Below are 47,079 nucleotides of genomic sequence, written 5' to 3'. Positions count from 1 at the left end.
CCGTGTAATGACCACTCGCTGGGGATTTCAACTGATGAGTGGTCATAATAAGCCGTGTAATGACCACTCGCAGGAGATTTCAACAGATAAGTGGTCATAAGAAGTCCTATAATGAGCACTCGCTGAAGATTCCACAAGATGAATGGTCATTAAAAGCCATAAAAAAAACGATCCCCTGAAAAATCACCCTGAATTTTTCTGTAACATCTAGAAAAAATAATCAACGTGATTTTCCATAAGAACACTTTTGAAAAAACTTGCTATACTATTGAATGAATAGTAAGATAAAAATGAATATTTAATGAACGGAGGTGAAGAGAGATGATCAAGACTGTTTTTGTACGCGGATTTTGGAATGAATTCCTTTATTTTTGCCGTGCAAAATTTGCTGTTGCAGCTGCCAACGGGATACGTATGCCCTTTTTTAGCAGTTCAATATCAAAACAAAACGGTAGGATCATCTCTTTTCCCGCTTAAAAACAAGCATCGGTGAATGGGGAGGGCACTATGCCCTCCTTTTGTATTCAGTGATATTTGGAGCCAGGAGCAGAGCAGTCTGCCCCTGGCTTTTTTGCGTCTTAACTGATGCACGAAAGCGCAGGGCAGACCAGGTGCTAAGGCGAAAGGAGAGGTCCGTTAGGAGGAAAATATAATGATAACAGTAAGTGTTAACGATATAAGCAAAATGTACGGCGGAAATACAATATTTCAGGATTTGAGCTTTGAAATAAATGAAAAAGACAGAGTTGGCCTTGTCGGCAGGAATGGCAGCGGGAAGACCACGCTTTTGCGGCTGATCGCTGCCATGGAAGAGCCAGACGGAGGCAAGATTCACTGGAAGAAGGGTCTAAGGATTGGCTATCTCGCACAGATTCCCGTATATGATTCCAAGATGACTGTCAGGGATGTTTTAAAAACAGCTTTTGATGAGCTAATAATCGTTCAACAGCATATGCAAAAGCTTGAGGAAGAAATGGCAGCTTCAGCGGAAGATTCGTTCATGCTTGAAAGGCTGCTGGCAAAATACGGTGTACTCCAGGAGAAATTTTCTCTTGGCGGCGGCTATGAAATGGATGCCAATATTGATCGGATTGCCAATGGATTAAATATTGCCGGGCTGCTGAATTCAAATTTTAACAGCCTGAGCGGCGGCGAGAAAACAAAGGCTGGGTTAGCATTAAGCTTGCTGCGTAATCCTGATTTGCTTTTACTCGATGAGCCGACAAACCATTTAGATATCACCGCAGCTGAGTGGCTGGCTGAATTCCTTTCATCTTATGAAGGGACTGTAGTCATCATCTCGCATGACCGTTACTTCCTTGATGAAACGGCGACGAAAATCCTCGATATGGAAGATGGGGAGATTGAGCTGTATCACGCTAATTATTCAGGCTTCCTTAAGGAAAAAGAAGAAAAATTACTGCGTGAATTCCAGGCGTATGAAGAACAGCAGAAGAAAATCAAGAAGATGAAGGAAGCGATCAAACGTCTGAGAGATTGGGCAAACCGGTCAAATCCTCCAAGTTCAGCATTGCATAAGCGAGCAACCAACATGGAAAGGGCACTGGCAAGGATGGAAAAGCTGGACCGTCCAATTTTAAACAGAAAGAAAATGAACTTCGAGCTCGAGACTGGTGCCCGAAGCGGAAAGGATGTTCTTGTCATCAAAGATGCCAGGAAAACATTCGGTACACGGGAACTATTCAGCGGTGTGAATCTCAAGCTGCAGTATCAAGACCGAGCTGCGATTGTTGGTGAAAATGGCTCAGGAAAAACAACGCTGCTGAAATTGATCCAGGGGGAGCTGAATCCTGACAGCGGGGAAGCAAGGCTGGGCAGCAATGTGAAAATCGGTTACCTTTCACAGCACATGGAGCTTTCCAGTAAGGATGGCAGTGTGCTGGACGCATTCAGAAGCGAAGTGGTCATGAATGAGGGCGAGGCCAGGAATGTTCTAGCAGGCTTTCTCTTTTACGGTCCGGCTGTTTTCAAAAAGGTATCACAGTTAAGTGGTGGCGAGCGGATGAGGCTGCGCCTTGCCCAGCTGATGCATCAGGACCTAAACTTCCTTGTTCTCGATGAACCGACGAACCACCTTGATATTGATTCACGAGAAGTGCTCGAGGAAGCGCTGGACGACTTTGAGGGCACGCTGCTCGCTGTATCGCACGACCGATTTTTCCTCAATAAGCTTTTCGATAAAATTTATTGGCTGGAAAGCGGTGAGGTGACGGAAATTGAAGGGAATTATGACAGAGCGAGAGTGAAGAAGGCTGAGAAACGGAAAATCCAGGAGTCAGCCCCTGTTCCAGTTGCGCCAGCAAAGAAACACGATGTTAAAACCGTGAAAAAAGATGCTTCTTTAGTAGATGAGGACCTGCTCCTGAATCAAATCGAGGCACTTGAAAAAGAGATTGCTCTGCTCGAAAACAAGATGGCAACAGTTGCAGATTTAGAAATATTGCAGGAGCTTTACGCTCAAAAAGAAGAATTAGATCGTGGACGCGAGTCTCTGTATTTAAAGCTTGAAGACATATCTTAGATCTGATGAAGAACTGCTCAATAGAGTGGTTCTTTTTTTATAATAAACTTATTTTCAGGAAGCTTCCCACATGAAAACAGACTTTCCTTAATATTGTCCGGACTTGTCTCATATGTTTATAAAAGTAAATGAGAAAGAAGTGGGAGAGAAGCTATGAATACTTTTTTAAAGGGGATGGCAATCCTTGTAGTTGCTAACTTTCTTGGTGAAGTGGTGGAGTTTCTTGTTAATATGATTCTTGCCAGGGAGCTGGGGGGAAGCGGGATGGGGCACTATATGACCATTTTGCCGACGATTTTCCTGATTATGATGCTTGCGAGCTTTGAATTGCCAGTATCTATTTCCAAAATGGTGGCAGAAAAGGATGACTCCTATCACCGAAGCATGATTAGACACGCGATCCGGCTTGCAATTGTATTCACTGCCATTCTTTTTATTGCAGCTGCTGTGGCACTGCCAGTGATTCCTGTTTTCAAGGACTATCATCCGTTGCTGAAATGGGTTGTGCTCGCGCTCATACCAGTGATGACAATCTCGGCGATTGCCAGAGGATTTTTTATGGGGAAACAGCAAATGGGCAAGATTGCGGTGTCCCATTTTCTGAGAAGAATCGTCCAGCTCGGTTTGTTAACCTTTTTATTCCAATTCTTTGAGTTTGGGAGTGAAACAGCCTTGCTGGTTGCTTTTTGTACATTAGCTGGCAGTGAGCTCGTCGTCTTTCTTTATTTGCTGCACTTGTTTATTCTTTCTTATCAAAGGATTAAAAAAGTTCCAGGAAAGCACTTAAGCGGCAGGGAGGTCAGGAAAAATCTTGTTGCTGTTTCGGTTCCGACAACAGGGCTGCGGATCTTTCACTCGCTGACACATGCGGTCCAGCCATTTTTAATCAAGGCTGCGGTTGTCAGTGCGGGACTTTCCCCGGAGATGGCGACAGAGCAGTTTGGAATGCTTGCCGGAGTAGCCATGACGATTGGATTCTTTCCAGCGTTCATCGCCCACTCATTTTTGATTGTCCTGATTCCTACCGTGTCCAAGGCCTACGCGGAAAAAGAGTTCCATAAGCTGCAAAAACTGCTCCAGCAGGTGATGCTGCTGACTGTATTATATGGATTGCCTTCCGTAACAGCCTTCTACTTTTTGGCTGAACCTTTAACAAGTAAGTTCTTTCACTCACATGAGGCTGCGGTGTATGTCCAGCTGCTTGCCCCTTATTTCCTGTTTCACTACTTTACGATTCCAATGCAGGCCTATTTAATAGGACTTGGGTTGATAAAAGACGCCTTCATTCATTCTGTTTATGCAACGGCAGTCACGTTTTCGCTCATATACCTTTTAGGTTCCAGGCCAGAATGGCACATGGAGGGAGTCATCTTAGGGATGAATACAGGAAGCCTGGTCATCCTGTTCTTGCATTATTTAACGATTTGCAAAAAAATCGGGATTACGTGGAGGGCTAAGAGTACAATACGGTATCCTCGGTATTAGAGGCTGCTTTTTCTGGATGGGATTTTGATATATTTAAAAAAGGATTTTCATCAATCATGGAGAATGTATGAATATGAAAAACTGTCAGGAGGGATGAAGTGGAAAAAGTAATGCGGGGACATCATCTCCTTTGTGTCCATGGATTCAGGGGGATGGGATATAGTCCTGAGTTTGTGAAAAAGATGGAAAGCATCGTAAATGATATACGCGATCCGGAGCAGGATTTTTACATAAAGGTTGTGGCAGCATTCGATGATGCCTGTATGTCGTGCCCGCACCGGGGGCTTGAAATTTGTGAAGCTGGTGAGGGGTCGAATGAGCATGTATTATCAATGGACGGTAAAATCATCCGTCATTTAGGTCTGGAACCTGGAAGCAGCTATTTAAAATCCTGCCTAGTACAGTTAACTGCTGAAAAGGTTGAACCAGAGGATCTTGATTACCTTTGCAAAAATTGCTCATGGCTGCCATATGGGGTGTGCAAGGAAGGGATCGCCGATCTGCGTAAAAATAACAAATGCCTGACCAAGGGGAGTTAATCTATTTCTGCCGGTCAGGCATCTTTAAATTTATCATCAATTAAAGGATTGCTGCCATATAAAACGAGGCGGTCACCTGGATCGATCTCGGTTTGATACGCTTTATTGCGAATATTAATGTCACCTCTTTTAATGAAGAGAAGAATGAGGTCATCCTCAATACCTACGATTTCATCAAACTTCTTTCCGGCAAAGCGAGATTCCTCACTAATGGAAATTTCCCTTACCTCATCATCTTCCTCCATCAGCAGAACATCTCGGATTGGCAAATCGGCCAGCTCATAAGTTTCCTCCATTTCACTCTTCAACTTTTCAGACAGCCTGTTTTTCACGCCTGGTACGCGGAGGATGAATAAAATAACGAGAAGTGATCCTGCTATATAGGCTATTTCCATGGTATAAAAAGTATCTGATAACAATTGCGTGATAGCGGAAATGATAACCGCAAGTGAGAATGCTCCGAAAAGGATCAGAAAAGCCCCCAGCCTTCTTCTGACTGGGTGATCGATGATGAGCTCCGATTCGCCTGTAGTAAACCCGGTGCCCGTCAGCATGGAAATCACCTGGAATCTGGCAACTTTCCGCTCAAGTCCTGTGGCGACAAAAATCGAAGAATTGATTTCGATTACGGTAAAAACAATGAAAAGGTAAATAAAGATAAATAAAATACCCATTCCTCCTGCCTCCTCAATCCACCAATAGTATTAGTAGTTGAGGGTGAAATTAAACAAAAATAGACCGGGGAGTTAGTCCCCGGCTAGCTTATTGATGCTGTAAATTTTCGTTGTAATAATTGACTCCATACATGGATCCTTCGCTGACCATCTTGTTGTCTTCAACGTCAAGCGGGTCTGGATTTCCTGCTTTTTCCACAGGTGTGAGATCCGTTTTTCCTGATGGCATGATTTTATCCTTCATCTGAGTTGCCATATTTGTAAGTTTCGTTTTATTTTCAGGTTTCATCGCCATCCACAATGCCGCTGCTCCAACACCTAACATGACTGCAGATTTCATTGAGCCAGTTTGCATAGTATAGTCCCTCCTATTAATTACACTTTTTTGAAAGTGCATAGAGGCCTAAAGCGATTTTGTCTGCCTCGTATGGTATTGTTTACCCGCTTTATCGAGATAAAAAACATATTTCAATTGGTAGTATTTCCAAGTTGAAACCGCTTTTTCGTTTCAACATGTTCTTTTAAGGGAAGAGTATTATTTAATTATTACTAGATAATGAAAGGTCTGAAACCCATGCAGCATACTTTAAACGATGGAAAATGGAAGTGGCACGATTTCCAAGAGGGACAAGCTTCCGAGCTTAACGAAATCACTGCTAAATATCCTACCTGCAATAACTGGTACAACAACATAAAAGGTAATCAAGCTAACTTTCTTCAGTTGAATACACAAACAAAGGGAGAAGAATATATTTGGGGTTCCTTAATTTATCGACAAGATATCGAAGAGAAACATGAAAAAAATATCTTCCACTTTTATATCTCTAAAGAATTTTTTATCACAATCGATTTTGACTTTACGGTACTGAATTGCAATCCTGAAAGTGTTCAAAAGCAAATGGAGCAAGCCGAAAATGGTGTGGAAGGTTTTTTTATTTTGCTGGGAGAAATCCTCTTGAATTACTTAAGAAAAATTGATGAATACGAGGAGCAGCTGCATGATTTGCTCTGGAAAATGAAAGAACAGAACAATCTCGAGATATTGGAGAAAGTATATGAAAACCGTCATGAACTCTTAATTTGGAGGAATTTGTTAATCCCGATCACAGAGCTGAAGTATATTGCAGAAGAAGCTTATGGCAGTGATATAAATAAGATGTCCGAATTCAGCCGAGTCGCAACCCGGATTGAAAGAATTCAAATGCTTTTAAATGCATACCAGCAAGAAATTGATACAATGATCAACCTTGAGGAAGTCGTATCGACACACCGCGGGAATGAAATTATGAAGACGCTCACTGTCATGACGGTTTTATTTACACCGGTCATGGCCTGGGGAGCACTTTGGGGGATGAACTTTAAGGTCATGCCGGAGCTGGAATGGAAGCTGGGATACGCGATGGCTGCTGCTTTGATTCTTGTATCTACTGTTGGCCTTTACATTTATTTAAGAATGAAGGGCTGGATGGGAGATATCTTAAAAGGGAGGAAGAAGAATTCGTTTTTCAAATAACAAAAAATCGCCCCTTTATGCGGGGCGATTTTTTATTGAAAACTATTCAGCCAGCTTTACAAGCATATGTGCAAGCTTGTGCTGCTCTTCTTCCGTACCGACCTTCCAAAGCTCTTTTAATAGCTGTTCCTCACGGTTGCGCGGTTCTACTTTATCAGCAAGATAGTCTGCGATTTTCTGCGCGGTGTTTGCGAGTTGTTCTTCATTTAATCCTGCCGTTTTACCAAGCTGGATTCGTTTGCTTAAATAGGATCTGAATTCATTGAAGTCACCAAGAATTTCATCAGCACGATCGCTGTCCATTCGATTAAGAGTCTCGTCCACCTTGCTAGTATCCACTTCGCCATCTTTATGAATCATATGATCTTTTTCCATGTAAAAAACCTCCTCGTAATTGATAGTTATTAAATATCCTTTGCTGGAATTGAATAAACCTAGGGGAGCACATTGAAAATAAGGATAGCTGATAATATTTTTTTGCTTACCAGCTTAATGTTCATTTTTTTTGCAAGGAGGACTTCATTAAAAAAGGTGCGAGCCATCAGGCCAGCACCTTTTTTAAGTCCGACAAACGGACGATGGGAGGAGTATTCAGTTTTTGTTATTCAATTTGCTCACTGGGGTAAATCGAACTTAAATGTATCGATTTAAGACCAGCGTGCCTTGAGACAGCAACGCAAATCTTCCTCCACTTGCTAAGCCAATGACGTATTCCGAAGTCGCCGTAAAGTTCTCCACTTTAACCAGTCCCTTCTATGTTGTTCTTGGCGTTGCTCAGGTCGTGCGGACAATTATGGAGTACTTATTCACTTACTGTTTAACCAAGTAAATCACTGGGGCCAATCGATTTTACGTATATCGATTAAAGACCAGCGTACCTTGAGTCAGCAGCGCGAATCTTCCTCCGTTTGCTAAGCCAATGACGTATTCCGAAGTCGCCGTAAAGTTCTCCACTTTAACCAGTCCCTTCCGTTATAGTAATTGGCCTATGCTCGGTTCAAATGGACCGAAGATGAAGTCGTATTCGGTTATTGCGTACTCAAAAACTCAACTGGAATGAATCGATGTTACGTCCATCGATTAAAGACCAGCGTGCCTTGAGACAGCAGCGCGAATCTTCCTCCATTTGCATAGCCAATGACATATTCCGAAGTCGCCGTAAAGTTCTCCACCTTAACCAGTCCCTTCTTTGTTTTGTATTGGCCTTGCACTATTTATATACCCGGGTGAAATGACTGAAAACTTAATAAACTCAATAAAAAAATGGTTTTTATACCTATTTATGGTAAAAAGTAAAAAGCAGCCCGGAAACGAGCTGCCTGAGTCATGCCTATTTACTAATCCCTGCTTGATAATACACCAAAGAAGCGAAGGATGTATAGGAAGAGATTGATGAAGTCCAGGTACAGGTTTAGAGCCATCAAAGGCACCTCTTCTGGGCTTACACCGTAATGCTTCATCCTGTTGATATCAAATAATATATAACCGCTGAATACAAGAATTCCAATGAAAGAATAGGCCAGCATTCCTGTCGAGCTAAGCGGCCAGAATATATTGAAGATGCTGATCGCGATTAAAGCTAGTAACGCTGCCATCAGCATTCCGCCAAGGAAGCTTAGGTCGCGCTTTGTTTTTGAAGCGTACAAAGCAAGTCCGCCAAATACCACTGTCGTTGTTCCTAGCGCGTTGATGACTACATTTGCGCCAGAGGTAGCCACATAATGGGCGATGACTGGATACATCGTCATCCCGGAAATAAAGGTGAACGCGTATAAGAACGTATACGATACGGCTTTCTTTCTACGTAAGAAGAATATGCTGATCAGCATCACAACCTCGATAATCACAAGGGGAAGGAACAGCGCAGGCGGGACAAAAACTCCGGCCATTGTACCAATAAAAGCAATTGCCAGTGAAATCGCAAACGTGCGCATCACCGATGGCATTAATTTTTTTTCTGAATAAGCGTACATTCAATGTCACCTCATAAAGTTTGTTTGATAATATATACGGTGACAGGCTCAGGAAGTTTCATTTATTCGTTTATTTTCTTTTAATAAATCGCGAATCTCGATCAGAAGCTCTTCCTTTAAGTCAGGTTTTGGCTCAACCTTCTGTTCCTCTTTCTTCTTTTTAAAACGTGTAATCAGCTTGATAAATAGAAAAATAGCAAAGGCAGTAATGAAAAAGTTTACGACAGATTGTAAAAATGCGCCGTATTTAATTACTTTATATGATAGCTTCGAAAAATCCTCGCCGAATGTTACCAATCCGACAATCGGCATGATGATGTCATTCACCAGCGATGTAACGATTTTTCCGAAAGCAGCCCCGATAATGACCCCGACAGCCAGATCCAGGACATTGCCCTTCAAAGCAAACTTCTTAAACTCTTGCCACATAAAAAAGCGGACCCCCCTAAATAAAAAATATGTCACCACCTTATATTTTGCGAGAAACATCATCAAAAATCAATACCGTCACGCTGGTGGCGGGAAAGGAGAGAGAAGAAAGAAGAAAAGTTCTTCAACGCATCACCGCGCCGGGGGTCAGACCCCCGGCGCGGTGATGCTTTAAAGTACTGGGGGTCAGACCCCCAGTGCTTTAAAGTGTTACTGTATGAGGCGCATTTTTAGGGCTTTGACGGCTGCTTCGGTTCGGTTTTTGGCGTCTAGTTTTTGGATAATGGCTGAGATGTAATCTCGGACGGTGTAGCTGCTGAGGTGGAGGGTGTCGGCTGCTTCGTTGATGGATGCTCCTTCGGCGATCAGCTTCAGTACTTCACGCTCACGCAATGTCAGGACGGCACGCTGCACGCCAAATAACTGGACCGCGTCTTCATAGTATTTGTTCAGCAATTCGCCGCCATATTGGCCGAACTTGATTAAAGCCGTCAACGTCTGATTATTGACGGTAAACGCTGTGTTTTCGCCGCGGTCGAGCAGTGCCAGGCCAATCAGCTTATTTTCGGCAGGTACATAGATTGGCAGGACGACCAGTGACTTCAAACTATATTCACGCACATATTTATCCGGCAATATTTCGGCCGCTTCTTCTATAAAAATAGGTTTAGAATGGCTGAAATGCTTCAAGTATTTTGTAAGAAGCGGAAACTCGGCTATGCTTTCCTTGATCTGCTGGACGGACCCGGTAAAGATATTATGGCCATGGACACCTACGCCGCTATGTTCACCTGGCGAATAAATGAATAAAGCACAGCGCGAAAAAGGGAGGTAATCAACCAGTCCCTGGGTTATCATCTTTACTGCGTCTGTGGCGCTCTGAGACTGAAGCAGCCTCTGCTGGAACAGCAAGGTTGAATCCTTCCATTCTAGCTCATTTTCGAGGTGATTAAGTTTCATCTGCTTTAGGTACATCTTCCGCAGCGTTTCGATCTGCTCCGTTGTAATCGTTTCGGCCTGCTCCTTCACACTGATGATCAGTGTCTCCGTTAAAACAGGAATCGTAAGAATCTGGCAATCTCCCATTCCTGGTGTCAGCAGACGCGACAATGCCAAGGAAAGATCGCCTGGCCCGTCAGACTGCAAACCCTCGCACATCCCAATCAACTGTTCGTTGACCGCAAGCTCATCTGAACAAATAACCTTGCTTACCTTATATTGAGATTTTTCAGTGCTGATGATTGCCAGCCAATTGCTAGGAAACGTCCGCAAATGGAGGATCGTATGAAGCCATTTATCATCCTGGTATTCTAGCTGCTGAGTCCTCAATACCTTATCGATTATTCTCGTAAAAAAGATCTGGATCGCCTGGTGGTCTAGGAAACTAGTATCTTCTTTTTGTTTCAGGACCTTATGAAAAAGATTTTCAACAGCGCTAATTAAAAAGATCGCATCGAAATCATCGACAAATTCGGGATATTTTTTTTGCCATTTATGGACAAGTGCCAGGATGAATTCATTTGAGGTTTGAAAAGAAGTACTGGATAAATTTTTAAAGCCAAAAGTAATCATTCCTTCAAATTCCAGGAGGAGATCATTTTGCCATGCCTTTAAATCCTTTTTAAAGTTAGCCCACTCTTTAAGAAAAGGTTTCTCGTTTTCTTTTAAAAGTAATAAACCTTTCATAGCCAAATCTTCTATTTTATGTTCCATGGGGCGGTCCTCACTCTCTTAATCCAGGTAAAAGAATATTCGTTTCAAAATTCAGATTTTTGTACGTTGATGTTTATATACCCGACAAATGACGGGGTTAACAAATTAGTTACGATATTTTCCGCGGTTATCGTTTTTATTTTTAGGGGATAAGGTATAGGAAATTGAATTAATTTTGAATTTTAAAAATATTTAAACGGAGGTGGCTTCCTTGAATGAAGCTGTCGTAATGGAAAGCAAGATTAATAAGAAAGTTTTTTGGACTTCACTTGCATCTGGAGTCCTGCTCCTTGGGCTGCTGCTTGTTTCTTTTGGGCTGTCAGGAGTAGCGTATGCCGTGCCGATTGCCGGTGTTGGCGATTTTTATGTTGAATTCGATAAGCTGCAGGGGGAAGGCTACAAGTTTTACCCGAAGATGGGGGAGACGAGCAGCTCTGATTCGGCACCTCAGGGAACCAATTTAATTGAAACCCTTACGATTGATAACCTGAAATTATACAAGGATTTTAAAGTAGGCAGTGATTGGATTCGCGTGAAAATCCAGGCCTCCAAACCTGTGCAGATTTCAGGTCTGCAGCATGACGCAGGATTGATTGAGGCGAACGCGAAATTCCAGAACCTTGCCCTGAAGGAAAATCACAGCGACGACTGGACAAAACAATTCGAACAGACATCAAGTACCATCATTCTGGAAAATGCGAAGCTAAAAACACACTACTTATTTCAGGAAACGATCAATATGGCTGGGATGAAATTAACCGTCGAGAAAATCGATAAAAAATAATCGGGGTGACGAACGATGGTTTTTAAAAAGTGGAGGCATACAAGGCCTTTTATGGGAGCAATCTTGACCGTTCTAAGCGGACTGATGATCTTATGGGTGCCGCTGAATCTATATTTGAGTACATTCCTGCCAGGATCCGTTGCAGTCATCGGGCTCCTGTTCGGAGGATTAATTACGCTGATGGGGCTGATGTCTTTCTTTTTGCCCAGCGCATCTAAAGCTTTGGGCATCATTGTCATATTCCTGTCGATTTTATCCGTAATCGGAGCACTTGGCGGCTTCCTGTTCGGAACGATTTTCGGAATCATTGGCGGTTCGCTGTTAACAGCCTGGCGGGTTGTGCCAGCAGCTCAGGTCAAAGCACCAGAAACAGACATAGCTGATCAGGCAGTCAAAACAGGGTAAAGGAGAGACAAAATGAAGTTTTCCTGGCTGGTAAAAAATAAACTGATTTTATTTACATTAAGCATTCAACTTGCCGCCCTGTCATGTTTTTCTTTTATCCATAAAGCCGGTGCCTCCACCTATGATGCTGGAGGATTCATCATTCAGGCTGACAGAGTGGTCGGAGAAAATATGAAAGCCTTGATTATAATGGGGGAGAAAGCAGGATCGGAAGCCGAACCGATGCTGCGAATCACCTATGATTCTGTACAGATTTATGGAATGAAACTGACGAAACAGCTCCAAACAGCTGGCGGCACTGTCAGTATCACGATGAAAGCGAGCGGACCTGTCCACATTAAAGGGATGCAGGTAGATACAAGTGCGATTTCATTCAAGGGTGCTTGTGTGCATGCAGCAAAATTGATGCCAAGCGCGGCGCTTGAAGATGTGACGATGGTAGCTCATTCCATGAATGCCGATAGCAGCAGCCTTGACCAGCTTCAGCTGCAAACGATTAACGGGGATGGCGGAGTCCAGAAGCCTAGTAATTTGAAAATATTACAAGATTTGAGTTCCATGCCTTTTGAGCAGATGAAGAAAGAAATTGGGAAGATTACATCTGGCCAATGGCCGTTGACCTGTGATGGAGATCTATTAAAAGACGGAAAAGTTGCGGACGGAATTGGTGATATTACGGATCCAATATTTGACGGTGTGACCGACCCTATAAGTGAAGTGGCCGATCCATTGGAGGACACGGTGGGGAAAATAACGGACCCGTTGAAAGATACCGTTGGGGAAATAACCAATCCGTTGAAAGATGCCGTCGATAAAATAACCGACCCTTTAAAGGATACTGTTGGTAAAGTGACCGATCCACTAAAGGATACAGTGGGCATAGTGACCACTCCGGTCAAGGACACAGTCGGAAAGGTAGCAGATGGAGTAGTCAGCCCAGTAATAGGGGAAGCAGATAAGGTGACCGCACCTGTAAAAGAAACGGTCAAAACAACTACTAGAACGGCACAAGCAGTTACCCAGCCTGCCGTAGAACCAGTAAAGAAAACGGTGGATCAAACCGCTAAAACGGCCTGTGAAAAGTTAGCAGAAGCTAATGGCCAAATGACGAAGGAGCTAGGCCTTGAATTGATCGACCAGGCTTTAAAAGAAAACAAAGCACTTAACGAACTGTGCCCAGAAGACGCAGCGTTGACTAAGCAGCTGGAAAACTGGACCGAAGGCATGATTGAATCACTCGGACTGCTATCGCTCTTAGGGGTAAAGCCAAGCGAAGAAGACCAGTTGAATAAGATGAAAGAGGCCATCTTAAAAGAGCCTGATGGGACTGTTATTTCATTTGAGTAGGTCCAACAATTGTAGTGAATGCAAATAACAAAAATATATCTAAACAATGTTTGCGATAAAACAAGGCAATCTCGTGCAAATAAGGTGAAGCGCTTTGTGTCCAACTGGAAAAAATAATTGATAATTTCCAGTTGGCGGGATTTCGACAAATACTCGCGGAATGAAGTGGTTTTTTTGCGGAATCAAGGTGGTTTTTCGCGGAATGATCCCCTCTTTTCGCGGAATTCTGGAAACTTGAAGCAAAGCTAAATCATAATAAACTGTATCAGCTAACAAAAGTCTAAGAGAATTACAGTGAGAAAAGCATGCAAAAGGCGCTATTAATTATGAATGTTGATTTTTGAACCATGTTGATAGTAGTAGACGGCGAATCGCCTGAAATGAACATCAACAGCCTTGGTTAATAGTGCCAAGCAAAAAAATAGAAGGCAGAGGATCGAGTTCCTCTGCCTTCTATTTTGGTATAGTGGCAATAAGCAGCCTTAGTATTTAATTGCGAAAGATCGATAGGTTTCGGTTTTTTCGGTTTCGTTTACTTCAATATGGTCTACGGTAGAGAACGGATTTCCTCTTCGTACTTCATCGATGAAACGTTCAAGATTATCATTTTCACCGGAAGCGAGGATTTCCACGCCGCCCTCCTGCAGATTTTTAACCCAGCCTGTAATGCCAAATTGAATAGCTTTCATTTGTGTATAATACCGGTACCCCACACCCTGAACATCTCCTGACACAATGATTTGTAATTGAATCAAGACGCCGCCCCCAGATAAACGATTAGGTAAACAATATATCTAATATTTTTTTTACTCTTAGATAAGTTCATTATATCACAATGGGTGGTACCGTATAGAAAAAAAACAGCTGTACCCGCTTAAATAGGTACAGCTGTTATGGATTAATTTTAGAATGCCCAATCTCCGTTGCGGAACACTGCTTCAGCATTTCCATCGGCAGAGATGCCGTCGATATCCATTTTGTCGGAACCGATCATGAAGTCAACGTGAGTAATACTTTCGTTTAAGCCATTCTCCGCCAACTCTTCAGATGACATCTTCTTGCCGCCTTCGATGCAGAAAGCATAGGCGCTGCCAATCGCAAAGTGGTTGGATGCATTTTCGTCAAAAAGAGTATTGAAGAACAGCACGTTTGATTGAGAGATAGGTGAGTTGAAAGGCACTAGTGCCACTTCACCAAGGTAATGTGAACCTTCATCTGTCGCCACTAGCTGCTTAAGGATTTCTTCGCCTTCCTCAGCTTCAACACCAACGATTTTACCGTTTTCAAACGTCAGCTTGAAGCGGTCGATGATGTTGCCGCCGTAGCTAAGCGGCTTCGTGCTTGATACATAGCCGTTCACGCCAGTTTTTAACGGAACAGAGAAAACCTCTTCAGTTGGCATGTTTGCCATGAACTCATTGCCATGCTCGTTCACGCTGCCAGCACCGACCCAGATATGCTTCTCAGGCAGCTCAACAGTCAGGTCTGTGCCTGGAGCTTTATAATGCAGCTTTTTATAGCGCTTGCTGTTCAGGTAATCGACTTTTTCATGCAAGGATGAATCGTGATCTTTCCATGCAGCAACAGGATCTTCCGTATTCACACGGACAGCTTTAAAGATCGCATCCCAAAGCTTTTGAACGCGTGTTTCAGCCGGTTCCTCAGGAAAGACCATCTTTGCCCAGCCTTCTGAAGGAGCAGCAATGACAGTCCAGCTTACTTTATCGGATTGTATGTATTTGCGGTACTTGGAAAGTGCTGTACCGGCAGCTTTCTGGAAGTTTCCAATTCTCTCAGACTTCACACCTTTTAGAAGGTCTGGACTTGAAGAAACGATTGACATGAAGGCTGCGCCATTTTCAGCAAGCTCTTCCATTTCGCGCGCCCGCCATTCCGGATACTCGTTGAAAGCCTCATCGGGTGCAAGCTCATATTTTGTTCTGGAAACGACATCATCATTCCAATTGACGACTACATTTTTAGCGCCCGCATCATACGCCTTTTTAACAACAACGCGCACAAACTCAGCAGAATCAAGTGTAGTATTGATCACAAGCGTCTGGTCTTTCTGGATGTTCACGCCAACCTTGACAGCAAGGTCCGCATATTTTTCTAAATTAGTATGAAAATCACTCATTTTTTTCGCCCCTTTTCAGAATCTTCTTTTATATTGTAACGATTTTATAGGAAAAAAGAAACTTAAGACATTCGACTAGAACAGACATTTTCATGGATCATAGAGACTTGGACTCTTTATAGAGCTACATGGTCTGTCAAACTGGAATCTAGCGGACTGTTGAGTTAAAATGATACGGTATATAAAAGGGATTCAGGAGGACTTTTTTACATGAAATACGATGTTGTCTTATTGAGGTTATCAGCCATTTACGCATTGATTGGGGCATTTTTGGGATCCCATATGGCGGGGGCAGGGGACTATGCCATCCGTCCAGTCCACGCACATATATTGGTAGTCGGCTGGTTAAGCCTGTTCGCCTTTTCAAGCTATTACCGAGCTTACGAGGTGCCAAAGACTTCAAAGCTTGCAATCTTTCATGTCTGGACAGCCATCATTGGCAGTATCGGATTGACTGTCGGCATGTGGCTCTATAATGTAAAACCATTCCCGCTGCCGGAAACATTCACGATGGTGTTTTACATTGTCGGAGGATCCACACTCTTGCTGAGCTTTTTATTGTTTGTCTTCATGACATTCAAGTATAGTGATGCTAAAACAAAATAATAAAAGTAAAACCATGCAGATGTTGAAATCCGCATGGTTTTTTTTGTTTTTTCGCAAGACATTATAAGGCTCAAGCTCCCAAAAAAAGCACAGGACCAAAATCCTGCGCTCTCACTAAACCACTTTTTCAGACGCTCTTTTATTTTCATACATCCTAAACATCACCCAATATAAGCCTGCACTAAAGAGTGCCAAAATACTCAGGATGAAAAAAGTCCAGCCGTAGCCAATCCAGACTGTCAGCGGTATGCTGATTGGCGCGATCGTTCTGCCAATCGTGTACCGTAATGAGGCGGCTGCAAAGTATTGTCCCCGCATATGCTCGGGTGCGAGATTCGAAATGAAGGTCTGCTGCAGGCCTGCAGTCATCAATTCAGCTAATGTGAAAACGGCCATCGCCGCTATCAACCCCCAAATCCAGTTAGTAGCCCCAAACATAAGAATCGCCACGGCGTAAACAATCGAAGACAGTACAAATACATTGCGTTCGCGAAAGCTTATCATCCATTTTGTTACGAAAACCGTGAAGAGGGCAACAAAAAGACCATTTTCAGAAAGGATCAGCCCGAAAGCCTGCTCTCCATTCACAGTGAAGACCTTGCTTCCGAGCTCGAACACCGTCTGATTATTGACAGTATCCTTTGTATAAACTGGGAACAACAAGTCAAGCTGCATAAAGGTTTGTGCGGCCAAAATCCCCGCTACGATAAACATCAGGAAAATTCTATCCTGGACAATGACCTTGTAATCGGCAAGCTGGTTTTTCAGGAAGTCGTACCATTTTCCATCAGCGGCCTTTTCTTTTTGAGCGGATGCCGGCACTGTTTCTCTCGTCCACTTGGCGAGAACAAGAGCGAGCAGGATCGAAATGATACCGACTGCCACCATTAATTCAAATCGGTATTTTACATAAAAAATAGCCCCAAGAATCGGGCCGACGACCACGGCGACATTAATGGATGTGTAAAAAATAGCGAAAACGTTGCTCCGGTCTTTCTCTGGCACCACATCTGCGACCATCGCCTGGCTTGCCGGCCAGTAAATGGATCCGAATACCCCGACAAGCGCAAAACAGATGAAGCCAAGCATCGGCGAGGTGTACCAGGGGGAAACGGCATAGGCAAAAACCAGGAAGGCGATGCCCTGGCCGAATGCGGAAATGACCATCATCCGTTTGCGTCCAAACCTGTCAGCCGTGTAACCTCCAAGCAAATTCGCGAAAACCGAGAAAACCTGTGAAAAAATCAGCAGGAAGCCAGCCTTACCTTTTCCAAAGCTTTCGGCAAAATAAATCGTCAAAAACGGGAAAAACATCCAAAAAGTTATATTCATCAAAGCTTCGCCAAACAGGCGGACCTTTAAATTTTGATCCCAATCTCTCAATCTCATGATGTTTCTCCTTTTACCCATCTAAATAAGTCCATCGATAATCATACTATTTAAGAGGAAGGATTTTCAAGCAACAACCTTATTTAAAAAAAGCGGCACGGGGCCGCTTTTTTCATTTTGCTGCAAGATTATTCTTTATCCTCCAGCGCTGCCTTGAGCAAGTCGCCGAGGCTCGTTCCGAAATTGGATTCAGACGGGCTGTATTTTTCCTTCAGCTTGCGCTCCTCGCGCTTGGAGACGCCTTTTTTCTTATCCTCCGCCTTTTCAACGACATTGCAGCGGCGGCATTGGAAGTAGGCGCCTGCCTTTCCATTATGGATTTCCATCCGTTTGTGGCACCCCGGGCAGCGGCGCTGTGACAGCTTTGGATCCTTGTGTTTGCGGAAGCTGCACTCAGGACTTGAACATACGAGAATTCTACCTTCTTTTGTCTTTCGTTCCTTCATGAACTCGCCGCATTCAGGACACTTCGAGCCAGTAAGGTTATGGGCTCGATAAGACTTGTCGCTCGTTTTGATTTCTGTTACAAGACGGGCTGTCTGTTCACGGATCCGCTGCTTGAATGCCTTCGGATCCCCTTTGCCGCGGGCAATTTCCTCGAGCTCTTTTTCCCATTTTGCCGTGAGCTCAGGTGAAGTCAGCTCATCGTTAACAAGGTCGATCAGCTGCTTGCCTTTTTTTGTAGGATACAATCGGCCGTTTTGACGTTCAACGACTTCAGATGAGATGATCCTCTCGATAATTTCCGCCCGTGTAGCAGGAGTACCAAGTCCGAACTTCTCCATTTTTGCAAGAATATCTGATTCAGAAAGGCGAAGCGGCGGCTCTGTCATCTTTTTATTGATGCTAACCTTGCCAACTGAGTAACTTTTTCCCTTTTCGAGATGGCCAAGGCTTTGTTTAGCTGCATTGTCATCCTCGTCTTTGCCAAGAACCTTTTTATAGCCAAGGTCAAGGATATTCGTTTCGCGAGCGGATAATGATTCACCCTCGACATCGAAACTGGCATGGATCGTCTCATATTGATATGCCGGGTAAAATAAAGCCAGGAAGCGGCGGACGATTAAATCGTACAGCTTTCTTTCATCAGGCGACAAATCAGCAAGGTGAAGCCGCTCCTCGGTCGGAATGATCGCGTGGTGGTCGGTTACTTTTTCATTGTTGAACACACGCCTTGCCAGTACTTTTCCTTTTTGTGCAAGTGCAGGTTTCGCCTCATCTTTATAACCTGACATGATTCCCTGTAGGCGGTCAGCCATCGTTGCTTCCATGTCAGTCGTTAAATAGCGTGAATCTGTCCTTGGGTAGGTGACGAGCTTGTGCTGTTCATATAATCCCTGCAGGACATTGGAAGTTTTTTTCGCTGAGAACCCAAAGCGTTTATTGGCGTCACGCTGCAATTCAGTCAAGTCATATGGCAATGGCTGCGGTTCTGTTTTTTGCTTGCGGTCGATGGACTTCAAGACAGCTTTTTTATTCATAAGCTTGTTGTAGATTTGCTCAGCCTTCTCCTGGGAAAAAATCCTCTTTTCACCATTATGCTCCCATTCCGCATTGAGGGAGCCGACCTTCGCCTGGATTGTCCAGTAATCCTTTGGCACGAACTTATTGATTTCGTCCTCACGTTCAAGGACCATAGCCAGAGTAGGGGTTTGAACACGTCCTGCTGATAGTGGATCCTTGTATTTCGTTGTCAGTGCGCGGGAAACGTTCAAGCCGATGAGCCAATCCGCTTCCGCACGGCACACAGCCGATTCGTACAGGTCCTCAAATTGCTTGCCAGGCTTCAGGTTTTTAAATCCATCCTTTATGGCACGGTCGGTCTGGGAAGAAATCCACAGACGCTTGATCGGCTTGCGCCAATTGATGCGCTGAAGAATCCACCTGGCCACAAGCTCTCCTTCACGCCCTGCATCCGTGGCGATGATGAACTCGCCCACATCCTTGCGTTCAGCAAGCATTTCAATCGCTTTGAATTGGTGGCTTGTCTGTTTGATGACCTTGAGTCCCATTTTATCCGGGATAATCGGCAGCTCCTCAAGCTTCCAAACCTTATACTTAGGGTCATAATTCTCAGGCATCTTCAATTCAATCAAGTGCCCCAGAGCCCACGTCACGATATATTGATTACCTTCAAAATAACTTTTATGCGTTTTATTGCAGCCAAGAACACGAGCCAGCTCACGCGCCACACTCGGCTTCTCCGCAAGAACTAATGATTTCATAAAATGCTCCTTTCAAAACAAAACAAAATTCCTTATGCTTAACTTAGTATAATAGAAAAAACGCACCAATGCATTAACGCACTGGGGGTCAGACCCCCAGTGCAATACCGCGTTAAAGTATTGGGGGTCTGACCCCCGGCGCGGTGGTGTGTTAAAGTGTTTGGGGAGGGTTGTTGTTTGGCTGATTATATTAAGGAGATTCGCAGGCTGATTGGGACGAGGCCGTTTATATTGGCGGGTTCTGCTGTGCTGGTTTTCAATCAGCGGTATGAGGTTTTGCTGCAGCTCCGTGCTGATACTGGCAGGTGGGGGATTCCTGGCGGAGCGATGGAGCCTGGAGAGAGCTTTCAGGAGACGGCCAGCCGTGAACTGTATGAGGAGACAGGCCTTCGTTTAAAGAACCTGAAGTTCCTGGATGTACTGGCGGGAGAGGAATATTATTTCCAATATCCGAATGGAGATGAAATATACAACGCGATTGCACTCTATGCTTCTGATGATTGGGAAGGGACCCTGCAGATGCTTGATGGGGAGAGCAAAGACCTCTGTTTTTTCCCGTTGGACAAACTTCCGCCGCTTCAGGGGAGACCTGAGCTGATTCTGAACAAAATTCGTGACTACGGCATTCTCCCAGAAATCAAAGAAATCAGCTTGGCACAAATCATCGACGCAGCCGAAGTGCTTGACCTGCAAAGAAAATCATACATAGTCGAGGCCGAATTAATCGGCACCACTGAGATTCCGCCATTAAAAGAAACGTTTGAACAGCTGCAGAATTGCGGGGAAACCTTCATTGGCTATTACATAGATAACAAGCTTGCAGGTGCCGTTTCGTATAAAAGGGAAGCTGGGACACTTGATATCCACCGCGTTATGGTCCATCCTGATTTTTTTCGAAGGGGAATTGCTGCCAAACTCATTAAACATATTGAGGCGCATGAAAAAAACACTTCTAAAACCATCGTTTCAACTGGAGCTGCAAATTTGCCGGCTGTCAGGCTTTATGAAAAACTTGGTTTCCTTCGGCAAGAGGATGCCATTGTCGGCAACGAAATTGTGATTGCCAATTTTATAAAACGTAATGACATTGGTTAGAAATCTATTCGTCAAATGAATCTGCAATGGAATTTAGCAAATACCCAGCGGATAAAGTGTGATTGAATTAGATAGAAGGTGCCATAGTGAAAAATGAAAATCAAATGATCTTTGTAGTAAAAGGTGTAATTATAAATGCGGGGAAGGCATTGATTCTAAAAAGGTCTGAGGATGAAGCAGTAGGTGGCGGTACCTGGGAGAATGGTGGAGGCAAGATCGAGTTTGGCGAGGAACTGGAAGCAGCATTGAAACGGGAGGTAAAGGAAGAAACCGGCCTGGATGTCAATATAGAGAGAATTTTATATGCCACTACGTTTAAAACAAGCCCAACAAGACAGATTGTCTTACTTACATACCTATGCACAACTGATGGAACCGAAATCAGCTTATCAACGGAGCATATGGATTATTTATGGGCATCGGAAGATCAATTGAAAGCCAGGCTGCCACAAGAGATCCTAACAGATTTCGAACGAAATGATGTATTCTCTGTCATGAAAATGTGATTAAAAAAGACCAGGCGAATAGCCTGGTCCAACCTGATTATTCTTTAACATAAACAGCGGTACCAGTAGCGATGCACATCATCATGCCTTCTCGAAGCGTTTCAAAATCAAGGTCGACAGCAACGACAGCATTAGCCCCCATTCTGCGCGCTTTGTCCTCCATTTCACGGATGGCGATTTCGCGTCCCTCGGCTAGCTTATTTTCATAAGCGGAGCTCCTGCCGCCAATTACATCTGTGACACTTGCTAAAAAGTCGCGGACCACGTTCGCTCCCATAATCGCTTCACCGGACACAATTCCTAAATACCGTTCAATCTCTTTTCCCTGCAAAGTCGGTGTTGTAGTTACAATCATCTTTAACTCCTCCTTCTTAAGTAGGCTCTTTTCGTTTATAAGTACCCTTTCGAAAATAACCTTTAGTACTTACATATACGATACCCTTTTAAAAAAGTTTCAAATTTAATCTCCAGCAAAAAAAGAACCCGGCGATATGCGCCAGGTTCGGTTCTTCTTAAACTTCGTCTTCCTCTACGCGATTTTTAAAAGCTTCCTGCACGACCAGGAATTCTTCATCTTCCTGTGCTTCTGTCGCAGCGCGCTTTGCTTTTTCTGCACCTGCAGGGAAATTGCCTGGATGGCTTTTATTCTTATGGTTGAATTCTTTACCTCTGCCCATCTTGAAACCTCCTTTCTTGTCACAAGTAGTTTTTCCTGATGGAAGCTGAAATATAAAAAATCAGTTCTTGGACTGCTGCATATACATTGTATAGATAGAAATTTCTTGAAAGGAGGTGGCTGCAATGGATAAAAAAATCTACGTCAAGGATTTATCTCCAAGCCAAAATGTTTTTTGTGCAACTCATGGTGACAATGCACCGCTTTTTACTGCAGAAGCAGTGATTAACCGGACAATTACCCAGATGAATTTAGAGGATTATAAAGGCAAGTGGGTCATTTTATTTTTTTACCCTAACGATTTTACACCTGTTTGACAGACAGAACTGGCGGCGGTCGCCGCTGTTTATCCACATATAAAGGCTATGAACGCTGAATTGGTTTCAATCAGTACTGACAGCGTCCATTCGCACAAGGTATTTCTAGAAACCTCTCCACCCTTGAAAAATGTTGCCTTTCCCATGGCCAGTGACAGGACACATATGATCAGCAGAGCCTACAGGGTACTTGATGAAACAACTGGGGAATCTTTCAGAGCATCGGTGTTTATTGACCCTGAGCAAATAATCAGAGCGAAGCTTGTATATCCTCGTAAAATTGGCCGTAATCTGCCAGAGCATGTTCGGCTGTTGCAAGCACTGCTTTATGTAAAACAAACAGGGAAGGGCATTCCGGCGAACTGGATGCTTGGCCAGCAGGCCTTCAATACGGATCAATCGAACATCGGGAATGGATCAGGGCCACCAGTAAATCAGCGCAGGTACGGTGACATTTATTAGACTAAAACGGCCTATTAGAAAATCTAATAGGCCTTAAGATTTGCTTATAATTCAGTCGTTCTTGGATTTAATTTCGCGGTTTTATTTTTACCTTTGAGCATCTGTGGTGCCGAAACATTCTCCTTCTGCAAATACCCAGCATAAGATTTGTTCCACTTTTTAATAGTCAGAATGGAGAGGATAAGTGTTACTGCCAGGATTCCAACAATGGCCGGCCAGAATGCGTTCGAAACAAATCCACCTGCATAAGCAAGTCCGATCGGTGAGAAAATGACATAGATGATCGCCACAAGTGCCAGCAGTACGACAGATAGTGGTAAGGAGTATTTCCAAGGAACCATGTTAACGACAGCTTCTGAACGGAACGTATATGGTGTCGTTCGCGGCTTCCAGTAGCCGATGGCAATCATGATCACAACTTCAGCCACGAACAGGATTGCATAGATGTGGATGAAGTGGATCGGGACGGTAATATTGAATAATTGCTGTGTACCCCAGATCAGCATGTAATAAGTGATGACGTGGAAAATGATCACCACTTTTGCAGCAAGAGCCGGGACTCGTTTTGTGAAAATGCCTACGAGTAAAATGGCGATAATTGGAATGTTGAAGAAGCCGGTAAATCTTCTGATCAAATCCCATAGACCTTCAGGGGCATTCATCAGTAATGGAGCAATACATAGAGAAACCACTGCCAGCAAGGTTCCGGAAATTTTACTTACAGAGATCAATTTCTGATCATCTGCCTCAGGATTGAATCGTGCTTTATAGATATCGAGCGCAAACATGGTGGCAGCGCTGTTTAAAAGAGAGTTGAATGAGCTTAAAACGGCACCAAGCAGGACTGCCAGGAAGAAACCGGACATCGACGTTGGCAATACATCTGAAATTAACGCCGGATACGCTAGGTCAACTGATTTGAGATTGCTGCCGTACATATGGAAGGCAATGACGCCTGGGATCATCATTGCTAAAGGCACCAATAATTTATAAAATCCAGAAATGATGACGCCTTTTTGGCCTTCAGCAAGGTTTTTAGCCCCTAATGTCCGCTGGATAACATATTGATTTGATGCCCAATAGAATAGGTTGGCAAAAATCATTCCTGTAAAAATCGTTCCAAAAGGCACCGAGTCTTTTTCTGTGCCAATTGAATTCAATTTTTCAGGATGAACAGTTGCAATTTCCTTCATTCCACTGAACATATTTCCATCACCAAGTGCAATCAAGCCAAGAATCGGAACAAGCAGCCCGATGATAATCAAGCCAATCCCGTTTAATGTATCCGAAATGGCAACAGCTTTTAGTCCTCCGAAAATGGCATAAACAGCCCCGATAATGCCGATAATCCAGATGATGATCCAAACGGAAGCCTCATAGGAAATACCGAAAAGTTCCGGGAAATTGAACAGCTGCAAAACAGCAAGAGCACCAGAATAGAGCATGGATGGTGCAGTAACGAAGATGTAACCTAACATGAATAAAAGAACAGTATACTGTCTGACGCCTTCGTCAAATCGCTTGCTCAAAAATTCGGGGAGCGTTGTGAAATTGCCGCCTAGATATTTTGGCAGCAAGTAGATGGCCATGATAATAATGGAGAACGCTGCAGTAACCTCCCACGCCATGTTTGACAAATTTGTCCGATATGCCTGTCCATTCAATCCGACAAGCTGTTCAGCTGAAAGGTTTGTAAGCAAGAGAGAGCCGGCGATGAAACCGCCAGACAAACCGCGTCCTGCCAGGAAATACCCCGCAGAGTCACTAACCTCGCCCTTCGTCTTCACATAAGAATACCACGCGACCAGCCCCATGAAAAAAGTGGCTGAAATCAATGTAAAGCCAATACCCCCAAAGTTCATTAACAGACACCCCTTATTATGTAATGGTAATATATGTTGTTTAATATCCTGCTCGCTAACTTGCTAAACCTTTAACGCGGTAAAATGTGAAACTCCAAACTTTATAATTAGGAAAAAATGGGAGAAAATAATATAATAATAGTAATAAGGTGAAATTGAAGGACTGGAGTGGTTCTGATGGATTTTTCATTTGTTGTTTCAGAGGACAGGATTAAGCGAGCCTATAGAGATGGGGAATTTGATAACCTTCCTGGTTATGGAAAACCGCTGAATCTTGAGGATTTATCTGCAGTGCCAGAGGAATTAAGGATGGCCTACCAGCTGCTGAAGAACAGCGGATTCTCTCCTGAGGGAAATAAATTAAGGCAAGAAGTCATGACAATTGAAGATTTGATCCGCAAATGTGAAAATCCAGAAGAAAAAGAGCAGCTCAGCCAGCAATTAGGCCAGAAGCTCCTGAAGTACAACAAACTCATGTCAAGCAGAGGCGGCACCACCAACTCATCCGTATTCAAAAACTACGAACGCAAAATCCAAAACAAACTACTTTAACAAGTTAACGCGCCGGGGGTCAGACCCCCGGCGCGTTAACGTTTTAAAGCACTGGGGGTCTGACCCCCAGTGCAGTGGTGCGGTGATGTGTTTAGGTGCCGAGTGTTTTGATTTTTTCGGCTGCTGTTGCTGTTTGGTTTACGTATGCAGCGATGGTTTGGTTGTCATCGTTGAGTGTTTCGATGGTTGCGTTCATTTCTTCGAGTCCTGCTGTTGCTTGTTCGATGATGGCTGCAAGTTCTCGAGTCGATGCTTCGACGTCGCCAGACTGGTGTTTCACGTCACTTACCGTTAATTCGAACTGATCAAATTGATTGGTAAGCTCGCGCAATGTGCTGCTGACTTCAAAGAAGAAGCCAGAGACTTCGTCTACTGCTGTTCTGCTTTCTGCAAGCTTTTCACTGCTGTCATTCATTTTCTCAAAGGCAGCCGAGTTTGTTTCATTAACAGCGGCAAGATTTTCAGTGATATGCAATGCTGTTTCTTTTGTCATTTCAGCCAGTTTGCGAATTTCGTTGGCCACCACGGAGAAGCCTTTGCCAGCCTCGCCAGCGCGTGCTGCTTCAATTGAAGCATTCAACGCAAGCAGATTTGTTTGCTCGGTGATATTTCGAATATTAACGATGAAGCCGTTTGTTTCCTCAATCTTTTTTGTCAGCATGGAGAATGTTTCGCTAAGTTCAGAAATCGATCCGGCAAGCTCTTTCATGTCTCCCTGCAGTTCCCCGATCTTAAGCGAGCCGTTTTCAGATGCCTTGGCAGCCTGTAACGTATTATCAGAAAGCAGCACGGACATCTCGGACATTTCGTCCATTCGTTGTCTCGTCATTTCTGCATTTTCAGAGATTTGGCTGATTTGTTCTGTCTGAACTTGGCTTCCAGCTGAAATTTCGTTTACTGCTATTTTCATTTCCGTTTGAGATGATAAATGGGTTTGAATCTGGCCGTTTATTTTACCAAGACTTTCAGTCACAATGAGAAGCTCATTATGCAGCAATGAGCTGTGCTCCTCTTTACGGGCCTTTTCCTTTTCTGAATCTGCCAGGAATGTCTCAAGAGACTTGTAGGTGTTCCGGTTCAAGCGAATCAAAACGAAAAGCACCACACCTAACAAGATGTAACAAAGAAGGATGGCTGCAAAGGTAGTGCTTAAAAAGTCTTTATTTTCCGATGCCATTAGCGTGTTCATAATGACCGCTGCTAAGCCTAACGTAAATCCAACAGTATATATCTTGGCATCGAAGTGAATGGCCGCGAATACAGACAGGAACAGCAGGACAAGCAGGAATGAACCGTTGCCCCCGAACATGCTGATATACAGGAAATTATGAATGTAGATAACAGCAAGGGCTGCATAAGGATAAAACGATTCTTTCTTAAGCCATACCTGCAGAAGAATATAGGCCAGTACAAAAAATAGCAGCTCGCTCGCATATATTGCAGTTTTTTGAAACGCTTCTTTTTCAATGACGGTGTATGCTGTTGTCGCAAGCATTGATACGGAGTAGGTGCTGAGCATCAAGGTGTTTTTCTTTCTCGTATCCTGCCTGCGGAGATTTTCAATAGCCTCCACAATGAATCCTCCTCTGAAGATAAGTGTCTTTACATATGTTATATCGGAATAAAGTTTCCTATTATTAATCTCATAATATAAAAATATTTTTAACGATCCATTTTGATAAAAACCTCACTTACCTCTTAAAATTTTCGAGATTGTGTCGAAATAAATAGAGATACTTTTACAGTCAAAAGTTCGACATAGAAATAGATGCAAAGCAGACAGGGGAGTCGTAAATGGATAAGTCATCGATCATTGGTGTCATTTTAGCGATCATTGCGGTAGGAGTGGGGATGGTCTTCAAAGGAGTAAGCCCAAGTGCACTCGTGAATCCAGCAGCAATCTTGATTATCATTGTGGGAACAGTAGCAGCTGTCACAATAGCATTTCCAGCAAATGAACTAAAAAAAGTGCCTAAGCTTTTCGGGATTTTATTTAAGGAAAAAGAAACAGTGGATCTTCCGGCTTTGATCCGATTATTCTCTGAATGGGCCCAGCTAGCCAGAAAAGAAGGTTTGCTGGCGCTAGAAGCTAAGACAAGTGAAGTAGATGACGAGTTCTTGAAGAATGGCTTATCGCTTGCAGTCGATGGACAAAGTGCAGATTACATCAGAGATGTATTGACTGAAGAAGTGGAAGCCATGGAAGAGCGCCATTTATCAGGTGCAGCCATTTTCACACAGGCTGGCACATATGCCCCTACACTTGGAGTACTTGGCGCAGTTGTAGGTTTGATTGCAGCATTAAGCCATATGGATAATACGGATGAGTTAGGAAGGGCGATCAGTGCAGCGTTCGTAGCGACATTGCTTGGTATTTTCACCGGGTATGTTCTTTGGCATCCATTCGCAAATAAATTGAAGCGCAAATCGAAGCAGGAAGCAAAAGTGAAATACATGATGATTGAAGGAATTCTATCAATCCTTGAAGGCGAAGCGCCAAGAGTGATCGAACAGAAGCTTGCCTCATATCTGCCGGCAGGCGACCGAAAACGAATCCTTGAAGAAAGCAGTGTGGCGAAGGATGAGTAGGAGAAAGAAGAAGGAGCATCATGAGGACCATATGGATGAATCTTGGCTGATTCCTTATGCCGACTTGCTCACACTCCTGCTGGCGCTGTTTATCGTTTTGTTTGCGATGAGTTCTGTTGATGCCGTGAAATTCCAAATGCTTTCAAAAGCATTTAACGATGTGTTTTCAGGAGGAACGGGCGTATTTGAATTCCAAAGCCCGATGCCAGAAGGACAGATGGAATCACCTGATGAACGAAAAGAAGATGTAGAGAAGAATGATCAGCAGGCTGAAGCAGCGAAGGATCAAATGGAACTGATGGAGCTGCAAAAGAAGGTCAATTCGTATATTGAGGATAAAAAGCTTAAAGATAAGCTTAATACCTCTTTAACAGATGAGGGACTGCTTTTGACGATAAGGGATAATGTCCTGTTTGAATCGGGCAGGGCGGAGGTTCGTACTTCTGATTTGAACATCGCGAACGAAATCGCTGATTTGCTGATCATGGAGCCTCCGCGGAATATCATCATCAGCGGCCACACAGATAATGTCCCAATCAAGAATGCCCGTTATGAATCAAACTGGGAACTGAGCGTCATGCGTGCGGTAGAATTCATGAAAATCATACTGAAAAATGAAAAGCTTGACCCGCGCTGGTTCAGTGCAAAGGGATTTGGCGAATTCCAGCCAGTGGCTACAAATGAAACAGCAGAAGGAAAAGCTAGGAACCGAAGGGTAGAGATTCTAATCCTGCCTCGAACAAGCAATAATCCAGAGTAATAGGAAGGCCGTCATCATTTAATGGATGACGGCCTTCCGTTTGAAAATTTTATTTTTATGCTATTTTCATAATTTTGGATTTTTGCTATGATTTAGGAATCTAACTTAAGAGGTAAATAATATGAATAAAAAACTTAAAAGCTATTACCGGCAATTCCACCCGATTGTCTGGGTTCTGCTAAGCGGGACAGTGCTGGCGAGGGGTTCAGCATTCGCCACACTTCCGTTCCTGGCCATTTATTTATCAAGAAATCTGGATTTACACCCTGTGTTGATCGGTATAACCATTGGAATCAGTCCCTTGTCCGGAGTGATTGGGGGGTTTATAGGAGGGCATTTGTCTGATCGTTTCGGACGCAAGCCTGTTATGATTGGTTCACTCTTATCAATGTCGCTTATCTATTTTGGTTTTATGGTTGCGGAAACTCCGGCATGGTTCATTATTTTAAATGCCATGAATGGACTCTCTGGATCATTTTTTGAGCCGTCAGGGCAGGCCCTGATTGCGGATTTGACGGAAAAAAGCAAGAGAATGCGGGCCTTCTCATTACGCTATACGGCTATAAATATTGGTGCTTCCGTCGGACCACTGCTAGGCGCTTATCTTGCCGTTGTTTCAGCAAAGTCAGCCTTCATGGTCACTGGGATCATGTACTTCATTTATCTATTGATCTTTGCGGGAATGATGAAAAAGTACAATGTCGGCAATCCAATCAGTAAGGGGGCAGCCAAGGTTACCATTGCCGGTTCTTTAAGGATTATTGGAAAAGATAAAGCCCTGCTATATTTAGTGCTGGGAAGCATCATTATCAATTTCGGATACTCGCAAATTGAATCCAATGTGCCTCAGTACTTGCAATCTTCGCTTGCGAACGGAGTCTTTGTTTATTCAGTTATGCTATCGATAAATGCAGTTATGGTCGTGATTCTGCAAATGCCACTCAGCCATTTCGCAGAACGCTTCAAAACGATGCAGGTCATGATGGCTGGAGCCGTCTTCCTGTCTGTTGGGATGCTGACATTTGGATTTGTTTCTGGCTGGTACACTGGCATTCTGGCTATTTTGTTCGTAACAATAGGAGAAATACTGATCTTTCCTTCGAGCAGCTATCTCGTTGATCAGCTGGCCACAGATGAATTGAGAGGGACATATTTTGGGGCAGCACAGTTCCGCAAGCTCGGCCATTTTATCGGACCGATTGTGGGTGGATTCTTATTGAAGGAGGCTGGCGGCATTGTATTATTTCCGGTCATTGCCGTTGCAGTGCTAGGAAGCATCTTATTCTTTGTACAGGGGAACAAGGTATTTGTGAAAACTTCCCCAGCTATTGTAAAAAATTAATGTGAAAAAGCAGGATTCGCTGGAATCCTGCTTTTTCTCTAGCCAAACTCAAAGAATCAAGTTTGGCTACAGCCTTTTGTATATAGTTGATCTATAAAACTAGTCTGTTGATTTCCGTTCCAGGCGCTTCGCTTTCCGCGGGGCTGGCGCCTGAGCCTCCTGTCGCTTCGCTCCTGCGGGGTCTCACCTGTCCAGCTGCGCCCGCAGGAGTCTGCGCACCTTCTACTCCAATCAACAGGGTTTCAATAACTGATCTGTGATCTGTATCTATGTCGACAAGCTGAGCAGGATTCGCTGGAATCCTGCTTTTTTGGTTTCTAAAAAAGAAATTACTGTTCAAATTAAAATTAATAAATCATTCCGCTTCCTGCTCAACGGGATCAGGCTGGCACATCTTATCCACAGTGAATCCAATTATAAGCATCATCGCGATTGGAATGGAGAAGTTTAAAATATGAACAATCATCATGTCCATGTCCTCCTAATGAATTGATAAGTCTTGCATAGTATTTACATTATATTCTTTTTGTCACAAAATAGACACAAATATATGTAAAAATTCAGAAGATTATAAAATATAATTCTTTTCCTCATTACTCTTCCCATTCTTGCTGGAAACCGACTGGATAACTTCAACATTTCCCCACAATAATTTCAAGTTTCTCTCACAATTATTTGCTAGTTTTAAAGTGGACCGTTTTTGAGGGAGGGCAGCCATGAAGTCTTACAAGCTGGCGGTCAAATTGGCATGGTTTTATGTCTTGTTTTTTGCCTTGGGACATGCCAATGAATCGGCCCGTGTACCTTTAAGACTACGGCGGGCAAGGATCAGTTCGAAAAAGGAAATTCAATGCGAAAACATCCTTTTATAAAGTTGTGTATATTCTGACAAAAGTTTAAGATTTATATATAGGCTAGTATTTGGAAATAGCGAGGTGCGCATCATGAATGAGAAAGAGGCGCTGATTTTAAAACTGATTAAAGAAGATCCTTTTATCTCCCAAAGCGATTTAGCTGTGAAGTCAGGTTTATCACGTGTAGAGGCTGCAGGCTATATTTCTTCTTTAATTAAACAAGGGAAAATACTTGGGCGGGCCTATATCCTTCCTGAGAAACGCCAGGTTTTGTGCGTAGGCGGTGCGAATATCGACAGGAAAATCTGGTCGAAAAACCAGCTCGAACTTGGCACCTCAAATCCTGCAGAGAGTTCTAAATCATGTGGCGGCGTTGCAAGGAATATCGGTGAAAATTTGGGAAGGCTCGGAAGCGATGTCAGTGTGCTGACCGTCGTAGGGGATGATCATGAAGGTCATTGGCTCATGGAATACACTAAGGCATTTGCTGATGTCAGTCCATCGCAATCGCTTCAGGGGCATTCTACTGGAGCCTACACGGCTGTGCTGGATCATGAAGGGGAAATGTCCGTTGCACTGGCAGAAATGTCAATCTATGATTCTATCACTCCAGAATTCATTGAGAGTAAATGGGGCTATTTTGCTTCCTCTGATTTCATTATCCTTGATACCAATTTCTCCGCAGATGTCCTCAATGCAATCATTTTGCGCTGCCGGAAAGAAAACATACCGCTCTGCATAACACCCGTTTCTTCGCCAAAAGCGAGAAAACTGCCAGAGGATCTATCTGGTGTGACGTGGCTGATCGCCAACAAGGACGAAGCAGAAGCAATTGCTGGAGTCGAGATTGAAAACGAAGGCGACTTCTTTAAAGCAGCTGAGATGATCATACATAAGGGTGTCGAGAAGGTTGTCATCAGCAGGGGAGACAAGGGGCTCGTTTATTTTACATCAAAAGGTGAAGCGGGTGTGCTTATTCCACCCAACATACCCGTGATTGATGTGACTGGCGCCGGAGATTCTCTGGTAGCCGGAATCATTTATGCTCACCTAAATGGGATCCAGACAGAGGATGCATGCAAGGTTGGCATGGCCTGCTCGATATTAACCCTGCAGACAATTGAAACAGTGAACCCCATATTAAACAACAAGCAATTGCTCAATACGTACAAACAAAACTTTAAATAAGAGGGATATAGAATGCTAGAGAAGTGGCTTGAATTATCACATGAAGTACTCGAAGCTAAGGAAAAGGGCAAGCCAATTGTTGCTCTCGAGTCTACCATTATCTCACATGGGATGCCTTATCCACAGAATATCCACACAGCGAGAGAAGTCGAGGCAATCATCCGGGAAAATGGAGCAGTTCCAGCAACAATCGCCATCCTTGATGGAAAAATAAAGATTGGCCTATCGAATGAAGAGCTGGAATATTTGGGACAGAGCAAGGATGTTGAAAAAGCGAGCAGGCGTGACATTCCATACTTATTGTCCTGTAAGAAAAATGGAGCGACCACAGTTGCGGCTACGATGATTTGCGCTGAGCTTGCCGGAATTGAAGTATTTGTCACCGGAGGGATTGGGGGAGTGCATCGCGAGGCAGAAGTGACGATGGATATTTCCGCTGACCTTCAGGAACTGGCAAACACGAATGTAGCCGTTGTCTGTGCCGGTGCGAAGTCGATTCTGGACATTGGCTTGACACTTGAATATCTGGAAACATACGGAGTTCCAGTCGTGGGATTTGGAACGGACACATTGCCTGCGTTTTATACGAGGACGAGTCCATTCAAGGTGAATTTCCGCCTGGATACGACCGCTGAAGTTGCAGATATGATTCGGACTAAATGGGAGCTGGGACTGAATGGGGGCGTCGTGGTGGCAAATCCGATTCCCGAAGATTATGCTCTTGAGGAAAGCCACATCAATCGAGTCATAGAAAAAGCACTGGCAGAAGCGAAGGAAAATCAAATCGGCGGCAAACAAGTTACTCCGTTCCTGCTTAGAAAAATAAAAGAATTAACAGAAGGAAAGAGTCTTGCTGCGAATATTGCCCTTATCAAAAATAATGCCAGGGTGGGAGCGCTAATCGCTGTCAGCCTGGCAAAATAGATCAAAAAGAACCAGTCATGAGCTGGTTCTTTTTTTATGTCGCTGTTTACAGATGGATTTTTTATGAAGGAACTAAACTGCGATGAATTTGAAGCAGAATGGTGTCAATACATTAAATAATAAAAATTGGTATAAATCGATTGGCTCAGTTGTATTTTATAAGTAACAAAAAGATGGATGGGAGGGTGACTGAGGAACTATAAGTATAGTTTGATTTTGCTATCATTTCTCGTGATTCATTTGTTTCTTGAATTTCACAAAGTCTAAATAAAAGGAAAAATCTTCTTTGCTGATCCCGTTTTTTATCGCTTCATCAACAAGCAAGAGCCATTCCTGATCAATTGGAATACCATTCTTGTTAACTTGTTTCTCTTGCCCCGTTAAATATTCAACTGTAGTATCCAGGGTTTTGGCCAGACGAGTGAGAACTTGCATGGAGGGATTCTTCTGGATGCCTCTTTCAATATAACTAAGATAGGATTTCGACACCTTTGCTCTTTCAGATAGCTCAGTGATCGAGTACTTTTTTCTTGTCCGCAAAATTTTAATTTTCTCGCCAACCATCATATTGTTATTCTCCTTAAATCAATTCATCAATTCATTATAACGAACAACTAAGTTCTTTTAAAAATACGTAAATGTATGGAAAACAAAGCATATTCTTTAAAACGAACGATTTCCTTGAGTTTTTGGGATTATTCGGCATTTTTCAGACTTTTTCATAAATGATTCTATTGAACTATACTTTATTAAGAACAAAGACGCCAATTTGATTGACCCAGGAGGTTTTGAAGGGTATGTACAGGAAACACTGTGATCGGTGCAATCGTCCATCGTATAGCAGCAGTGAAGCAGGGGAGTGGCTTTGCCCTGTTTGTGGTCACGATTTAACTAGATATCCCTTTTTTCAAGCTGTGTCTCTTGAAAAAGTGACCATTTTAAATCGATGGAATAACGCTCCATATAAAAAAGAAACGACTATTAATGAGTCCGCCAATAATTTTTGGGGGTAAGAATAAAAAAACTGTTCAACAATTAGGGATAAAATATGACAAAAAAGCCTCGAAAAATGCTTGAAATTTCTGAAAACTAAACAAAACAACACATGTTTTTGTAATTTAGTGGAAAAAAACAGAAATAATCGATAAAAAGTAACCGACAAATACCTACATTATAAATAAAAAGAACCATATACAATGATATTGGGAGTTAAGGATATGATAAAAGGCACAGAAAAAGGCAAACTTGTTGAAAAACTAGGACGCAAAGTCACGGATCTAAGGTGCAATGTACTATGATGGCCGGACTGCCTGGAATACAAATAGTATTTTGGGGGGAAGAAATTGATTAGTGAGAAGGCAATTTTCGAAGAACTGGATACAGAATGGATGCAGTTAATCATGGAAGCACTGGAAATGGGCTTGAAGAAAGAGGAAATCCGCGAGTTTTTAAAGAACTTCAATAGCCAATCAGCTGGTACTGAGCTGTAAAACCTACATATAATATAAAAATTTGATCAAGCAGCTCTTCTTTGAGGTGCTTTTTATTTTTGGGGAAATGTTAACCTTAAATAGTGAGTTCCCCTCCCATCTACTCCTAGCTCCCTCCCGGCATACTTACTGCTGCGTGCGGAAAGGTGGGTACCTTTTGCACCGTTAAAAGGGTGAAAAAAATGGACAGCTTTTACAGGCTATCCATTTAAACTTATTTATTATCAAGTTTCCATTTATTGAATTCTAAAAACTCTCGGAACTGGTCTTTGGAAATTCCAGAATCCATTGCCTCTTTAACAAGCTTCACCCAATCAGAATCCATATTTTCTTTGTCTGGCTGTTCATGGATTAAATGGTCTACAGGTATATGAAGGACAGCAGCAATTTTCTCTAAGAATTGAATGGACGGGTTTGTTTGAAGATTTCGCTCCAAAGAGCTTAAATATGATTTCGCAACGCCAGCCTGTTCTGCCAGTTCTGATAGCGACATTTTCTTTTCCTGTCGAAGTCTTTTTACTCGTTCACCGATCAAAGTTATCCACACCTTATCAATTTATATTTATATAATAACAAATCATTTAAAATAGTTCCATATTAAGAACAGCTTACAGAACAATTATAACCAATTTAGTTTTCCCATAGTGTACTTTATTGAAGTTTTTGCTGCGAACAACTTGGGAAAATTAGTGCAATATCCATTGTTCATTTTTATATCGACATTATACAAGATAATTTTAAGTCTGAGGATCGTGATAATGAATGTCCAATTTATTATAGGGTTCAGGTAGAAAATCCTCGTTGTAAGCATTATTTCAGATTCAGGCTTTTCCCATTCTTCAATTACATTTTCAGCCCAAGTAGTCACAAAGAACCTTAACAGAACCATCTAACTAGAGCCTTTAGCACCGCAATTGTTCTCAAAACACGGAAAAAAAGGTAAAATGATAGCAATCAGTATAGGCATGGGGGAATAAGATGCAGAAAAAGTATTTGTTGATATATGAAGAGATCTCGAGACTGATTCAGGATGGCCATTATCAGCCGAAAACCATCCTGCCATCAGAAAATGAATTCGCTGAAAGCTATAAAACTTCGAGGGAGACAATTCGCAAAGCATTGAATTTGCTTGCGCAGAATGGATTTATCCAGAAGATTCGCGGAAAGGGCTCTCTGGTTCTGGATTTAAAAAGACATCAGTTCCCGATTTCCGGGCTTGTCAGCTTTAAAGAACTTGCCGGGAATCTGGGAGGAAACGCTGAAACGAATGTTGAGGACTTTACATTGGAGATGGCTGGACGGGAAATTGCCAAAGAACTGCATGTCGATGTTGATGAGAAAGTCTGGAAGGTAACAAGAGTAAGGCTTATCGATGGAGAGAGGATCATCCTTGATAAGGATTTTCTTGTGGAGAGATTTGTGCCTGGACTAACAATGGAAAACTGTCAAAATTCCATTTTTGAATATATCGAGAAGAAGCTTGAAAAAAAGATCAGCTTTGCCAAAAAGGAATTCACTGTTGAGGAACCAAGCGAGGAAGACCGTAGGCAACTGGATATGGAAGGTTATCATGCCATCGTTGTCGTAAAGAATTATATCTACTTCGATGACGCTACCCAATTCCAATATACAGAATCCAGGCACCGTCCCGACAAATTCCGGTTCGTTGATTTCGCCCGGCGTATGGATACGAAATCGATATAATATGATATTTTATAAAAAGAATGGCTTCCCATTTGCGGGAAGCCGTTTGCTATTTTTGTTTACTATTGCTTCGGATATTTTCCAACCACAGAGATATTACTATTTTTGCTTAATGCTTGGATATTTCCAACCACATGGATTTAACTATTTTTACTTAATGCTTCGGATATTTTCCAACCAAATGAATTGCGCTGATGATTCTTTTATTAATCCAGGCTCTGTTTTCCTGGGTATTTAGCTGCTCAAATACCATTTTTCGGCCATCTTCGGTTGTGACATAATGGCTTGGCAGTGTATTGAGGCTAATGGCGATGATATCATTCCTGCACTTTGAACAATTACAAAAAGTCTGGTAATCAGGACTCATCATCAAAACATTGACAAGAGTAGAAACCACTTCTTCCATTACGTTTACATAGTTTATATTCATGGTGCTCCTTCTCTCCCTATTGATGTCCTACTTTAAATTATAGAGGATTAAAAAAAATATAAAATGATATTTTTTATTTTTATCTAATATAGTTCTTTAGAATTACTTTTATCCTAGATAATGGATGTGTAAAAGATGTTTTAGTCAGACAGAAGAGGGAAACTTTAATAGTGGAGATAAAGTCTTATATAAGGAGATGTTGATCATATGTCTAAAAAGATTGCCTGCTTAATAACCGAAATGTTTGAGGACTCCGAATATCTTGAGCCATCAAGGGCTTTTACAGAAGCTGGACATGAAGTGATGACAATTGAAAAGGAAAAAGGAAAAACAGTCACTGGCAAGCAGAAGAAAGCAGAAGTAAAAATTGATGAATCCATCGACAATGTGAGCCCAGAAGACTTTGATGCCTTATTTATCCCGGGAGGATTCTCTCCGGACCAGCTCCGTGAAGATGAGCGCTTCGTCCAATTCGCGAAATCATTTATGGATGCAAAAAAACCTGTATTCGCGATCTGCCACGGCCCGCAGCTGCTACTAACAGCAAAAACACTTGAAGGCAGAGACGCAACCGGCTATAAATCCATTCGTGTAGACATGGAATATGCTGGCGCGAAATATCAAGACAAAGAAGTGATCGTTTGCCAAAACCAGCTGGTCACTAGCAGAGAGCCGAAGGATATTCCAGCCTTCAATCGAGAATCATTGAATTTGTTAAAATAAACCCTTAGCTGAAAACCCTTCTGCACTCGGAGAAGGGTTTTCTTGTGAGCTAGAATTGGTAAATATCACTCGGAATTTCCAGTTCTGGAAAAAATTTATTTTCGCGAAAAAATTGTGAACTTCGCCAGAAAAAAGTTCACACCATCACTTGGTTGAAATTTACTTACATATATATATAACTAAATTTCTTGTAAAAAATTAGTTGATTACCATTACTCGTAATTAAACTACAAGATTTCAGTTGAAAATCATCTTTCAAACAAATTTCAACTCATTACATAGCGACACGTGGAATTTAATGTTCATTTTGCGAAAAACATTGTATAAGATAATATAGAATCAGATTGTATGAATCAGGGAGATGAAAGAATGATTGTTTTAAAATCGGCACGTGAAATCGAGAAGATGAAGGAAGCCGGCAAATTGCTCGCTTCTGTCCATAAAAAGCTTCGTACTTTCATTAAACCCGGTGTAACGACCTGGGAAATAGACGAATTCGTTGAAGATTATTTAAAAAGGCATGGAGCTACTCCGCAGCAAAAGGGCTACCGTGACTATAAATATGCAACATGTGCAAGCATCAATGATGAAGTGTGCCACGGCTTTCCGCGCAAAGAACCGTTAAAAGAAGGCGACATCGTCACAATTGATATGGTGGTGAACCTGAACGGGGCACTTGCGGACTCTGCGTGGAGTTATGCTGTCGGTGAGGTAAGCGAAGAGGCACAAAGGCTGCTTGATGTGACGAAAGAAGCATTATATCGCGGGATTGCGGCTTCTGTTCCTGGAAACCGCATCGGAGACATTGGTCACGCCATCCAGTCGTATGTGGAAGCGGAAGGTTTTTCTGTCGTGCGTGAATTCATCGGACATGGAATCGGAACGGTCATTCATGAGAAGCCGGATGTGCCACACTACGGATTACCTGGAAGAGGCCCGAGGATTAAAGAAGGCATGGTTTTCACAATTGAACCAATGGTCAACATCGGGGAATGGAAAACGAAAATGGATAGCAACGGCTGGACAGCAAGGACTGTGGACGGAAAGCTGTCAGCCCAGTATGAGCACACCATCGCGATTACGAAGGATGGCCCGGTAATTTTAACAGAGCAGGAAGATTAATCATGTAAAATAGAGCCAATACCAGTTTAGGCTCTATTTTTTGATAGAAGATGAAAAAAATTTTCACCAATGCTAAATAAACTTAAAAATAATTTGATAAAATAAAGGTGGTTAAAAGGGGGCTAAAAGAATGGCTGGCGAGTTAAGTACACAAAATGTCATTGTTAAAATAAAAGCAATCTACTCCTCACTGTCTTCCAAGGAAAAAGCAGTGGCGGATTATATATTGAAAAACCCGCAGGAAATTATCCACCTGTCGATCACCGAGTTCTCAGAGAACAGTTCAGTCGCTGAAGCAACCATATTCCGCTTCTGTAAACGGCTTGGATTCCGCGGCTATCAGGCTTTTAAAATCGCCCTTGCAAGCGAAGTGGTGGAGCCAATCAAGAATATCCATGAAGAAATCAAGGAAGAGGATGAGGTCCTCACTCTTGCGGAAAAAGTTTTCACCGGGCACATTGAGGCCATTAAGGATACGTTGAATCTGCTGGACGGTCAGGTACTTGAAAAGATCGTGGAAACATTAAGCCGTGCAACGAGAATCGATTTTTACGGTTCAGGAGGATCATCGGCAATCGCGATGGATGCCTATCACAAATTTTTGAGGACAGGCATCAACTGCCACGCTCACAGTGACGGCCATCAGCAAATTATTTCGGCTGCATTGCTTGGTCCTGGCCAGGCTGCGATCGGAATTTCTCATAGCGGCAGTAATAAAGATGTCATAGAAGCACTAAGGATTGCAAAAGCTAATGGTGCAGTGACAATCGCCATTACCAATCACTATAAATCTCCTTTGACGAAGGAAGCGGACTATGTCTTATATACAACGTCACGGGAAACTTATTTTCGGTCGGAAGCCCTTGCCTCAAGACTTGTGCAGCTTAGCTTGATTGATGTTCTGCATGTAGCGGTATCCGTCAGGAAACAGGAAGAAACACTAGGCAATCTGCAAAAAATCCGGGAGGCTATTTCAATTAAGAGGTATTGATTTGGAAAGATGTTTTTCGTGCGTTTAAAAACGGTGAAAAAAATTTTCACATTTACCTATACATATGAAAAAATATTTGATACTATCTGGTTATAACAAAAAAGGAGTGCATCTACGTGAAACTTGGAATGGTTGGCCTTGGAAAAATGGGCTTTAATTTGGTACTGAATTTAATGGAAAACGGCCATAAAGTTGTGGCAAATGATATCAATCCGGAAGCAATGAAAAATATTGAAGCTAAAGGGGCTGAAATTGCCGCTGATTATAAAGCAATGGTGGAAATGCTGCCAACACCACGTGTCATCTGGCTGATGATCCCTGCTGGAGACCTGATCGACCAGGTAATTGAAAAATTCATCCCACATCTAGAGGCTGGAGATGTTCTGATCGACGGCGGAAACTCAAACTACAAGGATACATTGCGACGTGCAGAAAAACTTTCAGCATCAGGCATCCAGTTCATGGATGTTGGTACGAGCGGCGGCATGGAAGGTGCCCGAAACGGTGCATGTACAATGATCGGCGGCGATGCTGAAGTGTTCGCGCATGTTGAGCCAATCTTCAAGGACATTTCAATTGAAAATGGCTACCTTTATACAGGCAAGGTCGGAAGCGGCCACTTCCTGAAAATGGTCCACAACGGAATCGAATACGGCATGATGCAGGCAATCGCTGAAGGCTTTGAAATCCTTGAGAAAAGCCCATTCGATTACGATTATAAAGAAGTTTCACGCGTATGGAACCACGGCTCCGTTATCCGCAGCTGGCTGATGGAACTGATGGAAAACGCATTCTCGAAAGAGCCTAAGCTAGAAAGCATCAAAGGTGTGATGCATTCATCTGGCGAAGGAAAATGGACAGTTGAAACAGCACTTGACCTGCAGACAGCTGCACCAGTCATCGCATTGTCATTAATGATGCGCTACCGTTCATTAGAAGACGATACATTCACAGGAAAAGTCGTTGCCGCATTAAGAAACGAATTCGGCGGACATGCTGTTGAACGAAAAGAAGACTAATATTAAGGTTCTCCTCGGTAACGAGGGGAGCCTTTTTTCGTATTTAAATACTGTAACAAATACTTCTCGATTTCCTCACACATACCCCCAATACGTTCATAAAATTATCCTTTTTTACAATTCCGAGAACAACTCGAAGAGAAAAAAGCTTCCGAGTTGTCATGAGAAGGCTTCCGAGAACAACTTCAGGAGAAAAAAAGCCGCCGAGTTGTTATGGGAAGGGTTCCGAGAACAACTCAAGGAGAAAAAAGGCCTCCGAGTTGTCATGAAGAGGGTTCCGAGAACAACTCCAGGAGAAAAAAAGGTCGCCGAGTTGTTATGAGAAGGGTTCCGAGAACAACTCAAGGAGAAAAAAGGCTTCCGAGTTGTTATAGTACCCTCACTCGACGCACCTAGAAGAATGATGAAATAGCTGGCAGTTGGGTTTTTTCATCATCTCCCACACAAATCAACTGAGCCTCAACAGTTACAATAAAAGGGTGTCCCAAGATACTTTCGGGACACCCTCTTTTAAATCCATTTTATTTACTTTGCTTAAACAAATCAATAAACGCATGATAAAACTCAATTCCCTGGTAAAGCAAAAAGCTTGAAGCCGTCAGTGAAAAGAAGCCGATCATCAGAAAACGAAACCACATGATTCATTCCTCCTTTGATTTTAAGATTGCTTAAAATCTCAGAGGCTTGATCACATAATTGGATTGATAAAACACAGCCGTCAGAAAGGCGAAAAAAGTGGTAAAGGCATTTGCAGGAATACGTCTGCTAATATAGGACTGTATAAAAAGGAGAGCAACAATGGGATAAAAAATGGTAAATGCTTTTTTATCACTGGTATCTGGTTCGGGAAGGTCTTCTGCGGCCTTATCCACTAGGAGGATTGCTTTCGTTTTTGTGCCAAATGCTTTAACTTTTTCAGCAGGAAGCGTTCCGTGGGTGAGTAAGAAAGTAAACAGCAGGAGCAGGCTCAGGGCTGAAGTTCTAAGCTTCTTCACGGTCTTCACTCCCTTGAAAAGTAATAAACCTATCTTATAACATTATATGAATAGTGGAAACTATAAAGTTTAGACATTTTCTGAGATATTTTTCATTCACATAAAAACAGGCACCTGATTTGGCGCCTGTCATCCATTATTGCTTTCTCAAATTGCCCAGCTCTTCTGCAATTGCCTGCAACTCGTTCGGGCTGAAATTATTCTTTTTCATAATCATCTCGTAGATCTCTACAAGTTCTTCATACATTTCGCCGTCAAAGTGCGATGACTTGATAGCGCCGATGTTCATGACATTAAGCTTTTCTTTAATTTTTTCAATCATGAATTCCACGTTTTCAGGTGAATTTTTAGTTAAGTCCACTCCGTTCATCCTTTCAAGGGTTGTACAATCATCTTTCCATGTTCACTTAGAAAAGTCAATTACAAATCCCTCTCACTGAAAGGCTGGATTTATAGTTAAGCGCTTAGCGTCATCGCTGTTTCCTCTTATCCTTGATTGCATCCGAATCGCTCAATGTACACTTCTAAAAGTTTGTTGTTTATAAGGACTGCTTGAAATCAACTTATTCAAAGCAACAAAGTTTATAAAAACATCCTTAACAAAAAAACGAATTTACAAAAAAGTCCTCTTAGACTTGCATGAAGCAATGGCAATCGTGGAAAATGTTAGATAGGAAGCAGGCAAGTCTGAATGTCTGCATCAGGACAAAACTATTTAGGAGGAGAAGGACATGAGTTCGAGGAGATTTTGGATGGGTATGGTTTTAGGAGCGTTAGCAGGAGGGGCTGTAAGTCTTTTGGATAAATCGACCCGCGACGGTGTTAAAGAAGATTTCAGCAAAGTATCAAGCGGCGTAGCGTACGCAGTTAATCATCCAAAAGAATTATTTGAAGATATCAAGGATGTAGCGAATAAAGTCCGGTCAACAGTGGAACAAGTAACAGAGGACGTTGCTTTTATTACAGAAAAAGTAGAGGAAATCAGGGATGTTCCACCACAGGTCACTGAGCTTGTAAAAGGGACAAAGGAAACGTTGCGGAAAATTGCGGCATCTGACCAAAGTCCGTCGCATATAGATGGAAATGAACTTTAAACAAGCCCTTATTTAGATCAAAGGAAAGCATACGGTGAGGTGAATCAATGGTTGATTTATCATTTTTCAGGCAAATGTGGCACAGGATTCAGGAGGATGATGTTCCGGCACTTGCTGCCCAGCTTGCATACTTCTTGTTGCTTTCCTTATTTCCGTTATTGATCTTCCTGGTGACGCTGGTACCGTATCTGCCGATTACCGAGGTTGATATTCTTGCTTTTTTTGACGATTACGCCCCTGGAGAGACAATGGATTTAATCAGGAACAGCCTTGCGGATATTATGCAAAAGGACGGCAAGCTATTATCTTTCGGTCTGATTGCGACCATATGGACTGCCTCCAATGGAATAAATGCCATTGTAACAGCCTTTAACAGAGCTTACCGGGTAAAAGAAACGAGATCGTTCATCGTAAGCCGATTGATGGCCGTCATACTGACCTTTGCGATGATCTTTGTTTTTCTAGTTGCTTTGATTCTCCCTGTGTTTGGAAAAGAAATTGGCATTTGGCTCTTTGCTAATCTTGGCTTAAGGGAAGAGTTTATCCATGTATGGAATATGCTTCGCTGGCTGATCAGTGTCCTGATTCTTTTTATCGTTTTTCTGGGCTTGTACTGGATTGCACCTAACAAAAAGCTGACCTGCATCAGTGGCGTGCCTGGATCTGTCTTTGCGACAGCAGGCTGGGTGATTGTTTCCATCGGCTTCTCTTACTACGTCAGCAATATTGCATCCTATACCGCTACTTACGGCAGCATTGGCGCCATCATCGTCCTTATGCTTTGGCTTTATTTTTCTGCTTATATCATTATCATTGGTGGAGAAATCAATGCTTATTTCAGTGAGAAGAAGGCTGGATGCTGATTCCTGTCCGAATGAAGCTGTGATTCTGCCAGCTACGGGAAGGTTTGCTTGATTCCTGTCCGAAAGTAGCTAGGATTTTGACAGCTTTAAGGTATTTCCCAGAATCCAGTCCGAATACCTTTCATTAAGACAGCTTTCCACCGGTTCCCAGGAATCCTGTCTTAATGAAGGCAAATTGGTTTTCAGGACAAGTATTCCCGTTCCCTATATCCTTATATTTCCGCGGTAAGCAGTCTGTTTTTTGCGGAAGATATAAGGGAGGCAAGTACCTCACTTATATCAAGGGGGATTACACGATGACCAAGAAAACGAAAAAAGACGGCGGCACGAAACAAAAAGGAAACAAGAGCAATCCGAAGCAGAAAACATCAGGCTCTGCGAATGGATCAAATGGATATCACTAAAAAAAATTCCCGCTGGCACATTTTGCCGAGCGGGATTTTTTTTGTCTAGCTCCAGCGCCTAGCCCCTCGAGTCGTTTCGGTCCGCCCAATGAAGTCAAAGAACGACTTCACCGGTCGGCCCTTCGACTAACACGATGTTCTAGTGCCGACGTTGCAACAGGACGTGGCGATTTTAGTCGGCCAGCGCTTGTCAGGGCTGATCAAGGCGCTTGCGCTTTTCTTATTTCAATAAACGTAAGCTATTCAAAATAACCAGGATCGTGCTGCCTTCATGGCCAATTACACCATATGGCAAGTCGAGAAATTGCAGGAAGTTTGAGGCGATCAGCACTATGATGACGAGAATCGAGAAGACGACGTTCTGTTTGACGATTCTGTTCATTCGACGGGAAAGATTGATCGCTTCGGCAATTTTCGGCAGGTCGTTTTTCATCAAGACTACATCTGCTGTTTCAAGCGCGACATCTGAACCTTCACCCATGGCGATTCCGACATTAGCCGTTGCGAGGGCAGGTGCATCATTGATGCCGTCGCCAACCATCGCCACATTGCCAAACCGTTCCTTCAGCTTCTTCAATTCATCTACTTTCGTTTCAGGCAGACATTCTGCGATATGCTCATCCACATGGCTCTCAGCAGCAATTGCTTTTGCGGTGTTCCTGCTGTCCCCAGTAAGCATGACCGTAAAGATTCCTTCTGATTTTAACAGGTCGATGGCATGTTTTGTTTCCTCGCGCACAATATCTTTTAAGGCCATCAAACCTGCAAGCTCACCGTTCCGTTCGATGAATACAATCGTTTTGCCTTCACCGGCAAGTTTCAATGAAACCCCATCAGCAAATGCCTCAGCAGCTGATCGGCCGACAAAATCCGCTTTGCCAATTTTCCAGTCCTCGTTTTCATAATGGGCTTTTACACCCCATCCAGATACATCTTCAATGCTCTCTGGATGAATAAGCTCCTTGCCAAGAGTATCCTTTGCAAACTTAACGATCGCATTTGCAAGCGGATGGTTGGAGTGGCTCTCAATGGAGGCTGCTTTTAGCAGGACTTCATCGCGAGTGAGCCCGTCGGCAACGATCAAGTCGGTTACTTCAGGCTTACCCTTAGTCAGCGTGCCAGTTTTATCAAAAGCAATCGCCTTTAAATGGCTCAGGTTTTCCAGATGGACGCCGCCTTTAAATAAGATTCCGTGCTTGGCACCATTGGAAATGGCAGATAAAGTTGCCGGCATGATTGAAGCAACCAATGCACATGGCGATGCTACGACGAGCAAAATCATGGCTCTATAAAAGGTTTCAGTCCAGCTCCATCCGAGCAGGAAGTGGGGAACAAACATCATCAGCACAACGACTGCGAGCACAATCTTCACATAGGTTCCTTCAAATTTTTCGATAAAAAGCTGGGAAGGGGACTTTTCACTCTGTGCGTTCTGTACAAGCTGAATGATTTTCTGAAACAATGTTTCATTATTAGGCTTTGTAATTTCGACGGTAAGCGAGCCTGTCAGGTTCACCGTTCCTGCGAAAACATCGTCGCCTGCATCCTTGGATACGGGAATCGATTCTCCGGTGATTGCGGCCTGGTCAATCGTTGTCTGCCCTTTAGCGACTTTGCCGTCGGAGGGAATTCTTTCTCCCGGCTTAACTAAAATCAAGTCGCCTATTGTCAGTTTTGAGACATGAATTCTTTCCTCTGTACCGTTTGTAATTCTCAACGCTTCCTCAGGTTGAAGTTCCATTAGTGAGGAGATTTCCTTGTGGCTCTTGTTCATTGTGTACGTTTCCAGTGCGCCGCTCATCGCAAAAATAAAGATCAAAATAGCGCCTTCCGTCCAGTAACCAATGATGGCAGAGCCAATCGCAGCAAAAATCATCAGCATTTCCACATTCAGTTCTTTTTCCTCGATCGTTGCTTCAATGCCTTCTTTCGCTTTCGCAAACCCGCCAATCACATAAGCGAGGATGAAAGCTGTAACGGAGGCTGTCTCTGAGTCTCCTTTACTGAGGATCCAGCCAAGAGCAATCAATAATCCGCTGATAATAGCGGCAATAAGTTCCGCATGCGGCTTTATTCTTTCCATTAAACTAACTTCAGGAACAGACTTTTGCTTCATCAAGGCATTCGCTCCCTGAGCCATGTTTCTCTCCTCCTTTTCAACACCTAATTGATACTAATAATCACAATCAATACCCTTAAAAAACACGAAAGCTGTCATCGGAATGATGACAGCGAAAAGCCAGAGCAAATGATACATATAGTTTTCACTATTATGTTACCATACAATATATGATTTATAAAAGAATTATGCTATAGCCTAAGGAGACATATTGATGACAACTAAAGACTTCTTCACCCACCCGCTGGGAATCGCAGTATCGGCAGCTGGGGCTACTCTCCTCTGGGGGAGTGCTTTTCCGTTTATAAAATTAAGCTACAAGAGCCTTGATATCAGGCCGGAAGAGATGGGTGAACAGATGCTGTTTGCAGGTTACCGTTTCCTGCTTGCCGGAATTCTGATCCTCATTTTGTTCCTGTTGCTGAAAAGGGATATGAAGTTCAGGCCGGATACGACTCTGCCGTTATTAAAGATTGGATTGTTTCAGACCTTCCTGCAATATGTCCTGTTTTATATCGGACTCAGTTACTCAACTGGCATTCAAGGCTCCATTATTGCTGGGACTACCTCATTTTTTCAAATTCTCCTGGCCCATTTGCTTTATCCCGATGACAGGATGAACCGTTTAAAGGTCGCCGGGCTGATGATTGGCTTCACCGGTGTCGTTTTTGCCAACTGGCCGAATGGAGAATATGAGATCCACTTCGGAATAGGTGAAATCCTGTTGATGCTGGCCATGCTTGCTGGGGCGTATGGCAACATTCTTGCCAAGCAAGGCAGCGCGAAAATGGAAGTCATTTATATGACGGCCTATCAGATGATTTTGGGTTCGATTGGCCTTATTGCAATTGGCGGGTTTTCTGTAGGGCTGGTGCCATTCAGTTTTGACCTGAAATCGATCCTGATGCTTGTATACCTGGCATTCCTGTCAGCGGCGGGCTTTATTTTATGGAATAACGTCATGAAATACAATCAGGTCGGAAAAGTTTCCTTATATTTATTTTTAGTGCCGGTATTCGGCGTGATTTTATCTTCGATTCTGCTCGAGGAACCATTGCATTATTTTGTTATTGCTGGATTGATTTTAGTGGTAGCGGGAATCGTGCTTGTGAATCGGCCAGTACGAAAAGCAGTAAAAAAGAGGGTGTCCCAAAAGGTATAAACTTTTGGGCACCCTCTTTTTTTAGGTTATCTTCTAAAATTGGTCCGTTGATTTCCGTTCCAGGCGCTTCGCTTT

Annotated in this window: 48 protein-coding genes, 1 pseudogene and 1 riboswitch; of the genes and pseudogenes, 29 read left to right on the top strand and 20 right to left on the bottom strand. The window is 43.0% G+C overall.

Annotated features, from left to right (window positions below):
- Window positions 1–321: 321 nt before the first annotated feature.
- The 4 genes from V7201_RS03040 to V7201_RS03025 all read left to right on the top strand — a co-directional run bounded on the left by V7201_RS03040 (window position 322) and on the right by V7201_RS03025 (window position 4,566).
- Entirely contained in the window at window positions 322–477 is a 156-nt protein-coding gene (locus V7201_RS03040; RefSeq protein WP_335375303.1) for an RAxF-45 family protein, read from the top strand.
- A 175-nt stretch (window positions 478–652) separates the two neighbouring features.
- Window positions 653–2,542 (top strand): ribosomal protection-like ABC-F family protein, encoded by a 1,890-nt coding sequence (gene abc-f / locus V7201_RS03035; RefSeq protein ID WP_335375302.1) that lies wholly within the window; start codon window positions 653–655, stop codon window positions 2,540–2,542.
- A 153-nt stretch (window positions 2,543–2,695) separates the two neighbouring features.
- Window positions 2,696–4,027: a polysaccharide biosynthesis protein gene (locus tag V7201_RS03030; protein ID WP_335375301.1), complete on the top strand. Its 1,332-nt coding sequence runs from the start codon at window positions 2,696–2,698 to the stop codon at window positions 4,025–4,027.
- Window positions 4,028–4,137: 110 nt separating this feature from the next.
- Window positions 4,138–4,566, top strand: a complete 429-nt coding sequence (locus tag V7201_RS03025; protein WP_438825011.1) for a DUF1284 domain-containing protein — start codon at window positions 4,138–4,140, stop codon at window positions 4,564–4,566.
- Between the two features lie 14 nt (window positions 4,567–4,580).
- Here V7201_RS03025 and V7201_RS03020 read toward each other — a convergent pair whose 3' ends face one another.
- Both V7201_RS03020 and V7201_RS03015 read right to left on the bottom strand, forming a co-directional pair.
- Window positions 4,581–5,240, bottom strand: a complete 660-nt coding sequence (locus tag V7201_RS03020; RefSeq protein ID WP_335375299.1) for a TrkA C-terminal domain-containing protein — start codon at window positions 5,238–5,240, stop codon at window positions 4,581–4,583.
- An 88-nt stretch (window positions 5,241–5,328) separates the two neighbouring features.
- The gene (locus V7201_RS03015) at window positions 5,329–5,595 is read right to left on the bottom strand and encodes a hypothetical protein (RefSeq protein ID WP_335375298.1); all 267 of its coding nucleotides are present in this window, start codon (window positions 5,593–5,595) and stop codon (window positions 5,329–5,331) included.
- Between the two features lie 219 nt (window positions 5,596–5,814).
- On the opposite strand from V7201_RS03015, the gene V7201_RS03010 reads away from it, so the two are divergent.
- Entirely contained in the window at window positions 5,815–6,753 is a 939-nt protein-coding gene (locus V7201_RS03010) for a magnesium transporter CorA family protein (protein ID WP_335375297.1), read from the top strand.
- Window positions 6,754–6,795: 42 nt separating this feature from the next.
- Here V7201_RS03010 and V7201_RS03005 read toward each other — a convergent pair whose 3' ends face one another.
- The 4 genes from V7201_RS03005 to V7201_RS02990 form a co-directional block, all read right to left on the bottom strand.
- A complete protein-coding gene (locus tag V7201_RS03005) occupies window positions 6,796–7,128 on the bottom strand; it encodes a DUF3243 domain-containing protein (protein WP_335375296.1) in 333 nt (110 codons plus the stop codon).
- A 962-nt stretch (window positions 7,129–8,090) separates the two neighbouring features.
- On the bottom strand, window positions 8,091–8,726 hold the full coding sequence (locus V7201_RS03000) for a Bax inhibitor-1/YccA family protein (RefSeq protein WP_335375295.1): 636 nt from the start codon (window positions 8,724–8,726) through the stop codon (window positions 8,091–8,093).
- A 48-nt stretch (window positions 8,727–8,774) separates the two neighbouring features.
- A complete protein-coding gene (gene mscL / locus V7201_RS02995) occupies window positions 8,775–9,155 on the bottom strand; it encodes a large conductance mechanosensitive channel protein MscL (RefSeq protein ID WP_335375294.1) in 381 nt (126 codons plus the stop codon).
- 210 nt (window positions 9,156–9,365) lie between these two features.
- Entirely contained in the window at window positions 9,366–10,868 is a 1,503-nt protein-coding gene (locus tag V7201_RS02990; RefSeq protein WP_335375293.1) for a LuxR C-terminal-related transcriptional regulator, read from the bottom strand.
- Window positions 10,869–11,079: 211 nt separating this feature from the next.
- On the opposite strand from V7201_RS02990, the gene V7201_RS02985 reads away from it, so the two are divergent.
- Genes V7201_RS02985 through V7201_RS02975 form a run of 3 tightly spaced genes read left to right on the top strand, consistent with a single transcriptional unit; the run spans window position 11,080 to window position 13,404 of the window.
- Window positions 11,080–11,652: a DUF6230 family protein gene (locus V7201_RS02985; RefSeq protein WP_335375292.1), complete on the top strand. Its 573-nt coding sequence runs from the start codon at window positions 11,080–11,082 to the stop codon at window positions 11,650–11,652.
- A 15-nt stretch (window positions 11,653–11,667) separates the two neighbouring features.
- The gene (locus V7201_RS02980) at window positions 11,668–12,057 is read left to right on the top strand and encodes a DUF6114 domain-containing protein (RefSeq protein WP_335375291.1); all 390 of its coding nucleotides are present in this window, start codon (window positions 11,668–11,670) and stop codon (window positions 12,055–12,057) included.
- 12 nt (window positions 12,058–12,069) lie between these two features.
- Window positions 12,070–13,404, top strand: coding sequence for a hypothetical protein (locus V7201_RS02975; RefSeq protein WP_335375290.1), 1,335 nt, complete (start codon window positions 12,070–12,072; stop codon window positions 13,402–13,404).
- 482 nt (window positions 13,405–13,886) lie between these two features.
- Here the strand turns inward: V7201_RS02975 and V7201_RS02970 are convergent, their stop codons facing one another.
- Window positions 13,887–14,159 (bottom strand): acylphosphatase, encoded by a 273-nt coding sequence (locus V7201_RS02970; RefSeq protein WP_335375289.1) that lies wholly within the window; start codon window positions 14,157–14,159, stop codon window positions 13,887–13,889.
- Window positions 14,160–14,308: 149 nt separating this feature from the next.
- On the bottom strand, window positions 14,309–15,541 hold the full coding sequence (locus V7201_RS02965; protein WP_335375288.1) for an aminopeptidase: 1,233 nt from the start codon (window positions 15,539–15,541) through the stop codon (window positions 14,309–14,311).
- A gap of 210 nt (window positions 15,542–15,751) precedes the next feature.
- Here V7201_RS02965 and V7201_RS02960 point away from each other — a divergent pair, with 210 nt between their 5' ends.
- Complete coding sequence (locus V7201_RS02960) at window positions 15,752–16,147, top strand: hypothetical protein (RefSeq protein WP_335375287.1); 396 nt, start codon at window positions 15,752–15,754, stop codon at window positions 16,145–16,147.
- A gap of 114 nt (window positions 16,148–16,261) precedes the next feature.
- Here the strand turns inward: V7201_RS02960 and V7201_RS02955 are convergent, their stop codons facing one another.
- A complete protein-coding gene (locus tag V7201_RS02955) occupies window positions 16,262–17,536 on the bottom strand; it encodes an MDR family MFS transporter (protein ID WP_335375286.1) in 1,275 nt (424 codons plus the stop codon).
- A 128-nt stretch (window positions 17,537–17,664) separates the two neighbouring features.
- Complete coding sequence (locus tag V7201_RS02950; protein WP_335375285.1) at window positions 17,665–19,761, bottom strand: DNA topoisomerase III; 2,097 nt, start codon at window positions 19,759–19,761, stop codon at window positions 17,665–17,667.
- 177 nt (window positions 19,762–19,938) lie between these two features.
- On the opposite strand from V7201_RS02950, the pseudogene V7201_RS02945 reads away from it, so the two are divergent.
- From V7201_RS02945 to V7201_RS02935, 3 genes and pseudogenes are all read left to right on the top strand, one after another.
- A pseudogene (locus V7201_RS02945) lies at window positions 19,939–20,370 on the top strand (NUDIX hydrolase); the annotation flags it as partial.
- A gap of 69 nt (window positions 20,371–20,439) precedes the next feature.
- On the top strand, window positions 20,440–20,856 hold the full coding sequence (locus V7201_RS02940) for a GNAT family N-acetyltransferase (protein ID WP_335375344.1): 417 nt from the start codon (window positions 20,440–20,442) through the stop codon (window positions 20,854–20,856).
- A gap of 86 nt (window positions 20,857–20,942) precedes the next feature.
- Window positions 20,943–21,362: an NUDIX hydrolase gene (locus tag V7201_RS02935; protein ID WP_335375284.1), complete on the top strand. Its 420-nt coding sequence runs from the start codon at window positions 20,943–20,945 to the stop codon at window positions 21,360–21,362.
- Between the two features lie 37 nt (window positions 21,363–21,399).
- On the opposite strand, the gene V7201_RS02930 is transcribed toward V7201_RS02935, so the two are convergent.
- Window positions 21,400–21,717 carry a YbjQ family protein gene (locus tag V7201_RS02930; RefSeq protein WP_335375283.1) on the bottom strand — a complete coding sequence of 106 codons (318 nt, stop codon included), beginning with the start codon at window positions 21,715–21,717 and terminating at the stop codon, window positions 21,400–21,402.
- 157 nt (window positions 21,718–21,874) lie between these two features.
- Window positions 21,875–22,039 (bottom strand): hypothetical protein, encoded by a 165-nt coding sequence (locus V7201_RS02925; RefSeq protein ID WP_335375282.1) that lies wholly within the window; start codon window positions 22,037–22,039, stop codon window positions 21,875–21,877.
- A gap of 124 nt (window positions 22,040–22,163) precedes the next feature.
- On the opposite strand from V7201_RS02925, the gene V7201_RS02920 reads away from it, so the two are divergent.
- Entirely contained in the window at window positions 22,164–22,817 is a 654-nt protein-coding gene (locus V7201_RS02920) for a peroxiredoxin (RefSeq protein ID WP_335375281.1), read from the top strand.
- Window positions 22,818–22,861: 44 nt separating this feature from the next.
- On the opposite strand, the gene V7201_RS02915 is transcribed toward V7201_RS02920, so the two are convergent.
- Window positions 22,862–24,679 carry a solute:sodium symporter family transporter gene (locus V7201_RS02915; protein WP_335375280.1) on the bottom strand — a complete coding sequence of 606 codons (1,818 nt, stop codon included), beginning with the start codon at window positions 24,677–24,679 and terminating at the stop codon, window positions 22,862–22,864.
- 177 nt (window positions 24,680–24,856) lie between these two features.
- On the opposite strand from V7201_RS02915, the gene V7201_RS02910 reads away from it, so the two are divergent.
- On the top strand, window positions 24,857–25,231 hold the full coding sequence (locus V7201_RS02910) for a DUF1992 domain-containing protein (protein WP_335375279.1): 375 nt from the start codon (window positions 24,857–24,859) through the stop codon (window positions 25,229–25,231).
- A gap of 91 nt (window positions 25,232–25,322) precedes the next feature.
- Here V7201_RS02910 and V7201_RS23145 read toward each other — a convergent pair whose 3' ends face one another.
- On the bottom strand, window positions 25,323–26,027 hold the full coding sequence (locus V7201_RS23145; protein ID WP_438825010.1) for a methyl-accepting chemotaxis protein: 705 nt from the start codon (window positions 26,025–26,027) through the stop codon (window positions 25,323–25,325).
- Between the two features lie 998 nt (window positions 26,028–27,025).
- Here V7201_RS23145 and motA point away from each other — a divergent pair.
- From motA to V7201_RS02875, 6 genes are all read left to right on the top strand, one after another.
- On the top strand, window positions 27,026–27,820 hold the full coding sequence (motA, locus tag V7201_RS02900) for a flagellar motor stator protein MotA (RefSeq protein ID WP_335375277.1): 795 nt from the start codon (window positions 27,026–27,028) through the stop codon (window positions 27,818–27,820).
- Window positions 27,813–28,580: a flagellar motor protein MotB gene (gene motB / locus V7201_RS02895; protein WP_335375276.1), complete on the top strand. Its 768-nt coding sequence runs from the start codon at window positions 27,813–27,815 to the stop codon at window positions 28,578–28,580. Before motA ends, motB begins: the two co-directional genes overlap by 8 nt.
- A 121-nt stretch (window positions 28,581–28,701) precedes the next feature.
- Window positions 28,702–29,922: an MDR family MFS transporter gene (locus tag V7201_RS02890; RefSeq protein WP_335375275.1), complete on the top strand. Its 1,221-nt coding sequence runs from the start codon at window positions 28,702–28,704 to the stop codon at window positions 29,920–29,922.
- Between the two features lie 716 nt (window positions 29,923–30,638).
- Window positions 30,639–30,794: a hypothetical protein gene (locus V7201_RS02885; protein WP_335375274.1), complete on the top strand. Its 156-nt coding sequence runs from the start codon at window positions 30,639–30,641 to the stop codon at window positions 30,792–30,794.
- Window positions 30,795–30,866: 72 nt separating this feature from the next.
- A complete protein-coding gene (locus V7201_RS02880; RefSeq protein ID WP_335375273.1) occupies window positions 30,867–31,964 on the top strand; it encodes a carbohydrate kinase in 1,098 nt (365 codons plus the stop codon).
- A gap of 12 nt (window positions 31,965–31,976) precedes the next feature.
- Complete coding sequence (locus V7201_RS02875; RefSeq protein ID WP_335375272.1) at window positions 31,977–32,888, top strand: pseudouridine-5'-phosphate glycosidase; 912 nt, start codon at window positions 31,977–31,979, stop codon at window positions 32,886–32,888.
- 222 nt (window positions 32,889–33,110) lie between these two features.
- Here the strand turns inward: V7201_RS02875 and V7201_RS02870 are convergent, their stop codons facing one another.
- The gene (locus tag V7201_RS02870; RefSeq protein ID WP_335375271.1) at window positions 33,111–33,455 is read right to left on the bottom strand and encodes a helix-turn-helix domain-containing protein; all 345 of its coding nucleotides are present in this window, start codon (window positions 33,453–33,455) and stop codon (window positions 33,111–33,113) included.
- Window positions 33,456–34,116: 661 nt separating this feature from the next.
- Window positions 34,117–34,202: riboswitch (cyclic di-GMP riboswitch) on the top strand.
- Window positions 34,203–34,231: 29 nt separating this feature from the next.
- On the opposite strand from V7201_RS02870, the gene V7201_RS02865 reads away from it, so the two are divergent.
- Entirely contained in the window at window positions 34,232–34,378 is a 147-nt protein-coding gene (locus V7201_RS02865) for an anti-repressor SinI family protein (RefSeq protein WP_335375270.1), read from the top strand.
- Between the two features lie 214 nt (window positions 34,379–34,592).
- On the opposite strand, the gene V7201_RS02860 is transcribed toward V7201_RS02865, so the two are convergent.
- Complete coding sequence (locus tag V7201_RS02860; RefSeq protein ID WP_335375269.1) at window positions 34,593–34,913, bottom strand: helix-turn-helix domain-containing protein; 321 nt, start codon at window positions 34,911–34,913, stop codon at window positions 34,593–34,595.
- Between the two features lie 443 nt (window positions 34,914–35,356).
- Between V7201_RS02860 and treR the strand changes: the two genes are divergently transcribed.
- Window positions 35,357–36,082 (top strand): trehalose operon repressor, encoded by a 726-nt coding sequence (treR, locus tag V7201_RS02855; RefSeq protein ID WP_335375268.1) that lies wholly within the window; start codon window positions 35,357–35,359, stop codon window positions 36,080–36,082.
- Between the two features lie 154 nt (window positions 36,083–36,236).
- On the opposite strand, the gene V7201_RS02850 is transcribed toward treR, so the two are convergent.
- Window positions 36,237–36,512: a late competence development ComFB family protein gene (locus V7201_RS02850; protein WP_335375267.1), complete on the bottom strand. Its 276-nt coding sequence runs from the start codon at window positions 36,510–36,512 to the stop codon at window positions 36,237–36,239.
- Between the two features lie 207 nt (window positions 36,513–36,719).
- Between V7201_RS02850 and V7201_RS02845 the strand changes: the two genes are divergently transcribed.
- From V7201_RS02845 to gnd, 4 genes are all read left to right on the top strand, one after another.
- Entirely contained in the window at window positions 36,720–37,235 is a 516-nt protein-coding gene (locus V7201_RS02845; protein ID WP_335375266.1) for a type 1 glutamine amidotransferase domain-containing protein, read from the top strand.
- A gap of 369 nt (window positions 37,236–37,604) precedes the next feature.
- Window positions 37,605–38,357 carry a type I methionyl aminopeptidase gene (gene map / locus V7201_RS02840; RefSeq protein ID WP_335375265.1) on the top strand — a complete coding sequence of 251 codons (753 nt, stop codon included), beginning with the start codon at window positions 37,605–37,607 and terminating at the stop codon, window positions 38,355–38,357.
- A gap of 130 nt (window positions 38,358–38,487) precedes the next feature.
- Entirely contained in the window at window positions 38,488–39,348 is an 861-nt protein-coding gene (locus tag V7201_RS02835; RefSeq protein WP_335375264.1) for a MurR/RpiR family transcriptional regulator, read from the top strand.
- Between the two features lie 116 nt (window positions 39,349–39,464).
- Window positions 39,465–40,367 (top strand): phosphogluconate dehydrogenase (NAD(+)-dependent, decarboxylating), encoded by a 903-nt coding sequence (gene gnd, locus V7201_RS02830; RefSeq protein WP_335375263.1) that lies wholly within the window; start codon window positions 39,465–39,467, stop codon window positions 40,365–40,367.
- Window positions 40,368–41,035: 668 nt separating this feature from the next.
- On the opposite strand, the gene V7201_RS02825 is transcribed toward gnd, so the two are convergent.
- Together V7201_RS02825 and V7201_RS02820 are read right to left on the bottom strand one after the other, a co-directional pair.
- Entirely contained in the window at window positions 41,036–41,362 is a 327-nt protein-coding gene (locus tag V7201_RS02825) for a hypothetical protein (protein WP_335375262.1), read from the bottom strand.
- A gap of 136 nt (window positions 41,363–41,498) precedes the next feature.
- A complete protein-coding gene (locus V7201_RS02820) occupies window positions 41,499–41,723 on the bottom strand; it encodes a DUF1128 domain-containing protein (RefSeq protein WP_335375261.1) in 225 nt (74 codons plus the stop codon).
- Window positions 41,724–42,093: 370 nt separating this feature from the next.
- On the opposite strand from V7201_RS02820, the gene V7201_RS02815 reads away from it, so the two are divergent.
- Both V7201_RS02815 and V7201_RS02810 read left to right on the top strand, forming a co-directional pair.
- Window positions 42,094–42,456, top strand: coding sequence for a YtxH domain-containing protein (locus V7201_RS02815; RefSeq protein ID WP_335375260.1), 363 nt, complete (start codon window positions 42,094–42,096; stop codon window positions 42,454–42,456).
- Window positions 42,457–42,503: 47 nt separating this feature from the next.
- On the top strand, window positions 42,504–43,319 hold the full coding sequence (locus tag V7201_RS02810) for a YihY/virulence factor BrkB family protein (RefSeq protein ID WP_335375259.1): 816 nt from the start codon (window positions 42,504–42,506) through the stop codon (window positions 43,317–43,319).
- A 624-nt stretch (window positions 43,320–43,943) separates the two neighbouring features.
- Here V7201_RS02810 and V7201_RS02805 read toward each other — a convergent pair.
- On the bottom strand, window positions 43,944–45,863 hold the full coding sequence (locus V7201_RS02805) for a heavy metal translocating P-type ATPase (protein ID WP_335375258.1): 1,920 nt from the start codon (window positions 45,861–45,863) through the stop codon (window positions 43,944–43,946).
- A 193-nt stretch (window positions 45,864–46,056) separates the two neighbouring features.
- Here V7201_RS02805 and V7201_RS02800 point away from each other — a divergent pair, with 193 nt between their 5' ends.
- A complete protein-coding gene (locus V7201_RS02800; RefSeq protein WP_335375257.1) occupies window positions 46,057–47,004 on the top strand; it encodes a DMT family transporter in 948 nt (315 codons plus the stop codon).
- Window positions 47,005–47,079: the final 75 nt, after the last annotated feature.

This window comes from Bacillus sp. JJ1122 (assembly GCF_036964885.1).
In the GTDB taxonomy this organism is placed as follows: Bacteria; Bacillota; Bacilli; order Bacillales; family Cytobacillaceae; genus Mesobacillus.
Note: the sequence above shows the minus strand (reverse complement) of the source record. Positions and strands in the feature narration are given on the sequence as shown.

Coding starts and splice junctions, on each gene's coding strand:
- mscL (WP_335375294.1), bottom strand. CDS start 9,155: ATGTGGCAAGAGTTTAAGAAGTTTGCTTTGAAGGGCAATGTCCTGGAT.
- V7201_RS02835 (WP_335375264.1), top strand. CDS start 38,488: ATGGCTGGCGAGTTAAGTACACAAAATGTCATTGTTAAAATAAAAGCA.
- V7201_RS02975 (WP_335375290.1), top strand. CDS start 12,070: ATGAAGTTTTCCTGGCTGGTAAAAAATAAACTGATTTTATTTACATTA.
- V7201_RS02955 (WP_335375286.1), bottom strand. CDS start 17,536: ATGAGATTGAGAGATTGGGATCAAAATTTAAAGGTCCGCCTGTTTGGC.
- V7201_RS02875 (WP_335375272.1), top strand. CDS start 31,977: ATGCTAGAGAAGTGGCTTGAATTATCACATGAAGTACTCGAAGCTAAG.
- V7201_RS03040 (WP_335375303.1), top strand. CDS start 322: ATGATCAAGACTGTTTTTGTACGCGGATTTTGGAATGAATTCCTTTAT.
- V7201_RS02850 (WP_335375267.1), bottom strand. CDS start 36,512: ATGAATATAAACTATGTAAACGTAATGGAAGAAGTGGTTTCTACTCTT.
- V7201_RS02885 (WP_335375274.1), top strand. CDS start 30,639: ATGAAGTCTTACAAGCTGGCGGTCAAATTGGCATGGTTTTATGTCTTG.
- V7201_RS02890 (WP_335375275.1), top strand. CDS start 28,702: ATGAATAAAAAACTTAAAAGCTATTACCGGCAATTCCACCCGATTGTC.
- V7201_RS03025 (WP_438825011.1), top strand. CDS start 4,138: ATGCGGGGACATCATCTCCTTTGTGTCCATGGATTCAGGGGGATGGGA.
- motB (WP_335375276.1), top strand. CDS start 27,813: ATGAGTAGGAGAAAGAAGAAGGAGCATCATGAGGACCATATGGATGAA.
- V7201_RS02950 (WP_335375285.1), bottom strand. CDS start 19,761: ATGAAATCATTAGTTCTTGCGGAGAAGCCGAGTGTGGCGCGTGAGCTG.
- V7201_RS23145 (WP_438825010.1), bottom strand. CDS start 26,027: ATGTCCGTGCTGCTTTCTGATAATACGTTACAGGCTGCCAAGGCATCT.
- V7201_RS03020 (WP_335375299.1), bottom strand. CDS start 5,240: ATGGGTATTTTATTTATCTTTATTTACCTTTTCATTGTTTTTACCGTA.
- V7201_RS03015 (WP_335375298.1), bottom strand. CDS start 5,595: ATGCAAACTGGCTCAATGAAATCTGCAGTCATGTTAGGTGTTGGAGCA.
- motA (WP_335375277.1), top strand. CDS start 27,026: ATGGATAAGTCATCGATCATTGGTGTCATTTTAGCGATCATTGCGGTA.
- V7201_RS02980 (WP_335375291.1), top strand. CDS start 11,668: ATGGTTTTTAAAAAGTGGAGGCATACAAGGCCTTTTATGGGAGCAATC.
- abc-f (WP_335375302.1), top strand. CDS start 653: ATGATAACAGTAAGTGTTAACGATATAAGCAAAATGTACGGCGGAAAT.
- V7201_RS02810 (WP_335375259.1), top strand. CDS start 42,504: ATGGTTGATTTATCATTTTTCAGGCAAATGTGGCACAGGATTCAGGAG.
- treR (WP_335375268.1), top strand. CDS start 35,357: ATGCAGAAAAAGTATTTGTTGATATATGAAGAGATCTCGAGACTGATT.
- V7201_RS02870 (WP_335375271.1), bottom strand. CDS start 33,455: ATGATGGTTGGCGAGAAAATTAAAATTTTGCGGACAAGAAAAAAGTAC.
- V7201_RS03005 (WP_335375296.1), bottom strand. CDS start 7,128: ATGGAAAAAGATCATATGATTCATAAAGATGGCGAAGTGGATACTAGC.
- V7201_RS02930 (WP_335375283.1), bottom strand. CDS start 21,717: ATGATTGTAACTACAACACCGACTTTGCAGGGAAAAGAGATTGAACGG.
- V7201_RS02990 (WP_335375293.1), bottom strand. CDS start 10,868: ATGGAACATAAAATAGAAGATTTGGCTATGAAAGGTTTATTACTTTTA.
- V7201_RS02960 (WP_335375287.1), top strand. CDS start 15,752: ATGAAATACGATGTTGTCTTATTGAGGTTATCAGCCATTTACGCATTG.
- map (WP_335375265.1), top strand. CDS start 37,605: ATGATTGTTTTAAAATCGGCACGTGAAATCGAGAAGATGAAGGAAGCC.
- V7201_RS02815 (WP_335375260.1), top strand. CDS start 42,094: ATGAGTTCGAGGAGATTTTGGATGGGTATGGTTTTAGGAGCGTTAGCA.
- V7201_RS02805 (WP_335375258.1), bottom strand. CDS start 45,863: ATGGCTCAGGGAGCGAATGCCTTGATGAAGCAAAAGTCTGTTCCTGAA.
- V7201_RS03010 (WP_335375297.1), top strand. CDS start 5,815: ATGCAGCATACTTTAAACGATGGAAAATGGAAGTGGCACGATTTCCAA.
- V7201_RS02800 (WP_335375257.1), top strand. CDS start 46,057: ATGACAACTAAAGACTTCTTCACCCACCCGCTGGGAATCGCAGTATCG.
- V7201_RS03000 (WP_335375295.1), bottom strand. CDS start 8,726: ATGTACGCTTATTCAGAAAAAAAATTAATGCCATCGGTGATGCGCACG.
- V7201_RS02925 (WP_335375282.1), bottom strand. CDS start 22,039: ATGGGCAGAGGTAAAGAATTCAACCATAAGAATAAAAGCCATCCAGGC.
- V7201_RS03030 (WP_335375301.1), top strand. CDS start 2,696: ATGAATACTTTTTTAAAGGGGATGGCAATCCTTGTAGTTGCTAACTTT.
- V7201_RS02845 (WP_335375266.1), top strand. CDS start 36,720: ATGTCTAAAAAGATTGCCTGCTTAATAACCGAAATGTTTGAGGACTCC.
- V7201_RS02880 (WP_335375273.1), top strand. CDS start 30,867: ATGAATGAGAAAGAGGCGCTGATTTTAAAACTGATTAAAGAAGATCCT.
- V7201_RS02915 (WP_335375280.1), bottom strand. CDS start 24,679: ATGAACTTTGGGGGTATTGGCTTTACATTGATTTCAGCCACTTTTTTC.
- V7201_RS02910 (WP_335375279.1), top strand. CDS start 24,857: ATGGATTTTTCATTTGTTGTTTCAGAGGACAGGATTAAGCGAGCCTAT.
- V7201_RS02965 (WP_335375288.1), bottom strand. CDS start 15,541: ATGAGTGATTTTCATACTAATTTAGAAAAATATGCGGACCTTGCTGTC.